This window comes from Bartonella sp. 220B (assembly GCF_026930205.1).
Classification (GTDB): Bacteria; Pseudomonadota; Alphaproteobacteria; order Rhizobiales; family Rhizobiaceae; genus Bartonella.
The window spans coordinates 57672-108380 of sequence record NZ_JANHOI010000005.1; the positions used below are offsets into that span (position 1 = coordinate 57672).

Consider the following 50709-nt stretch of genomic DNA (forward strand, 5'->3'; position numbering starts at 1 on the left):
GTATCATTTGAAAGATTTTCAATATGCAGGGTTTCTTGTGCTTGACGAAAAACAGAGTGACAACGTGCATTTGCATATTGTACGTAAAAGATGGGATTATCTTTTGATTGCTCTGTTACTTTGGCAAAATCGAAATCAAGTGGTGCTTCACATTTGCGGTACAGCATCATAAAACGCACTGGATCACGGCCAACTTCTTCTACAACATCCCGTAAAGTCACAAAGGATCCTGCTCTCTTCGACATGCGCACAGGTTGACCGTTGCGAAAGAGCTTTACAAGTTGACATAAGAAAACACTCAATTTGGCTTTATCGCCAGAAATTGCTTTGGCCACGGCTTCTAATCGTTTTACATAACCAGCATGATCAGCACCTAAAATGTAAATCATTTTATCAAAATGACGATTAAATTTATCGCGAAAATAAGCAACATCCGCAGCAAAATAAGTATAAGAACCGTCAGATTTAACTAAAACACGGTCTTGGTCATCTCCAACATCTGTTGAGCGGAACAAAGTTTGTTCGCTTGTTTCCCAGTCTTCTGTATTTTGCCCTTTTGGTGGTGGAAGCTTTCCTTTGTAGATATAACCACTTAAAGTGAGATCGTTAATTGTATTACGAATAGCACGTGCATTATCTGCATAAAGCATCCGCTCAGAGAAAAAGATATCATGATAAATGTTAAGAGCTGCCAAATCTTTTCGAATCATTGACATCATGGCATGAATTGCCCGCTCTTTCACGATAGATAAAACTTCATCTTTATCCATAGTGAGTAATTGGTCATCAAATTCTTGGACAAGCGCTTGGCCCAAAGGTATCAGGTATTCACCTGGGTATAATCCTTCTGGAATTGCATTAATTTTTTGGCCGAGAGCTTCACGGTAGCGTAACAATACGGAGTGGGCAAGCACGTCGATTTGTTTTCCAGCATCATTAATGTAGTATTCTTTCGTAATATTGTATCCGACGAATTGCAACAAATTAGAGAGAACATCTCCCACAACAGCTCCTCGGCAATGTCCTACATGCATTGGCCCTGTTGGATTTGCTGATACATACTCAACATTGATACGTTTTCCTTGTCCCATCGGAATACGACCGTAAGAGACGCCTAATTCAAGCATGGATTTTATAGCATTTTGCCAAAATCGTTTTGTAAGCGTGATGTTGATAAATCCAGGTCCAGCAACATCAATACAGTCTATGGAGGGCTCATCTTTGAGAAGTTCTATGATTTTCTCTGCAAGCTCACGCGGATTAAGCCCTATAGACTTTGCAAGTACCATAGCAGCGTTGGTTGATAAATGGCCATGTGAAGAATCACGGGGGGGATCAACAGTAATTTTAGATAAATCTAGATCTTCTCCATTTTTTCCTTTGATACCAGATAATTCGAGTGTTTTTTTAATTTTTTTCTCGAAGTTTTTAAAGACATTCATATTCAATTTCCATCATGTATTCAAAAGCAATTAAACGAAATTATCTGTATGGTCAAATAAACGGTGATATTCGCGTAGAGCATAGTGATCAGTCATACCTGACAAAAAATCAGCAATGAGACGTGCTAACTCTTGATTTGTTAGGTGCGTTGTTTTGCTGTACCAACTTTCAGGCATGATATCCGGATTCTGATGATAACAGTCGAATAATTTTTGTACAATGCATTTTGCTGCATTACGACGATTGAGAACTTGTTCATGGTAATAAAGATTTTCAAAGAGAAAATCTTTTAGTTCTTTTTCGTAAACTGTCATTGCAGGAGAAAAACTCACAATGGTTTGTTTTGCTTGGTGAATATCGTTTATGCTTGTTGGTGCAATGTGTGCCAAATTTTTTTGTGATTGTTTGATAACATCTTCAACCATGATTGTTATCTGTTTGCGTACGAGTTCGTAGCCGCGCCGAGTTTGATCAAGTTGGGGATATTCTTTTTTTATATCTTCTAATAATGCTGCGGTGAGCGAAACCTGTTCGAATTGGTCAATTGTTAAAAATTGCGAACGTAAACCATCATCAATATCATGCGCATTATAAGCGATATCATCCGCAATAGCAGCGCATTGTGCTTCTAGTCCAGCAAAACAATCGAGCTCAAGATCTTGCTTTATATTATATTGTAGAATATCGATCGGGACCTCTTTTTTGTTCGCATAAGGACCGAAAAGGGGACCGTTATGTTTCACAAGCCCTTCGAGCGTTTCCCAAGTAAGGTTAAGCCCATCAAAATTTGCATAGCGTTGTTCCAGTTTTGTGACAATGCGTAATGCTTGCGCATTGTGGTCAAAACCACCATATTGTATCATAGCTTCATTAAGTGCATCTTCTCCTGCGTGGCCGAAAGGTGTATGCCCAAAGTCGTGAACAAGGGCAATGGCTTCAGCCAGATCTTCATCAAGATAGAGCGCACGGGCTAATGTGCGAGCAATTTGAGAAACTTCTATTGAATGCGTCAGTCGCGTACGATAATGATCACTCTCATCAGCAATAAAGACTTGCGTTTTATGTTTAAGGCGTCGAAATGCATTAGAATGAATAATACGGTCTCTATCCCGTTGAAAAGGTGATCGTATAGGACTTATCGTTTCATGGAATAATCTACCACGGCTTGTTTGTGGATTGGCACTATAGGGTGCTCGAGAGTGGTAATTAAAATTGATATCGTTTATGTCCATTGTAAGCTGTCCATTCTCATCCTAAATTGAGAGAGGCTTATATTTTAAATAAAATTCTCTTTTTCTGAGATACTCTTTCTTGATAGTTTAATGCAAGGATATATAAAATGGGTGTGAATATTTCAGATATTGCTGCTAAGCGGATTGCTCAGATACTTTTGAATGAACCAGATAAAATAGGGTTACGTATTTCCGTTGAAGGCGGTGGGTGTTCTGGTTTTTCTTATAAATATAGTTTGGTTTCTGAAATGAGTGAAGATGACCTCGTTTTAAAAAAAGATGGGGCAATTGTCCTTATTGATTCACTATCGCTTCCCTTTATGGAAGGAGCTGAAATTGATTTTGTTGATGATCTTATGGGACAGTCTTTTCAAATTCATAATCCTAATGCCGTTTCATCGTGTGGTTGCGGTGTGAGTTTTTCAATTTAGAATGATGATTTTAGTGATATTGTTTCTTGAAAAAATGATCACTTTGGTCAACAATGTGAAAATGGCTATTCTTATAAAAATATTGCGCCGGTGGTTGTGGTTATGTGTGGCGTTTATCTTATTGATTTGGAATAATTGTGTCTTTTCTGAGGAAGGGAGAGAGCAGGGTTATCACCAAAAAAATTCCACAAATTTTCTTTCACACTCTCAAGGTTTGGAAAAAGATTCTGAAAAAGAAAATTTAATTTCTAAACCACAACTTATTTTGCATGCTCGGTTAACAAACAGTAATGAAAATATTACGAAAGGGCTTGTATGGCGGGTTTATACACCTATCCTAGGAATTGATAATAAATTACCATTGGCTGAAATTTATGAGGGGGGAAGCGCACGTTTTGATTTAGATCCAGGAAGTTATCTTGTACATGTCTCATTTGGTCATGTGAGTGCTATGCGTCATGTAACTTTAGAAAGTGGGCAGAAACTTGTTAAAAAATTTAATCTTGATGCTGGTGGTGTTATTTTAAATGCTACACTGCTAAACGGTATGATCAATGAAAAGGAATTGCGTTTTACTATCTATGAAGATGAAAAAGAAAACGATGATACCGGTGTGATTTTATCCAATATTAAACCTCAGTCAATTGTGCGTTTGAAAGCTGGCAACTATCATGTTGCTTCTCATTATGGATCCATTAATGCTATTGTTCGTTCCGATATCCAAGTAGATGCAGGTAAAATTACTGAGGTAACTCTTGAACATCAGGCCGCTCAAATTGTCTTAAAGTTGGTAAGGCAAGAAGGAGGAGAAGCACTAGCGGATACAAGTTGGTCTCTTACCAATGATTCTGGTGATATCATTTATGAAACAGTTGGCGCTTATGCTTCATTGGTGTTAGCTGAGGGAGAGTATATTGCGATCGCTAAAAATAAAGATAAAATTTATCAAAAAGTTTTTTCAGTTGTTTCTGGTCATGATGAAGATATAAGTGTGGTTGCAGATACACAAAATATGCAACAAATTGATGAAGAAATGGATTGATGCTGATGAAGCGGCATAAATCATCATTGAAAATGGATAGAGTGTTTTGCTTGTAGAAATTTCGACAGTTGGTGTGTTTTTTGCTGGTGCTTTGTCTTTTTTATCACCGTGTGTTTTGCCTTTAGTCCCTCCTTATTTGTGTTATATGGCAGGTATTGGTATTGATGATTTGCGTTCACAAAAACGTGAGGGAAAAGTGTTTATCCGGCGGGCGCTGTTATCTTCTGTTTTTGCTTTTGTGCTGGGTTTTACAACCGTTTTTATTGCTTTAGGTGCGAGTGCAAGTACAGTTGGCAAGTTCATCGGTTATTATCGTGATTGGTTTGCAATTGCTGCTGGAATTATCATTATTATTTTTGGTTTAAATTTTCTGGGGCTTTTCAAAATTGCTTTTTTATTTCGTGAAGCACGTTTTCAAATGCATAAAGTGCCTACTGGTCCTTTAGGAGCCTATATTATTGGTTTAGCTTTTGCATTTGGTTGGACACCTTGTATTGGTCCAATTTTAGGACCTGTTATAACGCTTGCCGGAACAAAAGAAACTGTGGGTGAGGGTGCACTCCTTTTAGGGATTTATGCGTTGGGTCTTGGTGTGCCTTTTGTGTTAGCAGCTTTATTTTCAAGTCATTTTATGAGATTTTTAGGCGCTTTTCGTATTCATTTAGGAAAAGTTGAAAAAATGATTGGTATTTTTTTGGTCGTTACAGGTATTTTATTTTTAACAGGCTCTATGCAAAATCTTTCCTTTTGGCTTTTGGAAAAATATCCTTTGTTGAGTGATATTGAAACTATTCGTTGGCATGATATTGTCAGTTTTTTTGGATTTTCTCGTTAGTTTTATGTGTTTTTATGGTTAGAAATTGTCTTTCTATTGTTCTTGCAGCCGGTGAGGGGACACGTATGAAGTCGTCTCTTCCTAAAGTACTGCATAAAATTGCTGGATTACCTCTTATATGCCATGTTCTCAAACAAATAGAATTGGCAGGCATTTCACAATTAGCAGTTGTTGTGGGGCTTGGTGCTGAAGATGTCACTGAAATTGTTCAATCATTTGTAAAAAATGCAATGATTTTTGAACAAAAAGAACGTTTAGGAACGGCTCATGCTGCTCTTTGTGCGCGTCCAGCTTTGCAAAAAGGGACGGATGATGTTCTTATTGTTTTTGGTGATACGCCTTTGATTGAGCAAGATTCATTGCTGAAGATTCGTGCGCAGCTTGCTGAGGGAGCTGATATTGTTGTTGCTGGTTTTTATGCTTCAGATCCAACAGGTTATGGGCGTCTTCTTGAGAAAAATGGTAAAGTTATCTCAATTATAGAAGAAAAAGATGCAAGTGATGAAGAGAGAAAAATTTCTTTTTGTAATGGTGGAATAATGGCCATTAATGGGAAGCATGCACTTTCTCTTTTAGAGAAGGTTGATAATCATAATTTGAAGCAAGAATATTATTTAACGGATATTGTTTCTATTGCGGCACGTGAAGGATTGGATGTTCGAGTCGTTGAAGTGCCTTTTGACAATGTTATAGGAATTAATAACTGTTTGGAGCTTTCTGATGCTGATGCTGTGTGGCAAAAGCGCAAAGCATGTGATTTAATGTTCTCTGGTGTTACGATCCTTAAACCAGAAACTGTTTATTTTTCTTATGATACAGAAATTGAACCAGATGTAATCATCGAGCCAAATGTTTATTTTGGGTCGGGGGTAAAGGTACATTCTGGTGCTGTTATTCATGCATTTAGTTATCTAGAAGGAGCGGTGGTTGGTGCAAATGCAAGGATTGGTCCTTACGCACGTTTGCGTCCTGGAACAGAGTTAGCACGATCTGTGAAGGTTGGAAACTTTTGTGAAATTAAACAAGCAAAAGTAGGAGAGGATACTAAAATTAATCATTTAAGTTATATCGGTGATGCAGAAATTGGTGCAGCGAGCAATATTGGAGCTGGTACGATTACGTGCAATTATGATGGCTTTCACAAATATAAAACTCAGATTGGTGATAATGCCTTTATTGGTTCTAATTCAGCTCTTATTGCTCCCTTAATTATTGGAAAAAGTTCTTATATTGCTTCAGGAAGTGTTATCACTGAAAATGTACCTATAAACAGTATAGCTTTTGGGCGTGTACGACAGGTCATAAAAGAGGATTGTGCAGCAAGATTGCGTGCACGTTTGTCGGCAAAAAAACAGAAAAAGTGATCAGATACAGTTTATTTTTTTACTTTATCGGAATCTCACAATTGGGAGGCTTATTTTTAAGTATTGTCATGTTACATATTTGAGTTATGTGATGATTTAAGGCTTTGAATGAAGGCTTACTAGATTGTTTTATGGAATACTCTAAATTTTAGGATGTGAGTTGGAGCTTTTAATGTGCGGTATTATCGGAATTCTCGGAAATAAGTGTGTTACATCTTCTTTGGTTGATGGTTTGAGGCGTCTTGAATATAGAGGCTATGATTCCTCTGGTATAGCGACAGTGCATAATGGACGCCTTTACCGTATGCGTGCTGAAGGAAAACTCATTCACTTAGAAGAAAAGTTAAAAAAGACGCCTCTAGAAGGAAATTTAGGAATTGGTCATACGCGCTGGGCTACGCACGGAGTTGCTGTGGAACGGAACGCTCATCCTCATGTAACGGAACGACTTGCGATTGTTCATAATGGTATTATTGAAAATTTTGTAGAATTGCAAAAGGAACTCATTGAAGATGGTTATATCTTTGAAACAGAGACAGATACAGAGGTTATTGCACATTTAATTACGCGTGCGCTAAAAAATGGTCTTTCTCCACAAGAAGCAATGCGCACAAGTTGGAAAAGGTTGCAAGGTGCCTTTGCTATTGCTGTTATTTTTGAAGGTGAAGATAACCTTATGATTGCTGTTCGTTCTGGTCCACCTTTGGCAATTGGTTATGGAAAAGATGAATTTTTTGTAGGATCTGATGCCATCGCGTTAGCTTCATTTACAGATCGTATCAGTTATATGGAAGATGGTGATTTGGCTGTTCTGACACGGGAAGCTGTAACAATTTACGATACCAATAACAAATTGGTAAAACGCCCTATTACAACATTGTTTGAAGGAGCTTTATTGGTTTCTAAAGGGAATCATCGTCATTTCATGCACAAGGAGATGTTTGAACAGCCTGAAGTGATTTCTCATAATTTAGCGCATTATTTTGATCTTGGAAATTATACAGTTCGCTCATTTGAGAATTTGATTGATTGGAAAAATATTAATCGGATACTTTTTGCAAGCTGTGGAACAGCTTATTATTCAACTTTAGTTGCACGTTATTGGTTTGAGAGTTTTGCTGCTTTAAGTGTTGATAATGATATGGCTTCTGAATTTCGTTATCGTGAACCACCTATAACAGCTGATGTCTTGCCGATATTTGTTTCTCAATCTGGTGAAACAGCAGATACATTGGCATCTTTGCGTTATTGTCGTGAGAATGGTGTGAAAACAGCGACAATTGTGAATGTTGAACAATCGACAATGGCAAGAGAAGCTGATTTTATTCTCCCAACATTAGCAGGTCCAGAAATTGGGGTAGCCTCAACAAAAGCTTTTACTTGTCAGTTAGCAACGCTTGCTGCAATGGCGCTTAGTGCTGCTAAGCGACGTGGATCTCTTGCAGAGAAGGCAGAACATCAATTTGTTCAACAATTAGCAGAAGTGCCGCGGATTTTAAACGAGGTTCTAAAGTTAGATGATAAGATTGAACGGATTTGTCGTCATCTCGTAAATGTAAGAAGTGTTCTTTATCTCGGACGTGGAACTTCTTACCCCATTGCTTTGGAGGGGGCACTTAAATTGAAAGAGCTTTCTTATATTCACGCTGAAGGTTATGCCGCAGGAGAGTTAAAACATGGGCCGATTGCACTGGTGGATGAGACAATCCCAGTGATTGTTGTGGCACCTTATGATCGGTGGTTTGAAAAAACTTTTTCTAATATGCAAGAAGTGGCAGCACGCAATGGTCGTATTATTTTAATCACTAATAAAAAAGGGGCAGAAGCAGTTCATTTTGATACCTTATCAACTGTTATTTTGCCAGATATGCCAGAATTGATTACACCCATTATTTATGCTTTACCCATTCAATTAATTGCATATCATACAGCTGTTTTATTGGGAACAGATGTTGATCAGCCTCGTAATTTGGCAAAATCAGTCACTGTTGAGTAAGTTTTCCAAGGGCTTCGTTGAAAAATAATAAGAGATAAAAATTTATAAAAGAATTTTTACAATAGTATCTTGTGAAGCTTTTCATTTTTATTTGATTGCTTTTTTGTTGTTATCCTGCGCGTAATAGACGTGTAGCTTCGTCACGCCCGAAAAGATAAAGTAGCAAACGGAGAGCTTTTCCTCGTTCTGAAAAAAGGGTAGGATCACGTTGCAAAAATAAACGTACATCTTTTCTTGCCATTGATAAAAGATCACTATGTACTGCAAGATTTGCTATATGGAACTCAGGCATACCAGATTGACGTGTTCCTAAAAGCTCCCCTTCTCCTCGCAGGCGCCAGTCTTCTTCTGCAATTTTAAAGCCATCCTCTGTATTGCGTATAATATTAAGACGTTCTGCAGCATTTTTTGTGAGTGGATCTTTGTAGAGTAAAATACAGGAGGATTTTTTTTCTCCCCGTCCAACACGTCCCCGCAGTTGGTGCAATTGTGAAAGACCAAAATGTTCCGCATGTTCTATGATGATGATAGAAGCATCAGGAATGTCCACTCCGACTTCAATAACTGTGGTTGCAACTAAGATACAGATATCTCCACATTTAAAAGATGCCATGGCAGCTTCTTTTTCAACCGTAGACATTTTTCCATGTATCATACCAACACGTGTTCCAAATCGCTCATGGAGAATAGCAAAACGATTCTCAATTGAAGTGAGATCAAGAGTTGATGATTCTTCTACTAAAGGACAAATCCAATAAAGTTTTTCTCCTTTTTCTAAGGCAACGGCAATGCGTTCTATGAGTTCATCAATACGTTTTAAAGAAAGTGTTGCTGTTGTAATTGGTTGCCGTCCTATGGGTTTTTCGGTAATTTTAGAAACATCCATATCACCAAAAGCTGTCAAGACGAGTGTGCGTGGAATAGGGGTAGCGGTCATTACCAGCATATCAGGTTTATGGCCTTTTGCTGTAAGGGCAAGACGTTGATGCACACCAAAACGATGTTGTTCATCGATAATAGCTAAAGTAAGATTATAATAAGTAACGGTATTTTGTATAAGAGCATGGGTTCCGATAATAAGAGAAGCTTGGCCTGATAAAATATCGTTTAAAATATTTGTACGTGATTTTCCTTTTTCTCGTCCTGTTAAAAGAACGGTTTGTAGCCCGATCTTTTCAGCAAGAGGCGCAATTGTAGCAAAGTGTTGCCTAGCAAGAACTTCTGTAGGAGCCATTAAAGCGGATTGTCCTAAATTTTCAGCAACTTGTGCCATTGCCATTAGTGCAACAACAGTTTTTCCTGCTCCTACATCACCTTGAAGAAGCCTTAGCATCGGTTCTGGTGAAGCAAGATCATTTGCAATATCTTGTATTGCCTTTGTTTGTCCGTTTGTAAGTTCAAAGGGGAGGGCTTTCAGCAATTTTTGAGTGTAAGTTCCTGTTGATGGTTGAGAAGTACCGACAAGAGATTTGGTTTTTAAACGCATTAGTCCAAGAGCTAATTGACAAGCGAGTAATTCATCATAGGCAAGACGTTTGCGCGCTGAGCTTTCTAAGCTTAAATCATCAGGATCGATGGGGGTGTGAATGCGGCGTAAAGCAACAGGAAAAGAAGAAAAGTTTTGCTGCTTTTTGACGCTTTCTTCTATCCATTCTGGTAAGAGCGGAATAGAATCTAAAGCGTTTTGTATTGCACGCCTTAGTGTTTTTGCTGATAATCCAGCGGTAGAAGGATAAATAGGTTCAATAAAGGGAAGCTGATTTGATTGCTCGCTTGGTACGATGTGATCGGGATGTACCATTGAAAGCTGTCCATTAAACTGTTCAACTTTACCTGATACAATGACTTTTTTTCCTTCCGGTAGTTGCTTTTTTAGCCAAGAATGTTGAGCATGAAAAAAGACTAAATTTATTTTTCCTGTTAGATCATGCGCGATGACGCGATAAGGTAAACGATTACGACCAACGGGTGGTGGTTGATGCTGATCGATAACAATTTCGAGAGTAATGATGGATCCCTCTTGTGCACAGGCAATACTGAGACGCATTCTACGGTCTATAACGGAATGGGGCATTAATTGCAGAAGATCAATAAGAGTAGGTTCACGTTGTGTGGGATTAATATTTAAGACTTTGGCTAGCAAGCTATAGACCTTGGGTGTAACCCCAGAAAGAGTGCGGATAGAATTAAAAAGAGGTGTAATAAGGCTTGGAGGCATAAGGAAATTTAGCCTGCTCTTTTTATTTTTTCTAGTGTTTTAAAAGAGCTTTTTGGGGATAAGTTATATATGTGAAATTTTCTTTCTTTATATTTTGCATTTTAAGAAAAAAATCAATATTTAAAGTTACATAATAAAAAAGTATAAGAATAGAATGTTAGTAATATTCTATAATGTTCTCCTTTTTGTTTTTGTGTGTTTATTTGCTGTGAATAGGGATATTTTCTTCATGGAAGTCTTCTGTAAATATCAATAAAACTTGAATGTCTTGGCTCATATGCAGAGTGATGCGTTTATAGATTTAAGAACGTAATAATTGAGAGTATTTTCTTATTATTAAGACAAATAAGGATTGCAATTTGGTATTTATTTTGCAGTGGGAGTTTTGAGAGTGGCAGAAGATAAAAATACAATACGAGAGACAAACAAATCTCTTCCTCGCTTTATTCATTTGAGAGTGCACTCTGCTTATTCGCTGCTCGAAGGGGCTTTAAAAATTCCGCAAATTATTCAACATACGATTTCGGATCAAACACCAGCAGTTGCTATCACTGATACGAATAATTTATTTGGTGCATTGGAGTTTTCACAATATTGTTTCTCGCATGGGATTCAGCCTATTATTGGTTGTCAGCTTACCGTTGATTTTGGTGATAAAAATGATAATTCGCGTTTTGTTAAGTGGCACTATCCTTCTGATTTGTGTTCTCTTGTTTTGTTAGCGGCTAGTGAGATCGGTTATGCGAATTTGGTTCATCTTGTTAGTTGTGCCTATCTTGATAAGAGTGATACTGATCCTCCTCATATTAAAGTTGATTGCCTGTCATCACACAGTGAAGGAATCATCGCTTTAACAGGTGGTAAGGGAGGTCCACTTAATTTTTCTTTGGCAGAAGGGAGAAAAGAACGTGCTGTTGAACATTTAATTTCTTTAAAAAATCTTTTTGGTGATCGTCTTTATGTGGAGTTACAGCGGCATGACTCTTTTGATCGACAAGTAGAATCTGCACTTATTGAGTTGGCTTATGCACATGAAATTCCCCTTGTTGCAACCAATGACGCTTTTTTTCTGAATAGAGAAGGCTATGAAGCACATGATGCACTGATGGCGGTTGCAGAAGGACAAATTGTCTCTAATCCAGATCGTAAACGTGTAACACCGGATCATTATTTGAAGTCACAAGATGAAATGGTTGCACTGTTTTCTGATCTTCCAGAAGCTCTAGAGAACAGTGTTGAAATTGCATTGCGTTGTCATATAGCTACACCCATTCGAAAACCAATTTTGCCTCGTTTTATAGAGCAGTCTGTTGATTCAAACTTTGCTTTAGAAGTAGAAGATCGTGAATTATTAAATCAAGCCAAGGCGGGTTTAAAAATGCGCCTTGAGACAATTGGATTGGCCGAAGGATATACTGTTGCAGATTATGAGCAGCGGCTTGACTATGAAGTTTCCGTTATTACACGTATGCAATTTTCTGGCTATTTTCTTATCGTTTCAGATTTCATAAAATGGGCGAAGGCGCATGATATTCCTGTTGGACCAGGACGTGGTTCTGGTGCTGGTTCACTTGTTGCTTATGCTTTGACTATTACCGATGTTGATCCATTGCGTTTTTCTCTTCTCTTTGAACGTTTTCTGAATCCAGATCGTGTTTCTATGCCAGATTTTGATATCGATTTTTGTCAAGAGCGGCGCGAAGAAGTTATTCAATATGTTCAAAAAAAATATGGGCGCGATCAAGTTGCACAAATTATTACATTTGGTAAGTTACAGGCACGTGCGGTGCTGCGTGATGTTGGGCGTGTTTTAGAAGTCCCTTATCGTCAAGTGGATTATCTTACAAAATTAGTTCCTGCTACTCCTGGGAGCCAAGTTGAATTGGCTGATGCTATCAAGGATGAGCCTAAATTTGAGGAAGAAAAGAAAAAAGATCCGGTTGTAGGACGCATGTTAGATATAGCACTTCAGCTGGAGGGGCTTTATCGTCATGCATCAACGCATGCAGCAGGGATTGTTATTGGTGATCGGCCACTTTCAGAACTTGTTCCTATGTATCGTGATCCTCGTTCCGATATGCCTGTTACACAATTTAATATGAAATATGTTGAACAGGCTGGGCTGGTAAAATTCGATTTTCTTGGATTAAAAACCCTTACTGTTTTGAAAATGGCGGTAGATTTTGTCGCCCGAAAGGGTATTCAAATAGATTTGTCGAATATCTCTCTGAATGATGAAGCAACCTATGCTATGATGGCACGTGGTGAAACGGTTGGTGTGTTTCAAGTGGAAAGTTCCGGTATGCGTAAGGCATTGATTGGGATGAAGCCAGATCGTATTGAAGATATTATTGCTCTTGTAGCGCTTTATCGTCCTGGTCCAATGGAAAATATTCCAACCTATAACGCGCGCAAACATGGGGAAGAAGAAATTGCTTCTATTCATCCGAAGATAGATCATCTGATTCAAGAAACACAAGGTGTTATTGTGTATCAAGAACAGGTTATGCAAATTGCTCAAGTGCTTGCTGGTTACTCGCTTGGGGAAGCGGATTTATTGCGTAGGGCTATGGGCAAAAAAATTCATAAAGAAATGCAACAACAACGTACGCGTTTTGTAGAGGGAGCTGTTGCTGGCGGTGTTGATAAGGATCAAGCTGATATTATTTTTGACCTTTTAGCAAAATTTGCAGATTATGGTTTTAATAAATCGCACGCTGCTGCTTATGCAATTGTTTCTTACCAAACAGCTTATATGAAAGCACATCATCCAGTTGAGTTTTTAGCCGCTTCAATGACGTATGATATGACAAATACGGATAAATTAAATGATTTTCGGCGTGAAGCATTAAGACTGGGTATTAAAGTGATTGCACCTTGTGTGCAAACATCACATCGGGTTTTTGAGGTTGGTGATAACTGTATTTATTATTCTCTTGCTGCCATTAAAGGTGTGGGGGAAGCGGTCGTCGATCATATTGTCGCTTGTCGTGGCAATAAACCTTTTAAGGATATAGAAGATTTTTGTGAGCGTATTGATCCTCGTATTGTTAATAAGCGTGCAATGGAAAGTTTGATTTGTGCTGGTGCCTTTGATTGCTTTCATATTGCACGTGAGATTTTATTAGAAAGTCTTGGAACTCTTCATGCGCGTGCACTTCGTATTCTTGATAATCATTCTAGTGGACAGATTGATATATTTGGGATGACGGGTGGGTTAAAAGAGCCTTTGATTTTATCGCAAACAGCTCCTTGGTTACCAGATGAAAAACTTTATCGAGAGTTTCAAGTAATAGGTTTTTACTTTTCTGCTCATCCTCTGGATGAGTATCAAGATATTCTTGCTAAAAAACGCGTACAAACTTGGATTAATTTTGCTAATGCTGTCAAAGGAGGTGCAGAAGCTGCTAGGCTTGCTGGCACTGTCGTAGCAAAACAAGTGCGTAAAACAAAATCTGGCAAGAAAATGGGGATTATTCATTTTTCTGATACGAGTGGACAATATGAGACAGTCCTCTTTTCTGAGGGACTTTCGGATTATGAGGATCTGCTAGAGCCAGGGAAATCTTTTATCATTACCGTGAGTGCAGAAAATCGCTCTGAAGGTATCAGTTTGCGACTTGAGACAGTTCAATCTCTGGAAAATGAGGACTTACAACATCATAAAATGATGCGTCTCTTTATAAAAAAAGTCGATATGCTTGCGCAAATTGAGCAAAATTTGAATCCTGGTGGAAATGGAGAAGTAGGCCTTATTCTTATTCAAGAGGATGGATTACGCGAAGTCGAAATTACGCTTCCAAAGCGATACAAGGTTAATTCACGTGTGGCGAATGCTATGAAATCGATACAAGGTGTTGTCAATGTGGAGTTGGTTTAAAGGAAGAGTTATTAAAATGAAGACTTGTTTTGAAAAGTGTTTTTGTTTTATCAGTGTCGTAAAACTTTTCTTTGAATTGGATTGTAAGTTTTAAAAGATTTTATTGCGCTATCATGCATTTCTTATGTAACGAAATAAAGAAATCTCATCTTATTTCAGTTAAGTTCATAGCATCATACATATAAAGCCAATTAAGGCTAGATATGATATTCTCTGGTGTGCGAATTCTCATGATAAAATTACGTGCAATTGCTAGAGGACCAGTTGCATGATAAGCTATTCTATTAAAATCTCCACGTTTTTTTACTGCTATAATTCTGGGCATGCGTATTTTTTCGTAAAGTGAAAGAGCTTTCGTTAATGAAAAGTCTTTAAGCGAGAGCACTTCTGCTAATGTAGCAGCATCTTCGATTGCCATAGCAGCACCTTGCGCTGCAAAGGGTAAGGCTGCGTGTGCACAGTCTCCAACAAATACTTGTCTTTCTAAACCTAAAAAACGGTTCTGTTTCATTTGAAAGAGTGGCCAATAAGTCCATTCATCGATATGGTCAAAGACTTGCAAAATTTGTTGATTCCAATCTTTAAAAAGAAATTTCAAATTTTCTTTATTTCCTTTATGTGCCCATCCTTTTTCTGAATTTTTTCCATGCGTAATGGCAACAAAATTAAAAACCTTTGTTGATGATTGAATGGGATAGACAACAAGATGGTTTTGGGGTCCCATCCAAGCGGTAATTGTCTTCACATTTTGTAATAAAGAACAAAAGCTTTTAGGAAGGTTATCAAATTTTGTTGTTGCACGCCAAGCAATAAAGCCACTGAAATTTGCCCTTTCATGAAAAGGAGCTAATTGCCGTAATGTAGACCAAACTCCATCACAACCGATAAGAAGTTGTGTTGCATAAAACTGATATTGTTGTGGCTCAGTTGATGTATCTGTCTTTCTTGTTTTTATATGAATGCTATTAGGAGCCGTTTGGGTAGAGGATACAATAGTTTCGCCTGTTTTATATTTGACCAAAGGATTTTCCATGACAGCATTGTATAAAACTTTTTGTAAGTCTGCACGATGAATCGTGATATACGGAGCACTCCAATTTTTTTCCGATAAATTGGTGAGATTAGCATGCAGTCGCACTTTTAAAGAAACTCCGTCTCTTAACTCAAGAAAATGTGGTATTGTAGCCCTTTCAAGAAGCTTGCTGAGAATTCCCCAATGCGCAAGGATACGGGTTGCATTGGGAGTAAGCTGAATACCAGCACCTACAGCATCAAGCTGTGTACATTTTTCGATAAGTGTCGTTGCAATTCCTTTATGGGCGAGAGCCAGAGCAGTACTTAAACCAGCAATACCTCCTCCAACAATGATTGGTGATTGATCCATGTATTTCCTTCATATTGAAAGAGTGGAGAATGCACTATAATGAATTGTTTGGTTGGTATAAACATCCTGTTGGGTTTGTTTGATTGTATGATAGTGAGGGAACATAGCGATAAAGTGTTGAACAATAAGGACAAATTTTTTCATCCATTGATCCCATATCGATAAAAATATGAGGATGATCGAATGGCTGTGTCGCACCTACGCACATAAATTCTTTTACACCAATTTCAATGGTTTTATATCCAAGATCGTTGTGGAAATGGGGAATATTGTGATCGGCCATGAACAAGCTCCGAATAAATTGCTTAAATCAGGTATGATTTGGATCTTCTCTTTCTCTATGCATGAGTTTGTAATAAAGCTTAGAATAATGCAAGGAGCTTTTTAAGATAAACCAAAGTTCTTTTTGTTATACAGACCCATTACCATGTTTTGAGTCCTTGGCAAGGAAAAGAGTTTCAAGCGTTTTGAAATATGAAATGCCTATAAATAAGAAAGTTTATTTATTGATATGTTTTTATTACGGTAACAGATCATAAAGCGTTTTATGAGATATTTATCCATAAAAATTTTAAAAATAAAAAGAAAGCTTAGCTAGAGTTTATGAAACAGAGGGTGACAGATCAGATTTCTCTATTGGATATAACAATGGAAAATCCGATGCGGTTTGTTAATAGAGAATTTTCATGGCTACAATTTAATACGCGTGTATTGATGGAAGCTGCTAATCCAAAACATCCTTTACTAGAACGGCTACAATTTCTTTCGATTTCAGCAGCTAATCTTGATGAATTTTTTATGGTTCGTGTTGCTGGTCTTGCTGCTCAGATTCGTGATCAAGTTACAGTATGTAGCGCGGATGGGCGTACACCACGAGAACAACTTGATTTTGTGTTAGCTGAGACTTCATATTTGCAGGCTCATCAACTACGAGAATTGAGAATTTTACGTCACGAATTAGAACAGAATGATATTAAAATTATTTGTCCTGAGGGGCTTTCAGAAATTGAAAAATCATGGCTTGAAAAATATTTTTTTGATATAATTTATCCCGTTCTAAAACCTTTATCTGTTGATTCTACTCATTCTTTTCCATTCGTTCCTAATTTAGGGCTTTCACTTGCTCTTCAATTGTCTCGATGTGCTGATCAACACGCATTCATAGTTTTATTGCCTGTTCCAACGACTTTAAAGCGTTTTATTCTTCTTCCTCAAGAAGGCAATCATTTTCGTTTTATTGCGTCTGAAGATGTTATGAGCCTTTTTATGCATTATGTATTTCCTGATTTTAAAGTTGATGGAATGGGTACATTTAGGGTGATTCGTGATAGTGATATTGAAGTAGAAGAAGAGGCTGAAGACCTTGTTCATTTTTTTGAAACAGCTCTTAAAAAGCGTCGCCGTGGGCAGGTTATTCGCGTTGAATTTGATGCAAAAATGCCAAAGAATTTATGCCAATTTATAACGAGAGGTCTTTCTGTTCCTCATAATTGTATCAGTGTTCTCGATGGTTTTTTGGCGCTTAATATGCTGTCAGAAATTGTATCTATTCCACGTGATGACTTGAAATTTATTCCTTATAATCCTCGTTTTCCTGAATGTATACGTAAACATAATGGTGATTGCTTTGCTGCTATTCGCGAAAATGATATGGTCATTCATCATCCTTATGAATCCTTTGATGTTGTTGTGCAATTTTTACGTCAGGCTGCTAGCGATCCTGATGTTGTAGAAATCAAACAAACTCTTTATCGCACATCAAATGATAGCCCAATTGTCAGCGCTTTGATTGAAGCTGCTAAAAAGGGGAAATCTGTGACGGCTTTGGTAGAACTTAAAGCACGTTTTGATGAGGAAGCAAATATTCGTTGGGCACGTAATCTTGAGCATGCAGGTGTGCGCGTTTTTTTTGGTTTTATTGCATTAAAAACACATGCTAAGATGTCGCTAATTACGAGGCGTGAAGGAAAACGCCTTTGTTCTTACGTTCATCTTGGAACTGGAAATTATCATCCAGTGAATGCTAAAATTTATACTGATCTTTCTTTTTTTACTACTGATAATGATATTGCTCATGATGTTGCATTGTTATTCAATTATATTGCTCAATATAAACGTCCAAATGAAGCAATGAAGATTGCTTTTTCACCCTTAACATTGCGGAGTCGTATTCTTAAGCATATTGAAAAAGAAATTATTCATGCGCAACAGGGAAAGTTTGCTGCTATCTGGATGAAGGTTAATGCATTGGTTGATCCTGAAATTATTGATGCTTTATATCGTGCTAGTCAAGCGGGTGTGCAGATTGATCTGGTGGTGAGAGGTATATGTTGTTTGCGTCCTGATATTTCAGGAATTTCAGATAATATTCGTGTAAAATCAATTGTAGGGCGGTTTTTAGAACATAGTCGCATTTTTTGTTTTGGTAATGGTCAAGATTTGCCCAGTGAAAGCGCAGTTGTTTATTTGGGGTCGGCTGATATGATGCCTCGTAATCTCGATCATCGTATTGAAATATTGGTTCCAGTTGTTAATAAAATGGTTCGTAAGCAGATTCTTTTACAAGTTATGCTTGCTAATATTATTGATAATCAACAAAGCTTTGATATACTAAACAGCGGAATGTCAAGACGTATAACACCACAAAGAGGTGAAAGTCCGTTTAATGCGCAGGAGTATTTTATGGCCAAAGAAGGTCTTTTGGGGTGGAAGGAAAAGTTTGAGTCTTCTGCTTCGCATTTGGTTGCGTTACATCGGCAGTATGCCAAATTGCGTAAAGACTGAAATCCAATGACATATGTAAATGCTCAGGGTCGACTGAAAGGGTGTAAGCCTGTCGCTGTTATTGATATTGGTTCAAATTCTGTTCGACTTGTTATTTATGAAGGTCTTGTTCGTTCACCTACAGTTTTATTTAATGAAAAAGTTCTCTGTGGTCTTGGTCAAGGTGTAGCAGAAACTGGATTTTTAGAAGAAAAATCCATGAAAATGGCGCTGCAGGCATTAAAACGGTTTCGTGCACTTTGTCGACAGATTGGTGCAGAGGATATCTATACACTAGCAACAGCAGCAGCGAGAGAGGCGAAAAACGGATCAGCATTTATTCAAAATGCGGAAAATATTTTGCAAAATAAAATATATCTTCTTTCAGGAAATGAGGAAGCTCTTTATTCAGCATATGGGGTTATTTCTACTTTTTATCAACCAAAAGGTATTTGTGGAGATCTTGGTGGAGGAAGTCTTGAACTTATTAATATTGATAACTCTCATGTGGGTGAGGGGGTAACTCTACCATTAGGTGGTTTACGGCTACAATATATGTCCAGTAATGATATTGTTGTTGCTACAAAAATTGTCCATGAGCATTTTGCTAAAGCTGCTGTTATTCATAAAGGTATGGCACGTCGTTTTTATGCGGTTGGAGGAACTTGGCGGAATTTGGCAAAACTCCATATGGCAACCAAACATTATTCGTTGCCTGTTATGCATGGCTATGAAGTTGATGCCGTTGAAATGGAAGATTTCTTACGTTTTGTCGTAAGTGGCAGTATCGATAATATGAAAGGGATTTCAGCTGTTTCAAAAAATCGTCGTCAGCTCTTGTCTTATGGAGCGATTGTTCTTATTGAACTCATTCAGTCTATAGGATTTGAAAAAATAATTTTTTCTGGAGCTGGAGTTCGCGAAGGTTTTCTTTATTCAAAATTATCACAAGAGATTCGTGTTTCAGATCCTCTCATTGCAGCATGTACTGAAATGGCTATTCTACGAGCGCGCTCACCAAAGCAGGCAGCAGAACTCATTGATTTCACTACCAATGCCTTTGATGTTTTTGGAATTTCAGAGACTGAAAATGAGTGTCGTTACCGTAAAGCAGCTTGTCTTCTTGCGGATATTGGTTGGCGTATACATCCAGATTATCGAGGCAATGAAGCGGCTAACCGAATCGCATTGGGATCTTATCCGGGAATTTCTCATGAGGGGCGACTTTATGCTGCGCTTGCTGTTTTTTTTCGCAATAAGGGGTTGTTGATGGATGTAGAAACCCTCCCTCTTTTTCAATTAGCAACCAGAAATATAATTGAGAAAGCACACATTCTTGGTGAGATCATGCGTATAGCCCATCTTTTTAGTGCTTCTACTGCTGGAATTTTACCCCATTTTTCATGGTATAAAAAGAAAGACCATGTTGTTTTGTATGTTCCAAGGTGTTATGCTGACTTATTGGGAGAACGTCCTCTCACGCGGCTTAAAAAATTATCAAAAATAATAAAATTGCCTCTTTCTTTCGAAACTTTCTGATTCTCTTTCTATTATATTATGTATTTTAATTGCTCTACAGTTCTCTCTTTGGGGCTTTAAGTTGTTCTTTCCATAAAGCATTTAATTTTTATGGTATCGTGCGTAAAATATTATATCTCCTTATTTTTCTTTTTGAGCTAAGCTGCAATTTTTAAATACGCCAAGCGATATTGATTCAGAAAACCCTATTACTCTTTGAAAATTGAAAGTTTTCTGTTTTTAGGATTTCATCATTATTTGGGGAATTCATTTCAGTTCATCTGAAAATATGGATTGTATGATAATATAACGGATTTTTTCAGAATAAGATTCTTTAAAATTTGATAAGAGCTTTTCTCCTTTTTGATTTTCCATTAACTTTTATATAAAATGAGACATATAAGCTCCATTAGGGGATTTTTATGACAATAATTGTAGTATGCAAGTAACTGTTTTTTATGAATTAAAACTGTTTGGTCATTATTTTCCCATCATGAAAATAAAACCCTATTTGTCCCTTGAGCATTTGTTCAGCTTTTTGACCAAATATTTCATAGCGCCAACCATTCATAGCTGGGATTTTTTTCTTTTTACATCCATTTGCGATTTTTTCTAAGTCATTAGAAGTTGCAATAATTTTAGGTGCAATACCGTTTTCGTTCGCAACAAGTTTTAATAACACTTTGAGAAGATCAACAATGGCATTTGATGTCTCATTGAGTGGATTATATTTAGGAAGAGTGGGTACAGTAGCAAGATCAACTTCTAACCCCTCGTGAACAGCTTTTATTAACGTTTGTGCGATTGAGAATTTATCCCAATTTTTATTCAAGCTACGCAAACGTTTTAAAGCAGCTTTATCTTTTGGTTGTTGGATTGCGATTTCGATAAGGCATTCATCTTTCATGATATGACGACGTGGGATGTTGTATTTTCGTGCTTTGCGTTCACGCCAAGCGGCTATTTTTTGTAATACGGCAAGTTCACGCTGTTTTTGTACTTTGCCTTTTACTTTTTTCCATGCTTCATCTTCAGGCATATCATAGGTTTTTGGAGTTAACAGAATCGCTATTTCATCATCCATCCAATGGGTGCGTTTGTTTTTTTCTAACTGCTTTTTTAAGAAGAGATAAACATCTCTTAGATGGGTCACATCGGCAAGTGCATAGCGTAGTTGTTTTTCGGAGAGAGGGCGGTAACTCCAATCTGTAAAACGGGATGATTTATCAATGTGATGACCTGTACAGCGTTGTACAATTTGATCATAGGAGATAGAATCGCCAAATCCACAAATTGATCCTGCTATTTGTGTATCGAAAAGAGGATAGGGAATGATTCCTCCAAGATGATAAATAGTTTCGATGTCTTGACGTGCAGCATGAAAAACTTTGATGATTTTTTTATCGATCATGAGATCAAAAAATGCTTGTAAATTAATATCTGGTGCTCTTGGATCAATCAGTAGAGTGACATCTGGTGATGCAAGCTGAATTAAACATAGTTGAGGCCAAAAGGTTGTTTCGCGGATAAATTCAGTATCTACTGTTACAAAATCTGAGTTACGTAGAGCAGCAATGGCAATTTCAAGATCTGTTGTTTGTGTAATAAGATTCATCATTTTATTATAGCTAGATAAATTAAATTTGTCTTTTATTGGCTTTTTTTTTGAGTCTTTGATTCCCATATCTTGACAAATGGTTATTAAAAAGCGTTTGTAGCGCATATGAAATTATAATCAAAGGCAAAAACTATGCATCGTTATCGCAGTCATCATTGCGCTGCTCTTCGTAAATGTGATGTAGGAAAAAAGATTCGTCTTTCGGGATGGGTACATCGTGTCCGTGATCATGGCGGAATCCTTTTTGTAGATTTACGTGATCATTTTGGAATTACACAAATTGTTGCTGATCCTGCTTCACCAGCTTTTAAAGTTATTGAAACAGTGCGTTCTGAATGGGTCATTCGTGTGGATGGGGAAGTGTCGGCACGTTCTGATGAGGTTATTAATACATCTCTTCCAACAGGAGAGATTGAAATTTTTGCACAAGAGGTGGAAATTCTTTCGAAATCTGATGAACTTCCTCTCCCTGTTTTTGGCGAACCTGATTATCCAGAAGATATTCGATTAAAATATCGTTTTCTTGATTTACGTCGCGAAACTATGCACAAGAACATCATGCGCCGTACTGAAGTTATTGCTGCTATCAGACGCTCTATGCAGGATAATGGTTTTACGGAATTTACGACACCACTTTTGACAGCTTCTTCCCCCGAAGGTGCGCGCGATTTTTTAGTTCCAAGTCGTCTTCATCAGGGCAGATTTTATGCATTGCCACAAGCGCCTCAGCAATACAAACAATTATTGATGATGTCGGGTTTTGACCGTTATTTTCAAATTGCACCATGTTTTAGAGACGAAGATCCAAGGGCAGATCGTCTTCCTGGGGAATTTTATCAATTAGATGTTGAAATGAGTTTTGTTGAACAGGAAGATATTTTTGTAACAATGGAACCCATTATGCGTTCTCTTTTTGAAGAGTTTGCAAATGGAAAACCTGTAACACAGAGCTTTCCTCGTATTTCTTATGATGAAGCCATACGAAAATATGGTACTGATAAGCCTGATTTACGCAATCCAATTATTATGGAAGATGTTTCACGGCATTTTTATGATTCTGGTTTTAAAGTGTTTGCTCAAATTCTGGCAAATGATGAGAATGCACAGGTATGGGCTATTCCGGCTAAGACAGGGGGAAGCCGCGCTTTTTGTGATCGTATGAATGGATGGGCACAAGGTGAGGGGCAGCCAGGGCTCGGTTATATCTTCTGGCGTAAAGAAGAAGGAAAGTTTGAAGGTGCTGGTCCTATTGCTAAAAATATTGGTGAGCAAAGAACTGAAGCGCTTCGTATGCATCTTGGCCTTGAAAGTGGTGATGCCTGCTTTTTTGTGGCAGGAGATCCAAAGAAATTTGCGTCTTTTGCGGGAGCAGCACGTACACGGGTAGGGGAAGAATTAGACCTTGTGGATCGGGAATGTTTCTCTTTAGCGTGGATCGTTGATTTTCCATTTTTTGAATGGAATGAAGATGAGAAAAAGCTTGATTTTGCACATAATCCTTTTTCTATGCCTCAAGGTGGAGAAAATGCTCTTGCGTACCAAGATCCTCTTACTCTTAAGGCTTTTCAGTATGATCTTGTTTGTAATGGTTATGAGATTGCGTCCGGTGGAATCCGTAATCATTCACCAGAGATGATGCTTAAAGTTTTTAATCTTGCTGGTCTTTCTAAAGAGGTCGTGGAAGATCGTTTTGGTGCTCTTTATCGTGCGTTCCACTATGGGGCGCCACCGCATGGCGGTATGGCCGCGGGTGTTGATCGTATTATTATGCTTTTGCAAGGTGTTAAAAATTTACGTGAGGTTGCTTTATTTCCTATGAATCAACAAGCGCTTGATCTTTTGATGAGTGCTCCATCGGATGTTTCTCTTCAACAATTACGGGATTTAGGAATACGAATTGCTTCTGCTGCTAAAAATGGTTCATAAATTGATGGTGTGTTGTTAGCGTCCTTACCTACAGTAAAGCTTTAATGTCTTTAAATCGCATCGGTGCGTATGTCGTTTATAACAAGCTTAAGGTATATGCTTTATTTCAGTTTTTTAACTTGGAAGAACTAGAAGAAGTAGTCTTGTATTTTAATGTTTGAAAAATGACGCACTGTGGCTAAAGATTATATTCTTCTAAGAGCTTGGGTTTTTAAGTTTTAAATACTTCGTAAATTTTATCATATACCAATTGAAGTACGCGTTTATACAATATGCGTACTTAAAGAAATATAAGGTGAGAGAACGCATTTATGAGCAGATTCTTAAAAAGAATGCTTTAGTTTTTTTAAAAAATTTACGCTTAAAATACTGGTAGAATTATTATTGCTAAGAAATTGTTTTAAAAGCTGTTCTCATTGTTTTTAAGAGAAAACTATTTCATATTTTAGCATGTTCAGTCTAAATATATACCAGACTTAAATGAGCAATAATATTGTTTTTTAGATTTTCTATTTATTCTGAAAGTATCAACCGTTATAGGTTTGATGAATCTATGGATTACTTTTTTGGATTTATTTGTTTCTCTTGGTCGTTCTTAAAGACAATATTTCATTATTTTTCAAAGACATTTTGCATTAACACATCAAGTGTTTTCATCTATTGCTCGATTGGATTATAAAAGCACATGGATAAATTTTTCAAATTGATATAATTTTCTGTTCATGTTTTAATCGCAATGTTTGTTTTTATATGGTCGATTTTTAATAAAAATAATTGGCTTATGAAAAATTGCATCGAAGAAATCTTATAGAATAATTGCTCGTTATTTGGGGAATTGTTGTCCTAATATTATGTCTGATAAAACAAATTTACCTTTTGATAAAGAACATATTGAACCAATAGAGTTACGCTCTGCTTTACAGGAGCGTTATTTGGCTTATGCACTTTCTACTATTACGCACCGTGCATTGCCTGATGTGCGTGATGGTTTGAAACCAGTACATAGGCGGATTGTCCATGCTATGCGTTTGCTCAAACTTCATCCAGGGCAGTCCTATGCAAAATGTGCACGGATTGTTGGTGATGTCATGGGGAAATTTCATCCGCATGGTGATGCATCTATTTATGACGCACTAGTGCGGTTGGCTCAGAGTTTTGCTGTTCGTTATCCCTTGATTGATGGACAAGGCAATTTTGGTAATATTGATGGTGATAATGCTGCTGCTATGCGGTATACGGAAGCACGTATGACTGAAGTGGCTGCATTGTTGCTTGAGGGGATTAATGAAAATGCTATTGATTTTCGTTTAACCTATAATGAGGAAGATGAAGAACCCACTGTTTTACCGGGAGCTTTCCCTAATCTTTTAGCGAATGGTTCCTCTGGTATTGCTGTTGGTATGGCAACATCTATTCCACCCCATAATGTTGCTGAACTTTGTGATGCAGCGCTCCATTTGATTGCTCATCCCGATGTTAATGATGAGGAATTGAATCAGTTCGTGCTTGGTCCTGATTTCCCAACAGGGGGCATTTTAGTTGAACCGAAAAAAAGTATTGAGGAATCTTATCGTATTGGGCGTGGTTTTTTTCGGTTACGTTCACGTTGGCATCAGGAGAGTGGCAACCGTGGTTCTTATGTTATCGTTGTTACTGAAATTCCCTATCAAGTTCAAAAATCACGCCTGATTGAAAAAACAGCGGAATTATTGCTTGCACGGCGGTTACCAATGCTTGAGGATATTCAAGATGAATCGGCAGAAGATATTCGCATCGTGCTTATTCCCAAAAATCGTACGGTTGATCCTGAGCTCCTTATGGAGTCTCTTTTTAAATTGACTGATTTTGAAATAAGATTTCCTCTTAATCTTAATGTTTTATCTTTGGGAAGAATACCAAATGTTCTCTCTTTGCGGGAAAGTTTGCAGCAATGGCTTGAACATCGTCAAGAAGTCTTGATTCGTCGTTCTACTTATCGACTTGAAGAAATTGATCGTCGATTAGAAATTCTCCATGGCTATCTTATCGCCTATTTAAATCTTGATGAGGTTATTCATATTATTCGTGAAGAGGATGAACCGAAAAAAGAACTTATTGGTCATTTTGAATTAACAGAAAATCAAGCTGAAGCTGTTCTTAATATGCGTTTGCGTTCTTTACGTAAGCTCGAGGAATTTGAAATTCGTAAAGAATTTGAAAGTTTGAGAACTGAAAAAAAACAATTGCAAGATTTATTATCCTCTCATGCAAAGCAATGGAAAATAATTTCAGAAGAAATTACAAAAATTCGCAAAATTTTTGGTCCTGATACGGTCTTAGGAAAAAGGCGTACAACATTTGAAGAAGCACCAAGGCATGATATTGATGATATCCACCAAGCGATGATCGAAAAAGAGTCGGTAACGATTGTTATTTCTGAAAAAGGTTGGATGCGTGCTTTGAAGGGGCATTTAAGTGATTACAAAGCACTCTCCTTTAAAGAAGGAGATGGTTTAAAGATAGCATTTCCAGCATTTACTACAGATAAAATTATAGTGGTAAGTACTGGTGGAAAGTTTTTTGCTATTTCTGCAAATAATTTGCCTGGGGGGCGAGGTCATGGTGAACCAATTCGTATTTTAGTGGATATGGATGATGATCATGATGTTTTGACCGCTTTTGTCTATAACGCACAGGATAAACGTCTCTTAGTTTCCTCTCATGGCAATGGTTTTATTGTATCAGCAGCTGAAGTGATTGCCAATACACGAAAAGGTAAGCAAGTTATGAATGTGAAGTATCCTGATAAAGTAAAGCTTTGTATTCCAGTAAAAGGGGATCATGTTGCAGTGGTTGGTGAAAATCGCAAAATGCTTGTTTTTGCTCTTGAACAAATACCAGAAATGATTCGTGGTAAAGGTGTTCGTTTACAACGTTACAAAGAGGGGGGCATTGTTGATGCAAAAACCTTTAATTTATCAGAGGGTTTAAGTTGGCAGGATACGGCAGAACGCTGTTTTAATCGTCAAGCTGATGATCTTATGGAGTGGATGGGAATGCGTGCTGGAAGTGGATGTTTGGTGCCAAAAGGCTTTCCAAAATCGGGAAAGTTTGCCAATTAAATGAGAAAGACATAAAAAATATTGTGTAGCTTTATTACCTTTTTTATAGCAGCATTTATTCGTTAGGATTGTGATGATGTGGTCTGAAAAGATGTCCACGTTCGGCATATAAAACCAGCAATATGGCTATGAGGCTGAGAAAGAAAAACGCTGCTGAATTGGGTATTGTTGTTTCATCAAATTGTTGTGCAATAAAAAAGCCAAGACTGGTAGCAATGGACGTTTGAAGAAAACCAGAGACAGAAGATGCTGTTCCAGCAATTTCACCGACAGATTCGAGAGCAAGTGTATTACAATTGGCCATAATGCCGCCGCAGGCAAACATCAATATACAAAATAGCAGCATGTAAAGGGAAAAAGGCATAATGCCATTTGTTACGAGGGAACCAATAAACCAAATACATGAAGTGATGCAAAAGAGTAAAAGCATCGTATGGGCGATACGCCGCATTCCAAGACGTCCAACAAATTGAGAATTAAAGAATGATGATAAAGCTTGAAAGGCAGCACCGACAGCAAAGGCAACTGGAAACCAGAGTCCTAAATTATAAATCCCTTCATATGTTTGCTGCGATGTATTAACAGAAGTAAAAATACAGCCTAAAATAATGGAAGTTGCTAGTGTGTAGCAAAGTGTTATTCGATTGGTGATAACGACCCACAAGTTATGTTTGATCGAAGAAAAGGAAAGAGAACGTTGTCTGTAAAGAGTTTCAGGCAAGCGCAGTTGAATCCAAATCATCAGCCCAAAACCAATAATTGCCATGAAGATAAAAATAATTTGCCAGTTTCCAAATAATAAAATGAATTGTCCTGTTGCTGGTCCAATCATGGGTGCAATAAGAAAAACCATCATAGCAATAGACATAACTTCTGCCATTTTTCGCCCATTATAAAGATCGCGTACAACAGAAACGGTAAGTACGCGCATAGCCGCTCCTCCGATACCTTGCAAAATACGTAGAATAAGCAATAGAGAAAAATGAGAGACAAAGGCACAACCAATGGCGGTAAAGGAATAAAATGCAAGACCAATGAGAATAAGCTTACGACGTCCATATCGATCACTTATGGGACCAAAAAATATTTGTGAGATGCCATAACTTATCAGATAACCAGAGATGATATAATGTTGATCATTTTCATTGATGACATTTAAACTGTTCAAAATATCTGGCATGGCTGGAAGCATGATGTCAACAGCTATAGAATTGATAGCCATGAGTGCACCAATGAGAATAACAAATTCTTTATAGCCAAGTCTTTCTTTAATTGTATTACTATGCTCTTGTTCGTCGATTGAGTATGACATAGGGCATCCTTGAAATAAAAACTTTGGCTGAACACAGCTCTATAACTGAATACAGTTTTATAAAAGAATAAAAAGTAAGAAAATCTACTTAAGAGATTTCTATAATTTATTACAAGAAATGCCTTTTTCTTTTAGCATTTCTTGTAGTTCATCATTTTGGAACATTTCTTTAACAATATCACAGCCTCCAACAAATTCACCTTTGATATAGAGTTGTGGAATTGTAGGCCAATTTGAATAGTCCTTGATTCCTTGACGCAATTCATTAGAAGCTAGGATATTAATCCCTTTATATTCTACTCCTAGATAGTCAAGAATTTGAACAACTTGTCCTGAAAATCCACATTGTGGAGCATCAGGTGTTCCTTTCATGAACAAAATGACATCATTCTTTTTAATTTCGTTGTCAATAAAATCATGAACAGTGCTCATTTCTCTTCCTCGATATTGCAGATTTTTATGAGTGTATGTGTATGCTCGTACTCATTTCTAATCTTATTGAGTGAATGAATGCAAGAAGAAATTTGGGATTATTTGGGAATATGCGTTTGCAACATTAAAGCATGCAGGTCATTTCCCATATTGCCTTTAAGAGCATCATAGACCATCTTATGTTGCTGGACACGGCTTTTACCACGAAAACTTTCGGAAATAACTTCTGCAGCGTAGTGTTCTCCATCGCCAGCAAGATCACGAATTGTCACAGTTGCATCGGGAATACCTTCGCGAATAAGTGTTTCAATTGCATGAGCACTCATTGCCATGATTATTCTCCTTTATTTGTTTTTTGTAAGAGTAGCATATAGTCCAAGAAAAATGAAAAGCTCTTTATTTCTCACCCATAAATTGTGGAAACCAACTTTCATAAGTTTGTATAAGTTTGTCTACGGAAAGTGTTAATATTCCCTCTATGTTGAGCAAATTACCTTCAACTATACCAAGCTCTGTTAAAGAAACTGCGCTTATTTGTGCAAGTTCTTTAAAGTCGTTGAGGGCTTGAGGTTTGATGGCTAAGAGATAACGTCCTTGGTCTTCTCCAAAAAGCTCTGCATGAGGAGGGAACTTGTTGCTTAATTTGGCTTTAATACCTTTACCTGCTTTTATGACCATTTCAGCAAGAGCAAGGGCTAATCCTCCATCAGAAAGATCATGAGCGGCATGAACAAAACCGCGATGAATAACATCTCGAACAAATTGTCCATGTTTTTTTTCAAGCTGTAAATCTACATGAGGCGGGGCACCTTTATCAATATTCAAAATGTGACGTGCGTAGATTGATTGTCCTAAATGAGAGCCACACGCTCCAATTAAAACAATATGATCTCCATTTTGCATACCATTGATTGTTACCATTTTTGACCAGTCGTCAAGAAGCCCTACACCAGCGATTGTTGGGGTAGGAAGAATGGCTTCTCCATTGGTTTCATTATAAAGAGAAACATTTCCTGAAACGATAGGAAAGTCGAGAATTCTACAAGCTTCACCTATGCCTTTAATGGCGAACACCAATTGTCCCATAATTTCAGGTTTTTCAGGATTACCAAAATTAAGATTATCTGTAGCTGCGAGTGGTATTGCGCCTGTTGTGCTGATATTTCGCCAACATTCTGCAACGGCTTGTTTCCCTCCTTCGTAAGGATCTGCTTCACAATAGCGTGGCGTAACATCAGAAGAAAAGGCAAGAGCACGTTTGTCATTGTTGCTTATACGAATGATTCCCGCATCGCCTCCTGGACGAACAAGAGTATTTCCTTGAATAAGTGTATCATATTGTTCATAAACCCATCGCCGTGAACTTTGATCAGCAGAATTTAATAAGCTAAGGAGTGCATCACCAAGATTTTCAACCCTCTCAACGTCTTCTATTTTAAGGGTTGGTTGTTTTTTAGGTTCACTCCAAGGGCGATCATAAACAGGTGCTTCATTACCCAGCTCTTTAATGGGAAGATTAACAACCTCTTCTCCTTGATGCGATACACGGAAACGCAAATCATCTGTTGTTTTTCCAATAATAGAAAAGTGAAGCCCCCATTTATGAAAAATTGCCGCTGCTTGTTTTTCTAATTCTGGTTTTAACACCATAAGCATGCGTTCTTGGCTTTCGGAAAGCATCATTTCATAGGCGGTCATGTATTCTTCACGAACAGGTACTTTATCAAGGTTGAGCTGTATTCCTAAATTTCCTTTTGCTCCCATTTCCACGGCAGAGGATGTTAGTCCTGCAGCTCCCATATCTTGAATAGCAACAACAGCTCTAAGCTCCATGAGTTCTAAGCAAGCTTCAAAAAGACACTTTTCTGTAAAAGGATCACCTACTTGAACGGTTGGGCGTTTTTCATCGATTGAATCAGCAAATTCGGTGGAAGCCATTGTTGCTCCACCAACGCCATCACGTCCTGTTTTGGCTCCAAGATAAACAACAGGAAGTCCTACGCCTTGTGCTTTAGAATAAAAAAGAGAGTTTGTCTTTGCAACACCAGCGACAAAAGCGTTAACAAGGATATTGCTATTATAACGCTCGTCAAAATTTATTTCTCCACCAACCGTTGGAACGCCAAAAGAATTACTATAGCCACCGATTCCAGAAACAACACCAGAAACAAGATGGCGTGTTCGGGGGTGATTAGGAGATCCAAAGCGCAAGGCATTCATAGCGGCAACAGGGCGGGCTCCCATGGTAAAAACATCACGTAAAATACCTCCTACACCTGTTGCTGCACCTTGATAAGGTTCAATATAAGAGGGATGATTATGGCTTTCCATTTTGAAAACAACACACTGGCCTTCACCAATATCAACAACACCAGCATTTTCACCAGGTCCTTGAATAACACATTTTCCCTCTGTCGGAAGAGTTTTAAGCCACTTTTTAGATGATTTATAGGAACAATGTTCGTTCCACATGGCAGAAAAAATTCCAAGTTCAGTAAATGTTGGCTCTCTTCCAATTAAAGCTAGAATACGTTGATATTCATCATCTTTTAGTCCGTGTTGGGCAATTAATTCTGGTGTAATGGCGATATTATTGCAAAGATTCATGAGTATTTTACCCGTTTAACTAATCGAAATTTAGCATTGTTATTACTTAAAAACTAGCAGCTTAACTTTTATAAATGTTTTGGTGGCTTGATAAGGCAGAAGTTCATAAAATATCAACTAAAATACTGCTTATTTGCAGCATGAATTTAAAAATGAGAAACAGCTTTTGAATATTTTCTGTGTGTTAAAAGAAATATCATCTATTTTATCCATAAAACGTTTAATTGGGACATTTAATCTGCGTAGGAGATGTTTAAATTTTTTGACTTTAAAATAGTAAAAAATACAGTCCACTTTTTATCATCATCCGTTTGCTAATTCTAAAGCACTTTGGAAAAGTAAACGGCCATCAGTACCCCCATGTGCAGGTTCAATGAAGTTTTCAGGATGAGGCATCATACCAAGAATATTACCAGCTTTATTGATGATACCAGCAATATCGTGAACTGAACCATTAGGGTTTGTCTTTTCTGCATAACGGAAAACAACTTGTCCATTATCTTCGATTTTTTTTAAGGTTTCGCTGTCAACAAAATAATTTCCATCGTGATGAGCGACAGGACAGCGAATAATCTGTCCTGTCGAATAAAGGCGAGAGAATCTTGTGTTGGCATTTGCTACTTCAAGCTTTATTTCACGACAAACAAATTTTAATGAAGCATTACGCATTAAAGTACCAGGCAATAAGCCCGCTTCCAACAAAATTTGAAATCCATTACATATACCAATTACGGTAACACCTTTTTCTGCTTTCTCACGAACAGTTTGTAAAACTGGTGTTCGTGCACCAATAGCTCCACACCTTAAATAGTCTCCATAAGAAAAACCACCAGGAATAACGATGACATCTACATCTGGAATTGTCGTATCTGTTTGCCAAACTTTAAATGGCTCAGTTCCTGTTATATGATGTAAGGCAGCAACCATATCCCGATCGCGATTGAGTCCAGGTAACTGAATGATGGCAGTTTTCATGAAGAGCTCCACCTAAAGAAGTTCTATAGTATAATTTTCAATGACAGTATTTACCAGTAACTTTTCACACATTTCTTCAAGTGTTTGCTGTGCAGTTTCAGGAGATTGATCATCAAGCACGATATCAAAAATTTTTCCTTGGCGAATGGAACGAACGCCTTTGAAATCTAAACTTTTTAAAGCACCGACAATTGCTTCTCCTTGTGGATCAAGGACACTGTTTTTTAAAGTAACTGTAACACGTGCTTTCATTTCTTATTTCCTGTTCACAGTATTCCTCTTCTTTAAGAGGTGTATTTACTAACTATAAGGAAAGGTAACAGAATGTTGCCTTGTTGTTTATTTTACCAAAACTGGACCACTTGGTCGCGGAGGTTCGTTTTCATTGATGATACCAAGGCGTTTTGCAACTTCTTGATAAGCATTAATCAGTCCCCCCATATCACGCCGAAAGCGATCTTTATCCATTTTTTCTCGTGTGTGCATATCCCATAGTCGAGCAGAATCAGGTGAGATTTCATCAGCAAGAACAATGCGCATTGCTTCATCTTCCCATAAGCGACCGAATTCCATTTTAAAATCAATAAGTTGAATGTTAACGCCGGCAAAAAGTCCAGAAAGAAAATCATTAATACGAATCGAAAGTTGCATAATGTCTTCTATTTCTTGTGGAACAGCCCAACCAAAGGCAGTGATATGTTCCTCCGTTACCATTGGATCGTCAAGAGAATCATTTTTATAATAAAATTCGATAATAGATTGTGATAGAGTCGTTCCTTCTTCTAGTCCCAAACGTTTAGCAAGGGAACCAGCGGCAACATTCCGAACAACAACTTCCAATGGGATAATTTCAACGGCTTTAATAAGTTGTTCACGCATATTTATACGTTTGATAAAATGTGTTGGAATACCCAAACGGCTAAGATGGCTAAAGATATGTTCCGAAATACGGTTATTTAAAACCCCTTTTCCATCGATCACTTCATGCTTTTTTGCATTAAAGGCTGTTGCGTCATCTTTAAAAAATTGAATATAGGTCCCTGGTTCAGGTCCTTCATATAAAATTTTGGCCTTGCCTTCATAAATACGGTGGCGACGATTCATTATGATTCTCTATTTATTTGAGAGGTTTTAATAGCATTGATAAGTAAGACTATCCTAATTGGTAGAAATCCTCAATGATTACTATAACATTTCTTGTTGCTTTTGTCATTGAGACTTTAGCAAAAGGAAATGGAACTGCATAGATACATTGAAGACACATATTTTTCTTTAATCAGATTTTTGCGAGAAAATGGGAAAGAACCATAAGTCCTTCAGGCCAAGGTCCATGTCCAGATTCTGCATTAATATGGCCTGAGTGTCCTGCATCAATAAACAATGAACCCCAATTATTGGCAAGTTTTTCTGCTACTGAGAAGTGACAAAATTCATCATTTCGGCTGGCTATGACAACAGAAGGGAAAGATAACTTTTTGCAATGATAGGGACCAAATGTCATTAAATGTTTGGGGCGTATTTTATCATTCGTTACATCTGGAGGTGCAACAAAAAAGGCGCCACAAACTTTTTCTGCATTTTGTAGCGTTGCATGAATAGCGGTGGGAACGCCTAATGAGTGGGCAATAATGACAACAGGTTTTTGAGCTTGTGCAATGGCGTTTTCAACTTCATAAACCCATTCTTCAAAAACAGGCTTTGACCATTGGGTTTGTTGAACACGGTGGGCTGTAGACAGTTTCTTTTCCCATCGTGTTTGCCAATGATCAGGGCCAGAGCCTTTGTAGCCAGGAACAATAAGAATATCGAGTTGATTTGCTTTCATGATATTGTTTCCTTATTACAACAGATTTGGAAATAATATGTTTGTTTCCTGTTCTTTGTATGTATTTTTATTACTCATCAAAAACGCGTTTAAAAATTGTGTTGATATGTTTGGTGTGGTAAGAAAGGTCGAATTTTTCACGCAGTTCTGCTTCGCTTAAAGCTTTTGTTACCTCTTTGTCGTTAAGCAATTCTTCTAAGAAATCTTTTCCTTGTTCCCAAACTTTCATCGCATTTCGTTGAACAATTCGATAGGAATCTTCACGACTCAATCCAGCTTGCGTGAGAGCTAGAAGTACGCGTTGTGAGTGAACGAGCCCACGAAATTTATTAAGATTTTTTTGCATATTTTCTGGATAGACAATCAAATTTTCAATGACAGATGTGAGACGCACAAGAGCAAAATCAAGCGTAATGGTTGCATCAGGCCCAATATAACGCTCAACAGATGAATGAGAAATATCACGTTCATGCCAAAGTGCTACATTTTCCATAGCAGGGATTGCAAATGCACGTACCATACGTGCTAACCCAGTTAAATTTTCTGTTAAAACTGGATTACGCTTATGAGGCATAGCTGATGAGCCTTTTTGTCCAGGTGAGAAATGTTCTTCTGCTTCAAGGACTTCTGTTCGTTGTAGATGGCGTATTTCTATCGCTAATCTTTCAATAGAGGAAGCAATAACACCAAGTGTTGCAAAGAACATGGCGTGACGGTCGCGTGGTATCACTTGAGTAGAAACAGGTTCAGCGCGCATTCTCAATGCTTTTGCTACATGTTCTTCAACACGCGGATCAATATTAGCAAAAGTTCCCACAGCTCCTGAAATAGCACAGGTAGAAATTTCTTCTCGTGCGGCAAGAAGACGTTTGCGACATCGAGAAAATTCAGCGTAGGCGAGGGCGAATTTTACTCCAAATGTTGTTGGTTCCGCATGAATACCGTGACTCCGCCCAATGGTAATTGTTTCTTTATGTTCAAAAGCACGTTTTTTTAGTGCTTCAAGAAGTTGATCTATGTCTTTTAGCAAAAGATCACTCGCACGCATCAATTGAATATTAAGCGTTGTATCTAGAACATCGGATGATGTCATACCCTGATGAATAAAACGTGCTTCTGGTCCAATAAATTCAGCGAGATGTGTTAAAAATGCTATCACATCATGCTTGGTGATTGCCTCAATTTCATTAATGCGATTGACATCAAATTCTGCTGCTGTTCCTTTTTGCCAAATGATCTTTGCTGCTTCTTTTGGAATAATTCCTAGTTCAGCTAGGGCATCACAGGCATGTGCTTCAATTTCAAACCAAATACGATATTTTGTTTGAGGTGACCAAATTGCGACCATTTCAGGACGAGAGTAGCGTGTTATCATAATTTTTCCTTATTTTGAGAGAGTTGCTGCTTGGCGCAATGCATTAATACGTGTTTTATAAAGTTCTTTATTGCCATTTTTATAAATTGCAGAGCCTGCAACGAATACATTTGCACCAGCTTTTGCAGCGATCCCGATTGTATCAACAGTGATACCACCATCAACCTCAAGATCAATAGGTCTGTTAGCAATCATACTTTTAACACGTTTGATTTTATCTTGCATTTCTAGAATAAAACTTTGTCCGCCAAAACCAGGATTGACGGTCATGACGAGAATAAGATCTAAATGATCAAGCAAATATTCAAGTACATATTCTGGTGTGCTTGGGTTGATTGCAATGCCTGCTTTTTTTCCACTTTTTTTGATTATTTGTAGCAAGCGGTGAAGATGGGGGCTTGCTTCAGCGTGAATGGTTATAATATCCGCTCCCGCTTTTGCAAAAGCTTCAAGGTAAAGATCAACTGGTGCGATCATTAAATGGACATCAAATATCGCGTTGGTTAATGGACGGAGTGCTTTGACGATATCAGGACCAAAAGTAATATTAGGCACAAAGTGGCCATCCATAATATCAAGATGAAGCCAATCCGCACCGGCATCAATAACATCCAATACCTCTTGGCCAAGTCTGGAAAAATCAGAAGCCAAGAGTGAAGGTGAAATAAGATGAGAATGGGGCATTAATATCTCCTTGATTGGCTTATTAGCTGTTTCTATCATGTAGTTCTGTATACTAAAATGTCTTTTGTGTTATAGGATGTAAAAGAAAAAATACGTGCAATAGACCCTTTTTATGGAAAGATTGTTTGAGATTTTAAAGCTGTACTTAAGTGAAAGATATGTCAAATCATACAACACATTTAATACCTAAACTTCAACATAATATCACTGTTTCTTCGCAAGAATATCGAGATGCTATGAGCCATTTTGCAGGAGCTGTACATATTGTGACAACAAACGGAATTCATGGAAAGCGCGGGGTGACAGTTTCAGCCTGTTGTTCTTTATCTGATGATCCTCCAACAATCCTTGTTTGTCTCAGACGACATAACCCTAAGAATCAGTGGTTTATAAAGAATGAAAATTTTTGTGTGAATAGTTTGGCAGGAAAGCATCGTTTCTTAGCAGATATTTTTTCTAGGCATTGCATTTCTACACAAAATGAACGTTTTGATAGAGAACAATGGGGTACTTTGCAAACAGGCGCTCCTAGTCTTTTAGATGCCTTAGCATCTTTTGATTGTCGTTTGATTTGTTGGCATGAACATGCAACGCATTGTGTTTTGATTGGTGAGGTTGTTGCAATTCACTCTCATCAGGAAAAAGACGCTTTAATGTATTTGAATCGTGGATATCACACTCTTCTTTTGTAAGGATTTTAATTTTTTCATTTTGAAATGAATTTTGTTGGTAAACTTGAGGTTGCATTTAATCAAATGGGTAAGGATTATTTTATATGACACTGAATATTTAAATATTTTTCTCCCTATAGGCTTTCCGGCATAACGAAAAAAGGAAATTCGTGACAGGTATTATGCCAAGAAAATACATATTATGCAAAGAAGCTACTAAAAAATGATAATTTTAAACATATTTGTAGGTTGTTATAAAAAAGCATTTTACTCTTGTGTTGATCGTTGTTGCACAATATATAGACCGCACTTACCATGTGTGGAGGTTTTTATGGCATGAGCGAAGAGATTGATAGTCAATATCGCCCTAGTGAAGATGAGCCTTTCATGAATGAGCGGCAAAAGGCATATTTCCGTGCTAAATTAGTTTCTTGGAAGAATGATATATTAAAAGAAGCGCGTGAAACTTTAGAAAATTTGCAAGAAGAGAATGTTGGTCAACCTGATTTGACTGATAGAGCCTCTTGCGAAACTGATCGTACAATCGAATTGCGTGCTCGTGATCGTCAGAGAAAACTCATCGCAAAAATAGAAGCTGCTTTGGAGCGTATTGATAATGGAACTTACGGTTTTTGTGAGGAAACTGGCGAACCGATTAGTATCAAGCGTCTTGAGGCGCGGCCAATTGCAGTTCTATCATTGGAAGCACAAGAGCGCCATGAGCGACGGGAAAAGGTTTATCGTGATGATTAAGGTTGATTGCGGTGATCGACAAATGAGATGCATGGTATAAGAATTTTGTATTCTATTTTTTTTGAGTAGGGATAAATAGAGAGGGTTCTTGTCGCCCTTCAATTTCCGCGGTGATCGCTGAATCTTCAACATTTTGATTCAGGAAAGGTGTGGAGGTTTTGTTTTGTGTGTGTTCTCTTTTTCCAGAAGAAGATCTTTTTTCTGTAAGGACAAATTTGGGGGGCGCTTCTGTTGGTGTTAATGTTGGCTGTGTTTCTTTCTTTTGTATGATGGGGCTGCTGGTTATACTGGACTCTACAACAACATCTGTTAGTCCGCCGATAAGAAGCAAATGCTCTTTATCATCACAACGTACTAAAACGAGACGGCGTGTGCGATCAAGAGCAATCGTCTCACATAAAGTTAATCGCGGTGGATGTTTTTTTTTGTGGAACCTGAATTTCTTTCTCTTTAAACGGCGTAAAAACAGAAGAATTGTAGCAACAGCTGCTATTGTTATTATGAAAAATATAAAACTTACAGTTATATTCGCCGCTGATGTGCCTATTTGGTTTGACAACCAGATATACATAAAATTTCTCCCATTTTAAACGGAAATATCATTTTTTATTGAAATAAGTTTGTAAATATACTCTTAAAAGGTTTGCTTATTAAGAGAAGAAAAGGTCTTTTTAACATTGAGTGATTTTTCTGAGAAAGATATTATCATACCCTATAATAATGATTATAGAGGGTATTTGTGGCATTGAGAGACAGCTATGATCAAGGCAAAGTGAAAATGAATAAAGGTTTTGAGAAAAGTAAAAAATCATCGTCTTTTTCAGTATATCAAAGAGGGGGGATGCTTGGTATTTTTTTAATATTAGCGTTTCTATTCATTATAGCACTTCTTAGTTTTTTTTATCCGCTGAGCTTTTTACAAAAGATGGGATTGGCATCTTTTTTGGTTTTGGCGGTTCTCGGGGTTACTGCGCTTGTTTTGAGTGGAATGGGGGTTTTGAGATATCATGTAGCACAGTTGTATGATGAGTTTGATCTTGAGATCTTTAATGATACTGATGATGCAATTATAGTCTCTGATTTATCAGGTTTTGTTTATTATTCTAATCAAAGTTATCAAAAAATTCTTACCTATAAGCCCGAGTCTTCTTGCTATGTGGTTATTGCTGATCTTCCAGAAGCTAGTGCACTTGTGTATCGCTTAAAGGTTGCAGCATGTAATAATCTTCCAGCACAAGAAGAGCTTAGAGTGGAGCAATCGATTTTTTCCCATTCTACACATAAAAAACCTTTTTGGTATAACATTTCTGTTCAACCGATCACAAAGCACAGCAAAAAGTTTTTATTTTGGCGTATTGCTGATATTTCGCATTTACAGGAAAATCGTGAAGTTTTTTTCTCGAATCTTCAAGAAGCAATCAATCATTTAGATCAAGCTCCTGTCGGTTTTTTATCCGTTAACACACAGGGGATGATTCTATATGCAAATGCGATTTTTGCTGAATGGTTTGCAATTGATTTAGCAAATTTTTCTGTTGGTCAATACAGTTTTGATCAGTTATTTGATGGTGTTGAAGCCAATAGCACATGGAGTGATATTTGTTTGCAAAGCAACAAATATCAAAGTTCAGGTTACTCCTTACCTTATACGTTTTCGTTAGCTTTAAATTCAGAGACTGCTGAAAAGAAAACATTGAATTGTTTTATCTGTGCTTCTTCTCTCTCAGAAAATGAAGCTGTTTATCGTATCGTGATAATCCCACAGCAAATAGAAAAGCGAGAAAACGATGATCAATTTAAATTACCTAATGCATTAGTAGAGTATTTTGATGCGAGTCCCTTTGCAATAGCAGTGGTGAATCAAAAAGGACACTTTATTTACATCAATAATGTCTTGTCATCACTCATGGAATGTATAGACGGAACTGTTAATCTTTATGACGTTATATCTCATCGTGATTGTGCACAGTTAGAGCGCGCATTTCAGAAAATTATGACAAATAAAGACTATACAGTTTCGCTAGAAACTGTTTTAGAAAATAACGAGGAACGCCATTTGCGTCTTCATGTTATGCCTGTAAAGCCATATTATGATGATGTCTTACAAGATTTCATTATTGTCTCTGTTGTAGAAATAACAGAGCAAAAAACACTTGAAGATAAAATGGTGCAAAACCAAAAAATGCAAGCTATTGGTCAATTGGCTGGTGGTATTGCTCATGATTTTAATAACGTTTTAACAGCAATTTTGATGTCATGCGATCTGCTTTTAAATACACATCGTAGTTCTGATCCCGCTCATGCTGATCTTATTAATATCAAAAATAATGCTAATCGTGCTGCTGCACTTGTACAGCAATTATTGGCTTTTTCTAGAAAGCAGACGCTTCGCCCTGAAAAGGTTGATTTTACAGACTTTTTATCAGATATGCGCAATCTCATTTTGCCTCTTTTAGGCAATAATATTCAATTGAAAATTGTTCATGGTAGAGATTTGTGGAGCGTTGAAATCGATCAAGGATCTTTTCAGCGTGTTATTATGAATTTGGTTATTAATGCGCGTGATGCCATGCCAGATGGAGGTGTTGTTACAATTGCAACAAAAAATATCACAAAGCAACAGAGTGCTGAATTTGATTATGTTGGTTTTGGAATTGGTGAGTATGTGCAGCTAATTGTTTCAGATACAGGAACTGGTATATCATCTGCAACACAAGAAAAGATGTTTGAACCATTTTTTACAACAAAAGAAGTTGGAAAAGGAACAGGGCTCGGTTTATCAATGGTTTATGGAATTATCAAACAGACAGGTGGTTATATTTATTGTGAGAGTAGAGAGAGGGAAGGGGCAACATTTCATATTTTTCTTCCCCGCTACATTCCTTCTCATAATGTAGGAGTTTTTCCAAAGATTGACAAAGGTGAAGAGCAAGAAAAAAATACAGACTTAACAGGGTCTGCGACTGTTTTATTGGTTGAAGATGAAGATGCTGTCAGAATGGGTGGGGTAAGAGCACTTCAAATGAGAGGGTACACTGTTTTAGAGGCTGCCAGTGGAGTGGAAGCACTCAATATTCTTGAGAAAAATAAGGGCACTATTGATCTTATTGTTTCCGATGTAGTGATGCCAGAAATGGATGGGCCAACTTTACTCAAGGAAGTGCGCAAGAGCTATCCAGATATCAAGTTTGTTTTTGTTTCTGGGTACGCAAAAGATGCTTTTTCTAAAAATCTTCCACAAGACGCTGTATTTGGTTTTCTCTCTAAACCATTTACACTCAAGCAGTTGGCTTTAACAGTTAAAGAAACAATTTCACAATGAAATGAAAAAATATGTAAGAGAGAAATTGCTTATCTTCAGATTTTTTATCCGAAAGGTTGAAGTATTTTGAATAGATAAACATAGAATTTCTAAAAGTAGCTTGGAAATTGATACGCAAAAATTTTTTAAAATCATTACACATTCTGAAAAAACATTTGTCAGATGATAGATTCTATTATGTTAAAATTTTATAAGTGAGGAAGAGATAAATTAGGAATACAATATTAAAAGCCGCTGATTGACATACTCAAAAGGACAAAAGCTGTTGTTGAAGATCTAATATTTTGTCGTTTCCTTCGATGAAAGCTTTTAAAGCTGCAGGATAGAGTTTATGTTCCACTTTAAGAACTCTTTTGGCTAAGCTATCAGTGGTATCATTTGTACAGACTGGAACAGCTGCTTGAGCGAGAATCTTTCCTGCATCCATGTCTTCAGTTACAAGGTGAACAGTGCAACCAGTGATTCTAACGCCTGCTTGTAAAACTTTTTCATGCGTATTTAAACCTTTAAATGAAGGTAAAAGAGAAGGGTGTATGTTTAAAATTCGTCCCTCATAAAGCTTTACGAAACGTTGAGAAATAAGACGCATATAACCAGCAAAGCAGAGCAGATCCGGTTGATATTGGGCTAAAACCGTTAGGATAGATTCTTCATGTGCTTCCTTGGTCGGGTAGTTTTTGCGATCAATAACATGAACAGACAAGTCATTATGATAAGCCTTTTCAATACCAGCAGCATGAGGATTATCACAAATAACTGCGACGATTTCAGCAGGATATTCCTCTTGTTTGCAGGCTTTAGCAAGGGCAACCATATTAGACCCATTGCCAGAAATAAAAACTACAATTTTTTTTTTCATAATTGAAGTACACCTTGGTAGAGTATTTCTTTATCTTGACGTTTTTTCAAAATGCCGAGAGAGGTAATGGTTTCTCCTTGTATTTCAAGTGCTTGTGTTATTTTTTCAACTTCATGTTGTGCTACGATAATAACCATACCAATGCCACAATTAAATGTACGTAGCATCTCTGTTTCTTCTATTTTGCCTTGTTTTGCAATCCATGAAAAGACGGGCGGAACATTAATGGCAGAAAGATTAATTTCAGCACATAGAGAAGAAGGAAGTATTCGTGGAATATTTTCAGGAAATCCCCCCCCTGTAATATGAGCGAGTGCTTTTATTCCTGTATAATTTTTTATGATTGGGAGAAGAGATTTTACATAAATGCGTGTTGGTGTGAGGAATGCTGTACCAAGGCTGATTTGAGGATTAAAAGGGGCTGGTGATTCCCATTCGAGATTACTTTGCTGAATGATTCGTCTTATGAGAGAAAAGCCGTTTGAATGAACTCCAGATGCACTAAGACCCAAGATAATATCGCCTTCTGTAAGGTCTTTTGAAGGAAGTAATGCGCTACGTTCGCATGCTCCTACAGCAAAGCCCGCTAAATCATAATCTCCTTCTGCATACATCCCTGGCATTTCTGCAGTTTCTCCTCCAATAAGGGCAGCACCTGCTTGTTTACACCCTTCTGCAATACCGGAAACAATTGCTACCCCCTGTTCAGGATTAAGTTTACCAGTTGCAAAATAATCGAGAAAAAAGAGCGGTTCAGCACCTTGCACGAGGAGATCATTGACACACATGGCAACGAGATCAATCCCCACAGTGTTATGGATACCTGTTTCAATGGCAATTTTTAATTTTGTTCCCACACCATCATTGGCTGCTACGAGAATGGGATCTGTGAATCCTGCTGCTTTTAAATCAAAAAGTCCCCCAAAGCCGCCGATTTCAGCATCTGCTCCTGCCCGTTTTGTCGAGCGTATGAAGGGTTTAATTTTTTCTACCATGGCATTACCCATATCGATATTCACACCGGATTTTGCATAGGTAAGATTACATTTGGATTTATCATTTATAGTATCTTGATTGCTCATTGGAACCTTCCTTATGGAAAATCAAGTTTTGATGTTATGCAATGCCATGATAGAGTTCTCTCTGCAAGAGATATTAATATTTATTCTTTAAGAAAATATGCAACTCTACTGGGACCCATGTTGAGGAAGTTTATAATCTTTGTGAAGAGTTTTTTAGGATATGAGCAAGATATCAGATGAACACGGACAATCTTCTTGGAAGCTTATAAAGAAGAAAGTGCGTGAAAATGAACCCCGTGATCGTTATAAGACTTATGTACCAGCTTATACTCAAGTACCATTACCGAGTAACATGAAAAAACAGGTTTTTTTCTGGCTTGGTACTTTGCTTTTTTTCATTCTTTTTATGTTTGTCTTTGGATCTATTTTGCTTCCTTTTGTAGCAGGAATTGTGTTGGCGTATTTTCTTAATCCTATTGTCCAATTTCTTGAAAAATGTGGTATTCGCCGTGTTTTTGGTACTATCCTTATTACCTTGTTTATTGTTGTTGTTTTTGTTGCGTCTTTGATCATTCTAATTCCTATCATCAGTTGGCAAATACAGCAATTTATCAGTGATGCTTTGCCCATTTATATTAATCGTATTCAAACTTTTTTTGTTGAGCATGATTTTGATTGGGTCAGGCACTATTTTGGGAGTGATCCAAATGAATTACAAAGTAATATTAAAGGGCTTTTGGGAAAAAGTTCTGATTTTATTACATCTCTTTTGAATTCACTTTTGAAGTCAGGAAAGTCGATCGTTAATCTCGTTAGTCTCTTTGTGGTGGCTCCTGTAGTAACATTTTACATGTTGTTAGATTGGCCGCGTATGGTTGCAACTGTTGATTCGCTGATACCGCGAGATCATCTTGAAACCGTTCGTAGTATTTTTCATGAAATAGATAGAGCTATTGCTGGGTTTGTTCGGGGACAGGGAACAGTTTGTTTAATATTAGGAGGATATTACGCTATTGGTTTAACGATTACAGGGCTTAATTTTGGTCTTTTAATTGGTATGTTTATTGGGCTTATTAGCTTTGTTCCTTATATTGGTACAATGAGTGGTTTTTTACTCTCAGTGGGTGTGGCATGGGTTCAATTTTATCCGGATAATTGGGGATGGATTATCGTTGTTGTCGTTCTCTTTTTAATTGGTCAATTTATTGAAGGGTCCATTCTTCAACCAAAACTTGTGGGGTCATCAGTAGGGTTGCATCCAGTATGGTTGATGTTTGCACTTTTTGCTTTTTCTTCACTTTTTGGATTTACGGGTATGCTTGTTGCTGTTCCTGCGGCAGCAGCTGTTGGTGTTTTAGTTCGTTTTGCTCTTCATACTTACCTTAATTCTCAGTTATATTCGCGAAATGGAAATTCGGAGTCACTAGAATGAATGGGCGTGAAACGCAATTACCCTTAAACTTTTCTTATAATTCAGTTTTCCAATTTGATGATTTGGTCGTAACAGAAAGCAATCGTATGGCTTTCCAACTTATTGATCATTGGCCAAACTGGGTTTTACCCATTGCAATTTTGGTTGGAGAAGAGGGATCTGGAAAAACCCATTTTTCTACCTTATGGGCGCAAAAAGCTAAAGCTTTAATTCTTCCTCGCAATGAAATTGACCAAGCTATTGCTATGGCTTCTTCAGGAAGATCGTTTTTAATTGAGGATATTGATGCGGGTGAAATCAGTGAGACAGGGCTTTTCCACTTAATTAATAGCGCTAAGCAAGCAAATCTTGATGGATATCAAACTACTTTGTTGATAACTGCACGTACAGTACCTTCAGTATGGAATTTAAAATTGAATGATTTAAAGAGTCGTCTTAATTCGGTAATGTTGGTAGAAATTAATCAACCTGATGATGCGTTGTTAACAGCTGTCGCTTTTAAACTTTTTTCTGATAGACAGATTATTGTTCATCCAGACACTGTTTACTATCTTGTGAGTCGTTGTGAGCGTTCTTTGTTTTCATTGAAGCGTGTTATCGATTCTGTTGATCAATTAGCATTACAAAGAAAAAGAAAAATAACGCGTGCTGTTATTGGTGAAGTTCTTAATAGGCAAATACAATAAATGCTTTAAATGTTTTTTTAGCACAGTTCAAATTGTTGAATAAAAATGCTTGTATCCTTTTGTTAGTACAGTATGCAGAAAAAATGCTGTTATTTCTGTTTTCAGTTTTTGAGGATTCCCTTGAAGTGAAGAAACAGTAATTTTTATGGGTTTCTTTTTCGCATGATATATTTCTTTTATAATGCCACTTTATACATTGTCCAAATGGTTTATGGAGAAGTTGTAGCTTCGTTTTTGTGAGGATATCATTTTATTATTTATTGAATGCATCATTTAGCAGAAAAAGATTTTTAAAAAAAATTTCTTGTAAAGAACAATAACAAAATTTAAAAAAGGTGTGTTTTTCTCTTGCACTTCTGTTATGAAAATTTTAGGGAATATGCATCGTAGATGTAAATGGCGGAGCGTAGCGCAGCCTGGTAGCGCACCTGATTTGGGATCAGGGGGTCGTAGGTTCAAATCCTATCGCTCCGACCATGTTTGTTTTTATATAGGAAAATAGTCCAATTAAATGTGCGATGAGCAATCATTATTCAAATGTTAGATATTCTGAGGGAAATAACCATGATCGCGCGTATTTATAGTCCTGCGAAGACGGCGATGCAGTCAGGTAAGAGGAATACTGGTTTTTGGATTTTACAATATGAACCATTGCAGGCAAAAATGCTTGAGCCTCTTATGGGATATACGGCGACATCTGATATGAATAATCAGGTGAGAGTTCAGTTTAATAGAAAGGAAGAGGCAATTGCTTTTGCACATAAAAATGCTATTCCTTATCGTGTAGAAAAGAGGCATAAATCGATTCGACGTGCTGTTTCTTATTCTGATAATTTTCGTAGTGATAGGCAGTTATCTTGGACACATTGAGTTCAGAATGCTCTTTTGAATTGGGAAAATGATCAGCTGGTCCCGTAGCTCAGCTGGATAGAGCAACGGCCTTCTAAGCCGTGGGTCACAGGTTCGAATCCTGTCGGGATCGCCATTCAATCTTTAATCATGAAGATGCATGGATAAAGGGTAGGGAATAGGCTTTTCTTTTCTCTAATCGCTTCTAATATTCCTTTGAATGATTCCAAATCCTGTTGTGAAAAAAACTTTAAAAGTCTCGTAAACATGCCAATGGTTTCACGACACAAGGGATCAGACGACTTGATGGTAAAACTACCACGACCAGCATCCGATTCTCTCCTTAAACGGACGGCTGCCTCTTGATTTAAAGCGTAAACCTCTATGATCTTTTCTTCCATGCCAACGGGTACAGATTTTTTGCCAATTTCTACAAATGATAAAAATGGGACAGAGATGTCTAATTTCTTAGCCATATCTAAAAGACGTTCAGAGTGATTAATGCGAAGTTTGCGTAAACTTTTACCAAAGGGTGTAATCATCTAAAAATCCTATGAAACAAATGAACATTCACCCTGATTCTAGCATATTTGAAAACTATTTCTCTCAATTATTAGGAAAGATTTCTTTTCGAAGGGAATCTATCTTAAGAGAGATGTGGAGGAACTAACTCTTTGAAAAGCACTGTTTTAAATGAGCAAAGACATTGTCTGTCGCATCCATAAGCCGGGCAAAGTCAAGGATCAACAAAAAGAGAAAAAAGGTTATCCACTTCATCAAGCGAGACATCATTTTTACACTTTGATAGGTGAGTATCATTTCTTGAAGCATTTCTTTTTCTGCTTCGGTAAGTTCGGTGGTTTTTTAGTGTTTTTCCTGGCCATATTTTCACTCACACAAATATTCATCCTGCATATTATGCTTTAAGATCTCTCTTGCTAAGTTCGAACTGATGGTGTTCAAATCTTGGCTTTCCAAATATATCGGCAACCAACCCACACAAGAATAAGCAACTTTATTTGTCGCGCAACCAGTGAGAGAGATCAGCACGCACATCAGCATCACTTTTTTGATTAATGTCATTTTCTACTTCCAACCGTGTTATTGCACTCTTTAAAGTCTTCTCTGTTTGCTTTTGTTGTTCAGTCTTTTTGCCAAAAACAAAAGCTTTTGCTACAATCATAAAAAAAGCGGCTAAAGCCGCACCTGTTAGCATCAGATTTTTTTTCATCCATAAGATCATAATTTGTGCTCCTGAAAGCGTTTGGCGACAAAGAAAAGTCCTGCACATGCGGCTAAAACCATAATGGTTGCCAATCTATTGGAGTGGACCATTGCCCGCCAACAAACCGCCAAGACCAGAGAAAGAACCAATGATTGGGGTTAGGGCTTCTGCTTTGAAAAGCCACGTTGGCTCTTGTGTTTCTACTGTTTGATAATTGGAGGAAACATAAGCTCTTTTTGCCCATAATCCTGCTTCTGCTGTACACCGGTGTACAAGACCTTGCAAACGTTTTCCATCTACTTTGGTCCATTTTTGTAATTCAGAGGGGATTGCTTCATATTCACCGTTATTGAGTTTTTTAACAAGGTCGAATTGCAAAAGGCTGCTGTTCCTATATTATAACAAAAGGATACGAGTGCCGCGAATTGTTCGTCTGTTAAGGAAACTTGAACGGCGCGTTCGACAGTATTCTCAAATTGTTGCAAATCATGGCAAAGAAACTCTTCTGCTTGTTCTTCAGTGATTGTCATGCCCTTATGAACAAAGGGTTTTCCAGCAGAATTTGTATGCCCATAACCAATTGTCCATATACCGATGGCATCTTTATAGGCGTTCAGACGTAAACCTTCCCATTGTTTAATAATTGCTAATCCTTCTGATGATATTTTTCTCATAGGTTTCTCCATAAAAAAAGATCCGCACAAAGCAGAGCTGGTTTAAAAAGTGAATCTCTTTCCTCTTCGAAAGAATGGGATTTTACGATGTAACCGGGTCATTTCCGCGAAGATTATTAAATTTTTGTTTCATGTAACTTTTTTTCGTGTTATACGTTACATGAAACATAATGGAGGTTTTCTTATGGCTACAATGCACGTCAATGAACGCGTTCAAAAACATCGTAACGCACAAAGGAAAGCAGGATTGCGCTTGATGCAAATTTGGGTACCAGATACACGCCAACCAAACTTTGCAGAAGAGTGCCGCCGTCAGTCTCGCTTGGTAGCAAAAATGGATAAAACGGATACATCTATGCAGTTATTTATGGATCAATCTTTAGTAGATGTTGATGGTTGGACAGAATGAAGCGTGGATCTCTCGTAACAATAGCTATGCAGGGTGATTTTGGTAAACCAAGACCTGCATTAATAATTCAAGCTAATCAATTCAGTGAACATACAAGCGTAACAGTTTTACCAATTACAAGTACACTTATTGCGGCACCATTACTTCGCATTACTATTCAACCAGATGCCAAAAACGGTTTACAAAAACTTTCACAAGTAATGATTGATAAGATCATGACGGTAAGATGCGAAAAGGTTAGCCCAGCTTTCGGTTCTATTCATGCAGATAAAATGGTAGAAATTGAACGCTGTTTGGCTGTGTTTTTAGGAATAGTAAAATGAAAGACTGTAACCATGATGATGCAATGGCGGAAATTTTCTATGATGCCCCTAAGATAGCAGCAGCTACCCTTGATGCAATTCTAGCAGATGGTGATCAAGGTGAATTGCTCGTAACACTTCGCCAAATGGCTAAAGCTTATGGTGGTGTTCAAGCTGTAGCTAAAGCAGCCAACTTGAATCCCACACAACTTTACTGTACACTTTCAGAAAAAGGCAATCCAGAGTTTCGCAGCTTGAATACCTTACTGCGTACCATGGGATTTCGCTTAGCTGTACAGCCTCTTGAACAACCAGTTCCACACGTTTAATCTGTTGTATTGAGTGTATTAATTGTCTTCTTAAATTAAACAACAGTATTTTATAGCAAAACATGGTAGCTTATGATGTATCCTCCTTATCCATATGGATGACGCCTTCACTTTCATCGCATGCATTTTGTGGAGCGTTTGGATCAAGGGTATCATCCTTGTCTGGCGTTGTGTTTGCAACATTTCCAGCCGTATCTTCTTGTCCTTCATCAAAAAGTTCGCACTCTATTTTTGTGGTGTAACCACCCATTTTATCAAGTTTGTGCTTGACGCTTTTGATGCGCCATTCTGCCGGAATATAAGGTCGAAAAGGAGGATCTTGAACAAGTTTTGCTTCCGGCTTGCACAAAGGGATCACCACCAATATCACAGGAGAAAGAAGACTTACCGCGTGATGACTTATTGCGATAAGCGGCAATGACCGCAACAGCTTCTGATTGATTATGGTAGGTATATTTGAGTTCATGAAACGGTGGTTTTCCAACTTTGACTTCTTTTTTTTCACCACTGCGAATATCATGATAGGTTGCGATAACACCGCCTTTTTTCTCTTGTTCTTGCTTCTCCGCTTCTTTTTCTGTTTTTTCTCCTCTCTCTGGTTCAGATGGATCTGGTAGATCATTTTCATCCATATGGATGGCGTTTTCATCCTCCTCTATCTCTTCTGGTGCACGTGCATTAGCTGCGGCTTTTTGGTCCTCACCACCATCCGTTTCTAAACCATTGGCTGCACCTGCTTCATCCCGTGCGCTGTATTTAAAATCCCAAGAGGTGCAATGTTTTTCATGAAGAACCACTATGGGGAGTGTCTCGCCGGTGATGGCTTTGCCTTCCCCCCGTTTGGCAAGCACAAGTTTGCCATCAACGGGCTTTGCTACCGCATCATATTCCTCTGCAAGGCGGGCTGCAAAAGCCATATCGCTTTCAGCAGTTTGATCAATATGACGCACAACAATTTTCGCAAGAGAAGGGTCAACATTTGCAGTTCTTCATAACAATATTTAGAAGAATTCAAAGAATTATTAGAATTGGTTAGAAAGCGAAAGAGAAAAAAGATACTTATGTTGTAGAGGCATGATTCGAAATCCTATTCCCGAACCTTTGTTTACACATCCCGAACCTTAAAAAAACATATTTAGAATCAGTAAGTTACATGAAGTTTTAAAGCGCATGGTGGGCGTGACAGGTCAAACAGAGAGTAAATAAAATAAAAGACTTATGTATAATGTAAGGGTTTTGGTGGTTATTGATTCTATTATGTTTTCTTCGTCTTCATCCCTCATTTTTTTGGAGCTTTTTTATCGATTCAAGGGCAAGTTTTTTACGATCTGCGCTCTTCGTATAAAGAGATGCCATGTTGTCATTTGTCCAGCCAAAAATTGCTTTGAGTTGCGAGACTGTTGCACCTGAATTAGCGGCGCGTGTTGCTGCTAATTTTCTTAAGCCATGCGCTGATTTTTTGATTCCCGCCGCATTACAAGCATCCCGAAATGCATTCCCAAAGCTTTCTTTGATGAATTTTTGATTAAGTTTACTACAGATGAATGTTTCTTCTCCAATAGGACCAATTTTAAGAGTTTCTGCTAATTCAGGCAAAATGGGTAGAAAAACATCTGTTTGGAATTTACTTTTCTCTGTCTTAATATGAATGATATTATCTTTGACATCTTTCCAACCAATTCGTACCGCATCACCACGACGTAAGCCCGTGTAAAGAAGGACGTCAATCCAAACACGTTCATGTGTACCATGTGACCAATGATGATAATATTTCTCAACATCTTCTTCTGTCCAAACAGCAAAGCCATCTTTGTTGTTCAAAGCTGGTCTTCTTACTCCTGCTGTTGGGTTGTTTTCTAAAAAACCTTGATCAATCGCCCAATTAAAAAGACCATTAAGTGCTTTTAGAAAATTCCTAGCCATTGCTGGTGTTTCTTTACGCCGTTCAACACCAGCTATAATATGTTTTTTTTCGATTGCTTGGTACGGAATGTTTCCTATGCTATCACATACCTTCATAAGGATGAGTTCTTTTTGTTTCTTTGTGGCTTTAGCAAGATTATGCCAACTGGAGCTGTTAAAATACTGTTTGAGTAGCCATGCAAACGAACCTTCAACAAGTTTACCTACTTTAGGTTTAGGGGGGATGATGCCTTGTAATTCGGCAAGTGCACTTTTGTAGTTGTCAACAAACTCTTGCGTTCCATAAGTTCCG

At 37.6% G+C, this 50709-nt stretch carries 41 protein-coding genes, 2 tRNA genes and 3 pseudogenes (1 of these 46 cut by a window edge); 21 read left to right on the top strand and 25 right to left on the bottom strand.

What is annotated here, in order from left to right:
- Both argS and NPX99_RS04890 read right to left on the bottom strand, forming a co-directional pair.
- On the bottom strand, positions 1–1442 hold the 5' portion of the coding sequence (argS, locus tag NPX99_RS04885; protein ID WP_269030776.1) for an arginine--tRNA ligase. It extends 316 nt beyond the left edge of the window; 1442 of the gene's 1758 nt are visible here — the first part of the coding sequence; it begins with the start codon at positions 1440–1442; its stop codon lies beyond the left edge, outside the window.
- Between the two features lie 30 nt (positions 1443–1472).
- A complete protein-coding gene (locus NPX99_RS04890) occupies positions 1473–2675 on the bottom strand; it encodes a deoxyguanosinetriphosphate triphosphohydrolase (protein WP_269030777.1) in 1203 nt (400 codons plus the stop codon).
- Positions 2676–2782: 107 nt separating this feature from the next.
- On the opposite strand from NPX99_RS04890, the gene NPX99_RS04895 reads away from it, so the two are divergent.
- The 5 genes from NPX99_RS04895 (at position 2783) to glmS (ending at position 8343) form a co-directional block, all read left to right on the top strand.
- Positions 2783–3106: a HesB/IscA family protein gene (locus NPX99_RS04895; protein WP_269030778.1), complete on the top strand. Its 324-nt coding sequence runs from the start codon at positions 2783–2785 to the stop codon at positions 3104–3106.
- A gap of 1 nt (position 3107) precedes the next feature.
- Positions 3108–4148: a carboxypeptidase regulatory-like domain-containing protein gene (locus tag NPX99_RS04900; RefSeq protein ID WP_269030779.1), complete on the top strand. Its 1041-nt coding sequence runs from the start codon at positions 3108–3110 to the stop codon at positions 4146–4148.
- A 46-nt stretch (positions 4149–4194) separates the two neighbouring features.
- On the top strand, positions 4195–4983 hold the full coding sequence (locus NPX99_RS04905; protein ID WP_269030780.1) for a cytochrome c biogenesis CcdA family protein: 789 nt from the start codon (positions 4195–4197) through the stop codon (positions 4981–4983).
- Between the two features lie 14 nt (positions 4984–4997).
- Positions 4998–6347 (top strand): bifunctional UDP-N-acetylglucosamine diphosphorylase/glucosamine-1-phosphate N-acetyltransferase GlmU, encoded by a 1350-nt coding sequence (gene glmU, locus NPX99_RS04910; RefSeq protein ID WP_269030781.1) that lies wholly within the window; start codon positions 4998–5000, stop codon positions 6345–6347.
- A gap of 172 nt (positions 6348–6519) precedes the next feature.
- On the top strand, positions 6520–8343 hold the full coding sequence (gene glmS / locus NPX99_RS04915) for a glutamine--fructose-6-phosphate transaminase (isomerizing) (protein ID WP_269030782.1): 1824 nt from the start codon (positions 6520–6522) through the stop codon (positions 8341–8343).
- A gap of 109 nt (positions 8344–8452) precedes the next feature.
- Here the strand turns inward: glmS and recG are convergent, their stop codons facing one another.
- Positions 8453–10561, bottom strand: a complete 2109-nt coding sequence (recG, locus tag NPX99_RS04920; protein WP_269030783.1) for an ATP-dependent DNA helicase RecG — start codon at positions 10559–10561, stop codon at positions 8453–8455.
- A 391-nt stretch (positions 10562–10952) separates the two neighbouring features.
- Here recG and dnaE point away from each other — a divergent pair, with 391 nt between their 5' ends.
- On the top strand, positions 10953–14441 hold the full coding sequence (gene dnaE, locus NPX99_RS04925; protein ID WP_269030784.1) for a DNA polymerase III subunit alpha: 3489 nt from the start codon (positions 10953–10955) through the stop codon (positions 14439–14441).
- Positions 14442–14586: 145 nt separating this feature from the next.
- Here dnaE and NPX99_RS04930 read toward each other — a convergent pair whose 3' ends face one another.
- Both NPX99_RS04930 and NPX99_RS04935 read right to left on the bottom strand, forming a co-directional pair.
- A complete protein-coding gene (locus NPX99_RS04930; RefSeq protein WP_269030785.1) occupies positions 14587–15825 on the bottom strand; it encodes an FAD-binding protein in 1239 nt (412 codons plus the stop codon).
- Positions 15826–15859: 34 nt separating this feature from the next.
- A complete protein-coding gene (locus NPX99_RS04935; protein ID WP_269030786.1) occupies positions 15860–16108 on the bottom strand; it encodes a zinc-finger domain-containing protein in 249 nt (82 codons plus the stop codon).
- A 320-nt stretch (positions 16109–16428) separates the two neighbouring features.
- Between NPX99_RS04935 and NPX99_RS04940 the strand changes: the two genes are divergently transcribed.
- Together NPX99_RS04940 and ppx are read left to right on the top strand one after the other, a co-directional pair.
- Positions 16429–18609, top strand: a complete 2181-nt coding sequence (locus tag NPX99_RS04940; RefSeq protein WP_269030787.1) for an RNA degradosome polyphosphate kinase — start codon at positions 16429–16431, stop codon at positions 18607–18609.
- Positions 18610–18615: 6 nt separating this feature from the next.
- Positions 18616–20127: an exopolyphosphatase gene (gene ppx, locus NPX99_RS04945; RefSeq protein WP_269030788.1), complete on the top strand. Its 1512-nt coding sequence runs from the start codon at positions 18616–18618 to the stop codon at positions 20125–20127.
- A 442-nt stretch (positions 20128–20569) separates the two neighbouring features.
- Here the strand turns inward: ppx and rnd are convergent, their stop codons facing one another.
- Entirely contained in the window at positions 20570–21724 is a 1155-nt protein-coding gene (rnd, locus tag NPX99_RS04950) for a ribonuclease D (protein WP_269030789.1), read from the bottom strand.
- A 132-nt stretch (positions 21725–21856) separates the two neighbouring features.
- On the opposite strand from rnd, the gene aspS reads away from it, so the two are divergent.
- Both aspS and parC read left to right on the top strand, forming a co-directional pair.
- Positions 21857–23650, top strand: a complete 1794-nt coding sequence (gene aspS / locus NPX99_RS04955; protein WP_269030790.1) for an aspartate--tRNA ligase — start codon at positions 21857–21859, stop codon at positions 23648–23650.
- Between the two features lie 851 nt (positions 23651–24501).
- The gene (gene parC / locus NPX99_RS04960; RefSeq protein WP_269030791.1) at positions 24502–26751 is read left to right on the top strand and encodes a DNA topoisomerase IV subunit A; all 2250 of its coding nucleotides are present in this window, start codon (positions 24502–24504) and stop codon (positions 26749–26751) included.
- A gap of 55 nt (positions 26752–26806) precedes the next feature.
- On the opposite strand, the gene NPX99_RS04965 is transcribed toward parC, so the two are convergent.
- The 10 genes from NPX99_RS04965 to rpe all read right to left on the bottom strand — a co-directional run bounded on the left by NPX99_RS04965 (position 26807) and on the right by rpe (position 35961).
- Positions 26807–28063 (bottom strand): multidrug effflux MFS transporter, encoded by a 1257-nt coding sequence (locus NPX99_RS04965; RefSeq protein ID WP_269030792.1) that lies wholly within the window; start codon positions 28061–28063, stop codon positions 26807–26809.
- Positions 28064–28162: 99 nt separating this feature from the next.
- Positions 28163–28495, bottom strand: a complete 333-nt coding sequence (gene grxD / locus NPX99_RS04970) for a Grx4 family monothiol glutaredoxin (protein ID WP_269030793.1) — start codon at positions 28493–28495, stop codon at positions 28163–28165.
- Positions 28496–28593: 98 nt separating this feature from the next.
- Positions 28594–28827: a BolA/IbaG family iron-sulfur metabolism protein gene (locus NPX99_RS04975; RefSeq protein ID WP_126603450.1), complete on the bottom strand. Its 234-nt coding sequence runs from the start codon at positions 28825–28827 to the stop codon at positions 28594–28596.
- Between the two features lie 64 nt (positions 28828–28891).
- On the bottom strand, positions 28892–31102 hold the full coding sequence (purL, locus tag NPX99_RS04980; RefSeq protein WP_269030794.1) for a phosphoribosylformylglycinamidine synthase subunit PurL: 2211 nt from the start codon (positions 31100–31102) through the stop codon (positions 28892–28894).
- Between the two features lie 303 nt (positions 31103–31405).
- Positions 31406–32077, bottom strand: coding sequence for a phosphoribosylformylglycinamidine synthase subunit PurQ (gene purQ / locus NPX99_RS04985; RefSeq protein ID WP_269030796.1), 672 nt, complete (start codon positions 32075–32077; stop codon positions 31406–31408).
- Between the two features lie 12 nt (positions 32078–32089).
- On the bottom strand, positions 32090–32329 hold the full coding sequence (gene purS / locus NPX99_RS04990) for a phosphoribosylformylglycinamidine synthase subunit PurS (protein WP_269030797.1): 240 nt from the start codon (positions 32327–32329) through the stop codon (positions 32090–32092).
- 87 nt (positions 32330–32416) lie between these two features.
- Positions 32417–33181 carry a phosphoribosylaminoimidazolesuccinocarboxamide synthase gene (gene purC / locus NPX99_RS04995; protein WP_269030799.1) on the bottom strand — a complete coding sequence of 255 codons (765 nt, stop codon included), beginning with the start codon at positions 33179–33181 and terminating at the stop codon, positions 32417–32419.
- Positions 33182–33353: 172 nt separating this feature from the next.
- Positions 33354–33902: an RBBP9/YdeN family alpha/beta hydrolase gene (locus NPX99_RS05000; RefSeq protein WP_269030800.1), complete on the bottom strand. Its 549-nt coding sequence runs from the start codon at positions 33900–33902 to the stop codon at positions 33354–33356.
- Between the two features lie 70 nt (positions 33903–33972).
- On the bottom strand, positions 33973–35277 hold the full coding sequence (gene purB / locus NPX99_RS05005; RefSeq protein ID WP_269030801.1) for an adenylosuccinate lyase: 1305 nt from the start codon (positions 35275–35277) through the stop codon (positions 33973–33975).
- A 9-nt stretch (positions 35278–35286) separates the two neighbouring features.
- A complete protein-coding gene (gene rpe, locus NPX99_RS05010; protein ID WP_269030802.1) occupies positions 35287–35961 on the bottom strand; it encodes a ribulose-phosphate 3-epimerase in 675 nt (224 codons plus the stop codon).
- A 158-nt stretch (positions 35962–36119) separates the two neighbouring features.
- On the opposite strand from rpe, the gene NPX99_RS05015 reads away from it, so the two are divergent.
- Together NPX99_RS05015 and dksA are read left to right on the top strand one after the other, a co-directional pair.
- Positions 36120–36653, top strand: coding sequence for a flavin reductase (locus NPX99_RS05015; protein ID WP_269030803.1), 534 nt, complete (start codon positions 36120–36122; stop codon positions 36651–36653).
- 315 nt (positions 36654–36968) lie between these two features.
- A complete protein-coding gene (gene dksA, locus NPX99_RS05020) occupies positions 36969–37385 on the top strand; it encodes an RNA polymerase-binding protein DksA (RefSeq protein WP_126603443.1) in 417 nt (138 codons plus the stop codon).
- Between the two features lie 52 nt (positions 37386–37437).
- Here dksA and NPX99_RS05025 read toward each other — a convergent pair whose 3' ends face one another.
- A complete protein-coding gene (locus NPX99_RS05025; RefSeq protein WP_269030804.1) occupies positions 37438–37956 on the bottom strand; it encodes a flagellar biosynthetic protein FliO in 519 nt (172 codons plus the stop codon).
- 207 nt (positions 37957–38163) lie between these two features.
- Between NPX99_RS05025 and NPX99_RS05030 the strand changes: the two genes are divergently transcribed.
- Positions 38164–40707: a response regulator gene (locus NPX99_RS05030; RefSeq protein WP_269030805.1), complete on the top strand. Its 2544-nt coding sequence runs from the start codon at positions 38164–38166 to the stop codon at positions 40705–40707.
- A gap of 247 nt (positions 40708–40954) precedes the next feature.
- Here NPX99_RS05030 and purN read toward each other — a convergent pair whose 3' ends face one another.
- Both purN and purM read right to left on the bottom strand, forming a co-directional pair.
- A complete protein-coding gene (gene purN / locus NPX99_RS05035; protein WP_269030806.1) occupies positions 40955–41566 on the bottom strand; it encodes a phosphoribosylglycinamide formyltransferase in 612 nt (203 codons plus the stop codon).
- Positions 41563–42648, bottom strand: a complete 1086-nt coding sequence (gene purM, locus NPX99_RS05040; protein WP_269030807.1) for a phosphoribosylformylglycinamidine cyclo-ligase — start codon at positions 42646–42648, stop codon at positions 41563–41565. The genes purN and purM overlap by 4 nt, the downstream gene beginning before the upstream one ends.
- 160 nt (positions 42649–42808) lie before the next feature.
- On the opposite strand from purM, the gene NPX99_RS05045 reads away from it, so the two are divergent.
- The 5 genes from NPX99_RS05045 to NPX99_RS05065 all read left to right on the top strand — a co-directional run bounded on the left by NPX99_RS05045 (position 42809) and on the right by NPX99_RS05065 (position 45691).
- Positions 42809–44020: an AI-2E family transporter gene (locus NPX99_RS05045; RefSeq protein WP_269030808.1), complete on the top strand. Its 1212-nt coding sequence runs from the start codon at positions 42809–42811 to the stop codon at positions 44018–44020.
- Positions 44017–44706 (top strand): DnaA regulatory inactivator HdaA, encoded by a 690-nt coding sequence (gene hdaA / locus NPX99_RS05050; protein WP_269030809.1) that lies wholly within the window; start codon positions 44017–44019, stop codon positions 44704–44706. Before NPX99_RS05045 ends, hdaA begins: the two co-directional genes overlap by 4 nt.
- Positions 44707–45106: 400 nt before the next feature.
- A tRNA-Pro gene (locus NPX99_RS05055) sits at positions 45107–45183 on the top strand.
- Between the two features lie 87 nt (positions 45184–45270).
- The gene (locus tag NPX99_RS05060; RefSeq protein ID WP_269030810.1) at positions 45271–45576 is read left to right on the top strand and encodes an ETC complex I subunit; all 306 of its coding nucleotides are present in this window, start codon (positions 45271–45273) and stop codon (positions 45574–45576) included.
- Positions 45577–45614: 38 nt separating this feature from the next.
- A tRNA-Arg gene (locus NPX99_RS05065) sits at positions 45615–45691 on the top strand.
- Between the two features lies 1 nt (position 45692).
- Here NPX99_RS05065 and NPX99_RS05070 read toward each other — a convergent pair.
- From NPX99_RS05070 to NPX99_RS05085, 4 genes and pseudogenes are all read right to left on the bottom strand, one after another.
- Positions 45693–46097 (bottom strand): XRE family transcriptional regulator, encoded by a 405-nt coding sequence (locus NPX99_RS05070; protein ID WP_269030811.1) that lies wholly within the window; start codon positions 46095–46097, stop codon positions 45693–45695.
- Between the two features lie 124 nt (positions 46098–46221).
- Positions 46222–46439, bottom strand: a pseudogene (locus NPX99_RS08805) (hypothetical protein).
- Positions 46440–46570: 131 nt separating this feature from the next.
- Positions 46571–46798, bottom strand: a complete 228-nt coding sequence (locus NPX99_RS05080) for a hypothetical protein (protein WP_269030813.1) — start codon at positions 46796–46798, stop codon at positions 46571–46573.
- Positions 46795–47454, bottom strand: a pseudogene (locus NPX99_RS05085) (lysozyme). Before NPX99_RS05085 ends, NPX99_RS05080 begins: the two are co-directional and overlap by 4 nt.
- Before the next feature lie 184 nt (positions 47455–47638).
- Between NPX99_RS05085 and NPX99_RS05090 the strand changes: the two are divergent.
- From NPX99_RS05090 to NPX99_RS05100, 3 genes are read left to right on the top strand one after another with little or no spacing between them, the layout of a single operon-like run.
- Positions 47639–47863, top strand: a complete 225-nt coding sequence (locus tag NPX99_RS05090; protein WP_269030814.1) for an antitoxin MazE family protein — start codon at positions 47639–47641, stop codon at positions 47861–47863.
- Entirely contained in the window at positions 47860–48186 is a 327-nt protein-coding gene (locus NPX99_RS05095; RefSeq protein WP_254770784.1) for a type II toxin-antitoxin system PemK/MazF family toxin, read from the top strand. Before NPX99_RS05090 ends, NPX99_RS05095 begins: the two co-directional genes overlap by 4 nt.
- A complete protein-coding gene (locus NPX99_RS05100) occupies positions 48183–48494 on the top strand; it encodes a helix-turn-helix domain-containing transcriptional regulator (RefSeq protein WP_269030815.1) in 312 nt (103 codons plus the stop codon). The genes NPX99_RS05095 and NPX99_RS05100 overlap by 4 nt, the downstream gene beginning before the upstream one ends.
- Before the next feature lie 70 nt (positions 48495–48564).
- On the opposite strand, the pseudogene NPX99_RS05105 reads toward NPX99_RS05100, so the two are convergent.
- Both NPX99_RS05105 and NPX99_RS05110 read right to left on the bottom strand, forming a co-directional pair.
- A pseudogene (locus tag NPX99_RS05105) lies at positions 48565–49480 on the bottom strand (late control protein); the annotation flags it as partial.
- A 286-nt stretch (positions 49481–49766) separates the two neighbouring features.
- Positions 49767–50709: tyrosine-type recombinase/integrase (locus NPX99_RS05110; RefSeq protein WP_269030816.1), on the bottom strand; the 943-nt coding region annotated here is incomplete at its 5' end.

Bases quoted from the DNA above. Each gene is read 5' to 3' on its own strand.
- NPX99_RS04890 (WP_269030777.1), bottom strand. From the start codon at position 2,675: ATGGACATAAACGATATCAATTTTAATTACCACTCTCGAGCACCCTAT.
- NPX99_RS04895 (WP_269030778.1), top strand. From the start codon at position 2,783: ATGGGTGTGAATATTTCAGATATTGCTGCTAAGCGGATTGCTCAGATA.
- NPX99_RS04900 (WP_269030779.1), top strand. From the start codon at position 3,108: ATGATGATTTTAGTGATATTGTTTCTTGAAAAAATGATCACTTTGGTC.
- glmU (WP_269030781.1), top strand. From the start codon at position 4,998: ATGGTTAGAAATTGTCTTTCTATTGTTCTTGCAGCCGGTGAGGGGACA.
- glmS (WP_269030782.1), top strand. From the start codon at position 6,520: ATGTGCGGTATTATCGGAATTCTCGGAAATAAGTGTGTTACATCTTCT.
- recG (WP_269030783.1), bottom strand. From the start codon at position 10,561: ATGCCTCCAAGCCTTATTACACCTCTTTTTAATTCTATCCGCACTCTT.
- NPX99_RS04930 (WP_269030785.1), bottom strand. From the start codon at position 15,825: ATGGATCAATCACCAATCATTGTTGGAGGAGGTATTGCTGGTTTAAGT.
- NPX99_RS04935 (WP_269030786.1), bottom strand. From the start codon at position 16,108: ATGGCCGATCACAATATTCCCCATTTCCACAACGATCTTGGATATAAA.
- NPX99_RS04940 (WP_269030787.1), top strand. From the start codon at position 16,429: ATGAAACAGAGGGTGACAGATCAGATTTCTCTATTGGATATAACAATG.
- ppx (WP_269030788.1), top strand. From the start codon at position 18,616: ATGACATATGTAAATGCTCAGGGTCGACTGAAAGGGTGTAAGCCTGTC.
- rnd (WP_269030789.1), bottom strand. From the start codon at position 21,724: ATGATGAATCTTATTACACAAACAACAGATCTTGAAATTGCCATTGCT.
- aspS (WP_269030790.1), top strand. From the start codon at position 21,857: ATGCATCGTTATCGCAGTCATCATTGCGCTGCTCTTCGTAAATGTGAT.
- parC (WP_269030791.1), top strand. From the start codon at position 24,502: ATGTCTGATAAAACAAATTTACCTTTTGATAAAGAACATATTGAACCA.
- NPX99_RS04965 (WP_269030792.1), bottom strand. From the start codon at position 28,063: ATGTCATACTCAATCGACGAACAAGAGCATAGTAATACAATTAAAGAA.
- grxD (WP_269030793.1), bottom strand. From the start codon at position 28,495: ATGAGCACTGTTCATGATTTTATTGACAACGAAATTAAAAAGAATGAT.
- NPX99_RS04975 (WP_126603450.1), bottom strand. From the start codon at position 28,827: ATGGCAATGAGTGCTCATGCAATTGAAACACTTATTCGCGAAGGTATT.
- purL (WP_269030794.1), bottom strand. From the start codon at position 31,102: ATGAATCTTTGCAATAATATCGCCATTACACCAGAATTAATTGCCCAA.
- purQ (WP_269030796.1), bottom strand. From the start codon at position 32,077: ATGAAAACTGCCATCATTCAGTTACCTGGACTCAATCGCGATCGGGAT.
- purS (WP_269030797.1), bottom strand. From the start codon at position 32,329: ATGAAAGCACGTGTTACAGTTACTTTAAAAAACAGTGTCCTTGATCCA.
- purC (WP_269030799.1), bottom strand. From the start codon at position 33,181: ATGAATCGTCGCCACCGTATTTATGAAGGCAAGGCCAAAATTTTATAT.
- NPX99_RS05000 (WP_269030800.1), bottom strand. From the start codon at position 33,902: ATGAAAGCAAATCAACTCGATATTCTTATTGTTCCTGGCTACAAAGGC.
- purB (WP_269030801.1), bottom strand. From the start codon at position 35,277: ATGATAACACGCTACTCTCGTCCTGAAATGGTCGCAATTTGGTCACCT.
- rpe (WP_269030802.1), bottom strand. From the start codon at position 35,961: ATGCCCCATTCTCATCTTATTTCACCTTCACTCTTGGCTTCTGATTTT.
- NPX99_RS05015 (WP_269030803.1), top strand. From the start codon at position 36,120: ATGTCAAATCATACAACACATTTAATACCTAAACTTCAACATAATATC.
- dksA (WP_126603443.1), top strand. From the start codon at position 36,969: ATGAGCGAAGAGATTGATAGTCAATATCGCCCTAGTGAAGATGAGCCT.
- NPX99_RS05025 (WP_269030804.1), bottom strand. From the start codon at position 37,956: ATGTATATCTGGTTGTCAAACCAAATAGGCACATCAGCGGCGAATATA.
- NPX99_RS05030 (WP_269030805.1), top strand. From the start codon at position 38,164: ATGAATAAAGGTTTTGAGAAAAGTAAAAAATCATCGTCTTTTTCAGTA.
- purN (WP_269030806.1), bottom strand. From the start codon at position 41,566: ATGAAAAAAAAAATTGTAGTTTTTATTTCTGGCAATGGGTCTAATATG.
- purM (WP_269030807.1), bottom strand. From the start codon at position 42,648: ATGAGCAATCAAGATACTATAAATGATAAATCCAAATGTAATCTTACC.
- NPX99_RS05045 (WP_269030808.1), top strand. From the start codon at position 42,809: ATGAGCAAGATATCAGATGAACACGGACAATCTTCTTGGAAGCTTATA.
- hdaA (WP_269030809.1), top strand. From the start codon at position 44,017: ATGAATGGGCGTGAAACGCAATTACCCTTAAACTTTTCTTATAATTCA.
- NPX99_RS05060 (WP_269030810.1), top strand. From the start codon at position 45,271: ATGATCGCGCGTATTTATAGTCCTGCGAAGACGGCGATGCAGTCAGGT.
- NPX99_RS05070 (WP_269030811.1), bottom strand. From the start codon at position 46,097: ATGATTACACCCTTTGGTAAAAGTTTACGCAAACTTCGCATTAATCAC.
- NPX99_RS05080 (WP_269030813.1), bottom strand. From the start codon at position 46,798: ATGATCTTATGGATGAAAAAAAATCTGATGCTAACAGGTGCGGCTTTA.
- NPX99_RS05090 (WP_269030814.1), top strand. From the start codon at position 47,639: ATGGCTACAATGCACGTCAATGAACGCGTTCAAAAACATCGTAACGCA.
- NPX99_RS05095 (WP_254770784.1), top strand. From the start codon at position 47,860: ATGAAGCGTGGATCTCTCGTAACAATAGCTATGCAGGGTGATTTTGGT.
- NPX99_RS05100 (WP_269030815.1), top strand. From the start codon at position 48,183: ATGAAAGACTGTAACCATGATGATGCAATGGCGGAAATTTTCTATGAT.